The organism is Corynebacterium sp. 045007 (assembly GCF_040743205.1).
Lineage (GTDB): Bacteria > Actinomycetota > Actinomycetes > Mycobacteriales > Mycobacteriaceae > Corynebacterium > Corynebacterium jeikeium_D.
In genome coordinates this window covers 1-57,671 of sequence record NZ_JBFLKW010000008.1, presented here as the reverse complement: position 1 = coordinate 57,671, position 57,671 = coordinate 1, and the positions used below count along the sequence as shown (strand labels likewise).

Annotated in this window: 52 protein-coding genes (1 of these 52 running past the window's edge); 13 read left to right on the top strand and 39 right to left on the bottom strand. The window is 59.0% G+C overall.

Features of this window, described 5'->3' with window-relative positions; all coding sequences use genetic code 11:
* From AB1Z34_RS05800 to gatC, 5 genes are all read right to left on the bottom strand, one after another.
* On the bottom strand, positions 1–415 hold the 5' portion of the coding sequence (locus tag AB1Z34_RS05800; protein WP_367158038.1) for an ABC transporter substrate-binding protein. Its footprint begins 710 nt before the window's first position; only the first 415 of its 1,125 coding nucleotides appear in the window; the start codon lies at positions 413–415; its stop codon lies off the left edge, out of view.
* A gap of 10 nt (positions 416–425) precedes the next feature.
* The gene (locus tag AB1Z34_RS05795; RefSeq protein WP_367158037.1) at positions 426–1,226 is read right to left on the bottom strand and encodes an ABC transporter ATP-binding protein; all 801 of its coding nucleotides are present in this window, start codon (positions 1,224–1,226) and stop codon (positions 426–428) included.
* The gene (locus tag AB1Z34_RS05790; RefSeq protein ID WP_367158053.1) at positions 1,227–2,258 is read right to left on the bottom strand and encodes a FecCD family ABC transporter permease; all 1,032 of its coding nucleotides are present in this window, start codon (positions 2,256–2,258) and stop codon (positions 1,227–1,229) included.
* A gap of 151 nt (positions 2,259–2,409) precedes the next feature.
* On the bottom strand, positions 2,410–3,924 hold the full coding sequence (gatA, locus tag AB1Z34_RS05785) for an Asp-tRNA(Asn)/Glu-tRNA(Gln) amidotransferase subunit GatA (protein WP_016422480.1): 1,515 nt from the start codon (positions 3,922–3,924) through the stop codon (positions 2,410–2,412).
* Between the two features lie 15 nt (positions 3,925–3,939).
* Positions 3,940–4,233 (bottom strand): Asp-tRNA(Asn)/Glu-tRNA(Gln) amidotransferase subunit GatC, encoded by a 294-nt coding sequence (gene gatC, locus AB1Z34_RS05780; RefSeq protein ID WP_070603746.1) that lies wholly within the window; start codon positions 4,231–4,233, stop codon positions 3,940–3,942.
* A 227-nt stretch (positions 4,234–4,460) separates the two neighbouring features.
* On the opposite strand from gatC, the gene AB1Z34_RS05775 reads away from it, so the two are divergent.
* Both AB1Z34_RS05775 and AB1Z34_RS05770 read left to right on the top strand, forming a co-directional pair.
* Positions 4,461–5,126, top strand: a complete 666-nt coding sequence (locus AB1Z34_RS05775; protein ID WP_048735304.1) for an amino acid-binding ACT domain protein — start codon at positions 4,461–4,463, stop codon at positions 5,124–5,126.
* A 144-nt stretch (positions 5,127–5,270) separates the two neighbouring features.
* Positions 5,271–7,637: a glycogen/starch/alpha-glucan phosphorylase gene (locus AB1Z34_RS05770; RefSeq protein WP_088611488.1), complete on the top strand. Its 2,367-nt coding sequence runs from the start codon at positions 5,271–5,273 to the stop codon at positions 7,635–7,637.
* A gap of 38 nt (positions 7,638–7,675) precedes the next feature.
* Here the strand turns inward: AB1Z34_RS05770 and ligA are convergent, their stop codons facing one another.
* Positions 7,676–9,796, bottom strand: coding sequence for an NAD-dependent DNA ligase LigA (gene ligA, locus AB1Z34_RS05765; protein WP_367158035.1), 2,121 nt, complete (start codon positions 9,794–9,796; stop codon positions 7,676–7,678).
* 96 nt (positions 9,797–9,892) lie between these two features.
* Between ligA and AB1Z34_RS05760 the strand changes: the two genes are divergently transcribed.
* Positions 9,893–10,561: a 3'-5' exonuclease gene (locus AB1Z34_RS05760; RefSeq protein ID WP_042388608.1), complete on the top strand. Its 669-nt coding sequence runs from the start codon at positions 9,893–9,895 to the stop codon at positions 10,559–10,561.
* A gap of 143 nt (positions 10,562–10,704) precedes the next feature.
* The gene (locus tag AB1Z34_RS05755; RefSeq protein ID WP_016422475.1) at positions 10,705–11,865 is read left to right on the top strand and encodes an ATP-binding protein; all 1,161 of its coding nucleotides are present in this window, start codon (positions 10,705–10,707) and stop codon (positions 11,863–11,865) included.
* A 5-nt stretch (positions 11,866–11,870) separates the two neighbouring features.
* Here the strand turns inward: AB1Z34_RS05755 and AB1Z34_RS05750 are convergent, their stop codons facing one another.
* The 8 genes from AB1Z34_RS05750 to AB1Z34_RS05715 form a co-directional block, all read right to left on the bottom strand.
* Complete coding sequence (locus AB1Z34_RS05750; protein ID WP_016422474.1) at positions 11,871–12,923, bottom strand: hypothetical protein; 1,053 nt, start codon at positions 12,921–12,923, stop codon at positions 11,871–11,873.
* Complete coding sequence (gene mnmA, locus AB1Z34_RS05745) at positions 12,920–14,059, bottom strand: tRNA 2-thiouridine(34) synthase MnmA (RefSeq protein WP_016422473.1); 1,140 nt, start codon at positions 14,057–14,059, stop codon at positions 12,920–12,922. Before mnmA ends, AB1Z34_RS05750 begins: the two co-directional genes overlap by 4 nt.
* Before the next feature lie 63 nt (positions 14,060–14,122).
* Positions 14,123–15,274: a cysteine desulfurase family protein gene (locus tag AB1Z34_RS05740; RefSeq protein ID WP_042389246.1), complete on the bottom strand. Its 1,152-nt coding sequence runs from the start codon at positions 15,272–15,274 to the stop codon at positions 14,123–14,125.
* Between the two features lie 253 nt (positions 15,275–15,527).
* A complete protein-coding gene (locus AB1Z34_RS05735) occupies positions 15,528–16,472 on the bottom strand; it encodes an electron transfer flavoprotein subunit alpha/FixB family protein (protein WP_016422471.1) in 945 nt (314 codons plus the stop codon).
* A 54-nt stretch (positions 16,473–16,526) separates the two neighbouring features.
* On the bottom strand, positions 16,527–17,312 hold the full coding sequence (locus AB1Z34_RS05730; RefSeq protein WP_048735284.1) for an electron transfer flavoprotein subunit beta/FixA family protein: 786 nt from the start codon (positions 17,310–17,312) through the stop codon (positions 16,527–16,529).
* Positions 17,313–17,649: 337 nt separating this feature from the next.
* Positions 17,650–18,834, bottom strand: a complete 1,185-nt coding sequence (locus tag AB1Z34_RS05725; RefSeq protein ID WP_126107971.1) for an SAM-dependent methyltransferase — start codon at positions 18,832–18,834, stop codon at positions 17,650–17,652.
* 54 nt (positions 18,835–18,888) lie between these two features.
* A complete protein-coding gene (locus tag AB1Z34_RS05720; protein ID WP_367158033.1) occupies positions 18,889–19,728 on the bottom strand; it encodes an NUDIX hydrolase in 840 nt (279 codons plus the stop codon).
* 6 nt (positions 19,729–19,734) lie between these two features.
* Positions 19,735–20,571 (bottom strand): ABC transporter ATP-binding protein, encoded by an 837-nt coding sequence (locus tag AB1Z34_RS05715; protein WP_048735276.1) that lies wholly within the window; start codon positions 20,569–20,571, stop codon positions 19,735–19,737.
* A 140-nt stretch (positions 20,572–20,711) separates the two neighbouring features.
* Between AB1Z34_RS05715 and AB1Z34_RS05710 the strand changes: the two genes are divergently transcribed.
* Positions 20,712–22,742 carry an alpha-1,4-glucan--maltose-1-phosphate maltosyltransferase gene (locus AB1Z34_RS05710; protein WP_367158032.1) on the top strand — a complete coding sequence of 677 codons (2,031 nt, stop codon included), beginning with the start codon at positions 20,712–20,714 and terminating at the stop codon, positions 22,740–22,742.
* 180 nt (positions 22,743–22,922) lie between these two features.
* Positions 22,923–25,118, top strand: a complete 2,196-nt coding sequence (gene glgB, locus AB1Z34_RS05705) for a 1,4-alpha-glucan branching protein GlgB (RefSeq protein WP_367158031.1) — start codon at positions 22,923–22,925, stop codon at positions 25,116–25,118.
* A gap of 128 nt (positions 25,119–25,246) precedes the next feature.
* Here the strand turns inward: glgB and AB1Z34_RS05700 are convergent, their stop codons facing one another.
* A complete protein-coding gene (locus AB1Z34_RS05700; RefSeq protein WP_088611478.1) occupies positions 25,247–26,419 on the bottom strand; it encodes a serine hydrolase in 1,173 nt (390 codons plus the stop codon).
* Between the two features lie 333 nt (positions 26,420–26,752).
* Here AB1Z34_RS05700 and AB1Z34_RS05695 point away from each other — a divergent pair, with 333 nt between their 5' ends.
* On the top strand, positions 26,753–27,148 hold the full coding sequence (locus tag AB1Z34_RS05695) for a TIGR02611 family protein (RefSeq protein ID WP_048735265.1): 396 nt from the start codon (positions 26,753–26,755) through the stop codon (positions 27,146–27,148).
* 51 nt (positions 27,149–27,199) lie between these two features.
* On the opposite strand, the gene AB1Z34_RS05690 is transcribed toward AB1Z34_RS05695, so the two are convergent.
* Both AB1Z34_RS05690 and AB1Z34_RS05685 read right to left on the bottom strand, forming a co-directional pair.
* Positions 27,200–28,249, bottom strand: a complete 1,050-nt coding sequence (locus tag AB1Z34_RS05690; RefSeq protein ID WP_070595727.1) for a tetratricopeptide repeat protein — start codon at positions 28,247–28,249, stop codon at positions 27,200–27,202.
* Positions 28,250–28,333: 84 nt separating this feature from the next.
* A complete protein-coding gene (locus tag AB1Z34_RS05685; protein ID WP_049172056.1) occupies positions 28,334–28,639 on the bottom strand; it encodes a thiamine-binding protein in 306 nt (101 codons plus the stop codon).
* A 31-nt stretch (positions 28,640–28,670) separates the two neighbouring features.
* Between AB1Z34_RS05685 and mce the strand changes: the two genes are divergently transcribed.
* Complete coding sequence (gene mce, locus AB1Z34_RS05680; RefSeq protein WP_005509354.1) at positions 28,671–29,123, top strand: methylmalonyl-CoA epimerase; 453 nt, start codon at positions 28,671–28,673, stop codon at positions 29,121–29,123.
* A gap of 2 nt (positions 29,124–29,125) precedes the next feature.
* Here the strand turns inward: mce and AB1Z34_RS05675 are convergent, their stop codons facing one another.
* The 17 genes from AB1Z34_RS05675 to rho all read right to left on the bottom strand — a co-directional run bounded on the left by AB1Z34_RS05675 (position 29,126) and on the right by rho (position 45,014).
* Positions 29,126–29,485 carry an ATP/GTP-binding protein gene (locus AB1Z34_RS05675; protein WP_088611476.1) on the bottom strand — a complete coding sequence of 120 codons (360 nt, stop codon included), beginning with the start codon at positions 29,483–29,485 and terminating at the stop codon, positions 29,126–29,128.
* A 2-nt stretch (positions 29,486–29,487) separates the two neighbouring features.
* Entirely contained in the window at positions 29,488–30,180 is a 693-nt protein-coding gene (nucS, locus tag AB1Z34_RS05670; protein ID WP_005509457.1) for an endonuclease NucS, read from the bottom strand.
* 77 nt (positions 30,181–30,257) lie between these two features.
* Positions 30,258–30,761: a DUF2550 domain-containing protein gene (locus AB1Z34_RS05665; RefSeq protein WP_367158030.1), complete on the bottom strand. Its 504-nt coding sequence runs from the start codon at positions 30,759–30,761 to the stop codon at positions 30,258–30,260.
* Positions 30,762–30,978: 217 nt separating this feature from the next.
* Entirely contained in the window at positions 30,979–31,350 is a 372-nt protein-coding gene (locus tag AB1Z34_RS05660; RefSeq protein ID WP_016422459.1) for a F0F1 ATP synthase subunit epsilon, read from the bottom strand.
* 11 nt (positions 31,351–31,361) lie between these two features.
* Positions 31,362–32,801, bottom strand: coding sequence for a F0F1 ATP synthase subunit beta (gene atpD, locus AB1Z34_RS05655; protein ID WP_347890136.1), 1,440 nt, complete (start codon positions 32,799–32,801; stop codon positions 31,362–31,364).
* Positions 32,802–32,803: 2 nt separating this feature from the next.
* Entirely contained in the window at positions 32,804–33,784 is a 981-nt protein-coding gene (locus AB1Z34_RS05650; RefSeq protein WP_038628474.1) for a F0F1 ATP synthase subunit gamma, read from the bottom strand.
* A 53-nt stretch (positions 33,785–33,837) separates the two neighbouring features.
* Entirely contained in the window at positions 33,838–35,481 is a 1,644-nt protein-coding gene (gene atpA, locus AB1Z34_RS05645; RefSeq protein WP_005509387.1) for a F0F1 ATP synthase subunit alpha, read from the bottom strand.
* A 54-nt stretch (positions 35,482–35,535) separates the two neighbouring features.
* Entirely contained in the window at positions 35,536–36,354 is an 819-nt protein-coding gene (locus tag AB1Z34_RS05640) for a F0F1 ATP synthase subunit delta (protein WP_070841312.1), read from the bottom strand.
* Positions 36,355–36,359: 5 nt separating this feature from the next.
* The gene (locus AB1Z34_RS05635) at positions 36,360–36,923 is read right to left on the bottom strand and encodes a F0F1 ATP synthase subunit B (RefSeq protein ID WP_070841313.1); all 564 of its coding nucleotides are present in this window, start codon (positions 36,921–36,923) and stop codon (positions 36,360–36,362) included.
* A gap of 31 nt (positions 36,924–36,954) precedes the next feature.
* The gene (locus AB1Z34_RS05630; RefSeq protein WP_005509463.1) at positions 36,955–37,209 is read right to left on the bottom strand and encodes an ATP synthase F0 subunit C; all 255 of its coding nucleotides are present in this window, start codon (positions 37,207–37,209) and stop codon (positions 36,955–36,957) included.
* Positions 37,210–37,350: 141 nt separating this feature from the next.
* On the bottom strand, positions 37,351–38,145 hold the full coding sequence (gene atpB, locus AB1Z34_RS05625; RefSeq protein ID WP_016422455.1) for a F0F1 ATP synthase subunit A: 795 nt from the start codon (positions 38,143–38,145) through the stop codon (positions 37,351–37,353).
* A gap of 390 nt (positions 38,146–38,535) precedes the next feature.
* Positions 38,536–38,985, bottom strand: coding sequence for a hypothetical protein (locus tag AB1Z34_RS05620; RefSeq protein ID WP_005509564.1), 450 nt, complete (start codon positions 38,983–38,985; stop codon positions 38,536–38,538).
* Complete coding sequence (locus tag AB1Z34_RS05615; RefSeq protein WP_255456324.1) at positions 38,982–40,214, bottom strand: glycosyltransferase family 4 protein; 1,233 nt, start codon at positions 40,212–40,214, stop codon at positions 38,982–38,984. The genes AB1Z34_RS05620 and AB1Z34_RS05615 overlap by 4 nt, the downstream gene beginning before the upstream one ends.
* 82 nt (positions 40,215–40,296) lie before the next feature.
* Positions 40,297–40,953 carry an L-threonylcarbamoyladenylate synthase gene (locus AB1Z34_RS05610; RefSeq protein ID WP_005509411.1) on the bottom strand — a complete coding sequence of 219 codons (657 nt, stop codon included), beginning with the start codon at positions 40,951–40,953 and terminating at the stop codon, positions 40,297–40,299.
* 37 nt (positions 40,954–40,990) lie between these two features.
* Positions 40,991–41,935 (bottom strand): peptide chain release factor N(5)-glutamine methyltransferase, encoded by a 945-nt coding sequence (gene prmC, locus AB1Z34_RS05605; protein ID WP_367158029.1) that lies wholly within the window; start codon positions 41,933–41,935, stop codon positions 40,991–40,993.
* Positions 41,922–42,995: a peptide chain release factor 1 gene (gene prfA / locus AB1Z34_RS05600; protein ID WP_016422451.1), complete on the bottom strand. Its 1,074-nt coding sequence runs from the start codon at positions 42,993–42,995 to the stop codon at positions 41,922–41,924. The genes prmC and prfA overlap by 14 nt, the downstream gene beginning before the upstream one ends.
* Before the next feature lie 66 nt (positions 42,996–43,061).
* Complete coding sequence (gene rho, locus AB1Z34_RS05595; RefSeq protein WP_049172046.1) at positions 43,062–45,014, bottom strand: transcription termination factor Rho; 1,953 nt, start codon at positions 45,012–45,014, stop codon at positions 43,062–43,064.
* A 514-nt stretch (positions 45,015–45,528) separates the two neighbouring features.
* Here rho and AB1Z34_RS05590 point away from each other — a divergent pair.
* On the top strand, positions 45,529–47,247 hold the full coding sequence (locus AB1Z34_RS05590) for a long-chain fatty-acid--CoA ligase (RefSeq protein WP_367158028.1): 1,719 nt from the start codon (positions 45,529–45,531) through the stop codon (positions 47,245–47,247).
* Positions 47,248–47,292: 45 nt separating this feature from the next.
* On the opposite strand, the gene thrB is transcribed toward AB1Z34_RS05590, so the two are convergent.
* The 4 genes from thrB to argS all read right to left on the bottom strand — a co-directional run bounded on the left by thrB (position 47,293) and on the right by argS (position 52,688).
* A complete protein-coding gene (gene thrB, locus AB1Z34_RS05585; protein WP_005509404.1) occupies positions 47,293–48,219 on the bottom strand; it encodes a homoserine kinase in 927 nt (308 codons plus the stop codon).
* Entirely contained in the window at positions 48,220–49,554 is a 1,335-nt protein-coding gene (locus tag AB1Z34_RS05580) for a homoserine dehydrogenase (protein ID WP_016422448.1), read from the bottom strand. It abuts the gene before it with no gap.
* A complete protein-coding gene (lysA, locus tag AB1Z34_RS05575) occupies positions 49,551–50,969 on the bottom strand; it encodes a diaminopimelate decarboxylase (protein ID WP_016422447.1) in 1,419 nt (472 codons plus the stop codon). Before lysA ends, AB1Z34_RS05580 begins: the two co-directional genes overlap by 4 nt.
* Before the next feature lie 66 nt (positions 50,970–51,035).
* Entirely contained in the window at positions 51,036–52,688 is a 1,653-nt protein-coding gene (gene argS / locus AB1Z34_RS05570; RefSeq protein WP_016422446.1) for an arginine--tRNA ligase, read from the bottom strand.
* A gap of 213 nt (positions 52,689–52,901) precedes the next feature.
* Here argS and AB1Z34_RS05565 point away from each other — a divergent pair, with 213 nt between their 5' ends.
* Genes AB1Z34_RS05565 through AB1Z34_RS05555 form a run of 3 tightly spaced genes read left to right on the top strand, consistent with a single transcriptional unit; the run spans position 52,902 to position 55,956 of the window.
* Positions 52,902–53,690 carry a (Fe-S)-binding protein gene (locus tag AB1Z34_RS05565; protein ID WP_042388597.1) on the top strand — a complete coding sequence of 263 codons (789 nt, stop codon included), beginning with the start codon at positions 52,902–52,904 and terminating at the stop codon, positions 53,688–53,690.
* A complete protein-coding gene (locus tag AB1Z34_RS05560) occupies positions 53,690–55,237 on the top strand; it encodes a LutB/LldF family L-lactate oxidation iron-sulfur protein (protein ID WP_049172036.1) in 1,548 nt (515 codons plus the stop codon). The genes AB1Z34_RS05565 and AB1Z34_RS05560 overlap by 1 nt, the downstream gene beginning before the upstream one ends.
* Positions 55,238–55,239: 2 nt before the next feature.
* Positions 55,240–55,956 (top strand): LUD domain-containing protein, encoded by a 717-nt coding sequence (locus AB1Z34_RS05555; protein WP_016422443.1) that lies wholly within the window; start codon positions 55,240–55,242, stop codon positions 55,954–55,956.
* A gap of 16 nt (positions 55,957–55,972) precedes the next feature.
* Here the strand turns inward: AB1Z34_RS05555 and AB1Z34_RS05550 are convergent, their stop codons facing one another.
* The gene (locus AB1Z34_RS05550) at positions 55,973–56,377 is read right to left on the bottom strand and encodes a hypothetical protein (protein WP_016422442.1); all 405 of its coding nucleotides are present in this window, start codon (positions 56,375–56,377) and stop codon (positions 55,973–55,975) included.
* Between the two features lie 117 nt (positions 56,378–56,494).
* On the opposite strand from AB1Z34_RS05550, the gene AB1Z34_RS05545 reads away from it, so the two are divergent.
* Complete coding sequence (locus AB1Z34_RS05545; protein WP_367158027.1) at positions 56,495–57,517, top strand: pirin family protein; 1,023 nt, start codon at positions 56,495–56,497, stop codon at positions 57,515–57,517.
* The last annotated feature ends 154 nt before the right edge of the window (positions 57,518–57,671 follow it).

The following is a 57,671-nucleotide window of genomic DNA, read 5'->3' as shown; positions in this document are numbered from 1 at the left end:
CCTTATCCTCGCTAAATCCATAGCCCCAGCCCGCCAGCATCAGATCCGGATCGGCCGCAATAACCTGCTCCAGATTCGGGTATTCCTTCGCAACTTCTGGCTTCTGCGCAATTTCATCGCCGTAAGCTGCGGTCAACACCGGCAGGTGCGAGGCCATAGAGCTCACTGCAGTGATCTCATCCGCGGCCCCCACAGCTAGCGCCAGCGAGGCGATATTACCGTCGTTGATGAGCAGCTTTTTAGCTACACCCGGGTAGCTGACTTCTTCACCGCAGTTGGTGAGGGTAAGGCCTGACGACGAAGCCTGCGTTCCCTCATCAGAGCCACAGGCGGCGGCTCCGAATACCAGTGCAGCCACTGCGGTACCAGCTGCTGAGGCACGCAGGGGACGTCGGAAAGCATGTGCGTTATTCAAGGGAGTACTCCTAGTTGATGGTGGCAGCATCCAGCTCGCTATCGATTGCGAGATGACGGCGGCCAGAGGGAGAATTGAGCTGACAGGATTCAACCTGAAAGATTTTGGCGACGAAGTCGCGGGTCAGCACGTCTACGGGGATGCCGTCGGCCGCGATACCGCCGTCCGCGACCACGATGACGCGGTCGAAGTGGTTCATCACCAGGTCCAAGTCGTGGATGGCGGCAATGACACACGCTCCGCTGGAGCGGGCCAGCCGGAGGACGGATTGTTGATGGCGCACGTCGAGGTGGTTGGTGGGCTCGTCGAGAAGCATAATCGGCGAGTCCTGGGCGATGGCGCGCGCCAAACATACGCGACGACGTTGCCCGCCCGAGAGCTGCCCACACAGGCGTTGCGCGACTGTTTCCAGACCTACGAGCGCCAGCGCACGGTCGACGTGGGAGTTGTCCTCGGCAGTGTTGCCACCCAAAAGGCGCTGGTAGGGCAACCGACCGAGGGAGACAAAGTCGCGCACGCGCATTTCGGCGGGTGGGACCTCGTTTTGTGCGACGAAAGCGAGATCACGAGCGCGGTGCTTCGAGCTGATTGAACTCATCGATGTGCCGTTAATCTCGACCTCGCCCGCGGCCGGTTTCGTGATTCCGCCGAGCGCACGCAGCAACGTGGATTTGCCCGCGCCGTTAACACCGATGATGGCGGTCATGGGCTCCGCGCCGAAGCTGAGGTTGACTCCGCTGACGATGGTGCGTCCGGCGATGTCACAGCGCACATCTTTCGCGGAGAGGACAGATTTTTGTGGGGCGCTCATTTACTCGGCACCTCCGTAGCTGTAGTGCGAGCGGCTCATGAGGTAGAGGAAGAGCGGTGCGCCAACCAGTCCCGTGACCACGCCCAGCGGCATTTCCTGGCTTCCGCCCACTACGCGCGCGATGATGTCCACCCAGATGAGAAACAGCCCACCCATGAGTGCAGCAACCGGTAGGACAACGCGGTGCGTGGCACCTACCAAGATGCGGGTCAAGTGCGGAATCACCAGGCCGACAAACCAGATACCGCCCGATACCGCCACGAGCGTGCCGACGAGGACAGCCTGGAGCACAAATACCTGCGTGCGTAGCCGAGAAACGTCAATACCTACGGCCGCTGCGGTGCTCTCACCAGTTGCCAGCGCATCGAGATGACGGGCCTTGAACAGGAAAAACAACAGTACTGCGATGAGGACGATGAGCGGGAAGAGTGTCTTCACCCATGTCGCACCGGCAACCGAGCCCAGCATCCAAAACATCACAGACTGCGCGGCCCTCGGGTCTGGCCCAGCGAAGACCATGAAGCTACTCAGCGCGGAAAACGCAGCGGAGAGCACAACGCCAGAGAGCACCAAACGCAGCGGGGTTAGTCCTCCCCCGGCCGTAGCGAAGGCGCCGACTGCGAGGGTGGCCATGACTGCACCGAGGAGTGCGCCGAATGTCAGCGGCGCGATGGGGCTACCGGAGAAAGCACCAAAGATGATCACCGCGGTCGCACCGGCGCCGGCACCCGCGGAAATACCTAGCAGATACGGGTCTGCCAACGGGTTACGGACCAATGTCTGCATAGCCACACCGGAGACAGCTAGCCCCGCCCCTACAATCGCTGCGAGAATTCCCCGGGGAGCGCGGAGATTCCAGATGATGGTGTCCGAACTGGCGGGCACAGACTCATCGAGCTCAGTGCCGAAGAGGTGATGCGAAATGACCTGTGTCGTGGTGGACCAGGTGATATCCGCCGAGCCGAAGACCACCGCAGCGACCAGACTGACGGCAATGGCTATGACAATGACCAGCCCATAAATCCACGGCATAAACCGCGGCGGGCTTTTAATTCTGACTCTCTTCATGTTTGCGTTCCTGCGCATGTATGAAATTTCCCCCGGCACGACAACAACCGCCGCTCTCCCACTTCGGTGAGAAAACGACGGTTGAAGAAAACCGACTAACGCTTATTGAGCGCTTTTATGCAATCGGGCCACGAACCTTTTCGTAGGCCGCGCCGACCTTGTACAGACGATCATCACCGTGGCGCGGAGCCATAATCTGCAGGCCCACCGGCAGGCCGGTGTCTTCAGCCAGGCCCGACGGCACGGACATGCCACACATGCCGGCCAGGTTGAGCGGCAGAGTACACAGGTCGAACATGTACATGCTCAGCGGGTCGTCAACCTTCTCGCCCAGTTTGAACGCAGTGGTCGGAGTGGTCGGCGAGATCAGGACATCCACCTGTTCGAAGGCCCGCTCGAAGTCCTGCTGAATCAAGGTACGGACACGCTGTGCCTGGATGTAGTAGGCGTCGTAGTAGCCGACCGATAGCGCGTAGGTACCGATGATGATGCGTCGCTTAACCTCATCGCCGAAACCAGCGGCACGGGTCATAGCCATGACCTCATCGGCGGAGTGCGTACCGTCATCACCAACACGCTGGCCGTAACGCATGCCGTCGAAACGAGCCAGGTTGGAGCTGACCTCACACGGCAGAATCAGGTAGTACGCGCTCAGTGCGTGGTCGAAGTTCGGGCAATCGACCTCGACAACCTCCGCGCCAGCTTCCTTAAGCTTGTCGACGGCCTCGTGGAAGCTGTCCAGTACACCGGCCTGGTACCCCTCGGTGCGGTCAAACTGCTTGACGATGCCGACCTTAACCCCCGTGAGGTCACCGGTAGCACCTTCCTTGGCAGCAGCAACCACATCGGCAATCGGCTGCTCCGTGGAAGTCGAGTCGTTCTCGTCGTGGCCAGCAATGATTTCGTGCAACAGCGCGGTGTCCAGAACGGTACGCGCGGTCGGGCCACCCTGGTCCAACGAGGAGGCACAAGCGACCAGGCCGTAGCGGGATACCGTGCCATAGGTCGGCTTCACACCGACCGTTGCGGTCAGAGCTGCTGGCTGACGAATCGAGCCACCGGTGTCAGTACCGATAGCCAGCGGAGCCATACCGGAGGCCAGCGCCGCGGAAGAGCCACCACCGGAACCGCCTGCGGTGCGCTCAACATCCCACGGGTTGTGAGTCGGGCCGTAAGCGGAGTTCTCAGTCGACGAGCCCATCGCGAACTCATCCATGTTGGTCTTACCCAGGATTGGGATGCCAGCTGCACGCAACTTGGCAGTAACCGTTGCGTCGTAAGGGCTCATGTAGCCCTCGAGCATCTTGGAAGCGCAGGTGGTCGGCGCATCGGTGGTAGTGAAGACATCCTTCAGCGCCAGCGGAACACCGGCCAGTGCGGAGGCCGGCTCCTCGCCAGCATCCAGCGACTCATCGACCTTGCGAGCTGCAGCCAGGGCCTCTTCGGCACCGACGTGCAGGAATGCGTGAATGTCCTCATCAATTGCCGCGATACGGTCGAGGAACGCCTGGGTGACCTCTACCGAGGTCAGCTCACGAGCGTGAATCTTCTGTGCGAGCTCAAAAGCGCTCAGCCCCAGAATCGGGTCCTCAGCAACAGCGGCATGCAGGTTCGGGTTAGCTGCAGTCATTTCTTCCACGTACTCCTACTCGCCGAGAATCTGGGGAACTTCGAAGCGCTGGCGGTCCTGCGACGGCGCCTGGTCCAGCGCCTGCTCCGCAGTCAGCGTCGGCTTGACGACGTCCTCGCGCATCACACCGGACAGCGAAGAGGGGTGACTCATCGGTTCAACATCATCCGTAGCCACCTTTTGAACGGCCTGGACGTGGTTAATAATGCCGTCGATCTGACCGGCGAACTCGTCGAGTTCCGCGTCAGTCAGAGCCAGACGGGACAATCGCGCTAGGTGGGCGACCTCATCGCGTGAGATAGCTGGCACGCTAGTACCCCTTTCATTTCTTCGTACGAAGCTAGTGCACAGAAGTTTAGTTGAAACTGATTTTGAACCGCGCGAGCGGGCTGTACTTGCCAACAGTAGTCGTTGTCGCCAAGCAGTTGTCCGCAGGGTCTTACATTTCAAAGGTTTACCCTGTAGCCTAAATCACTACTTCTATAGTTACACCGCAACAATCACTATCAATTATTCGAAAGGTTGTGCACACAGCCATGAGTTACCTCCTTCGCATCCAGCTTCCCGACGAACCAGGCGCACTTGGCTACGTCGCGGCTGCCCTGGGCGAAGTAGAAGGTGATATTCGCAGTGTCGATGTCGTAGATTACGGCGCTAATGGCGTTGTTGTTGACGACATCGTGGTCGACCTGCCCATGGGCCTGCTACCGGACACACTGATTACAGCGGCTCAGTCCATTAGCGGAGTGGAAGTCGATTCAATTAGGCCTTTCTCCGGCTCGGTTGACCGCCGCGGACAGATTGCACTGCTGGCCAAGTTCTCACAGCACACGAAGAACTTGGATCGTGCCCTCGGAGATGTCGTCGACGGCCTGCCTCAGACTATGACTGCCGGCTGGGCTATCGTCCTCGGCGAACAGAGCGATGGCCGCTGGGTACGTCGTGCTTCCTCTACCGCTGCTCCAGAGGATAACGGCCGGACTCTGCCGGAAGCCCCAATTGACTCGCCGCGAAACCTCGATCCGGACGAAGAAACGTGGCTGCCGGAGGACTGGACAGTTATGGACTCCTCCATTGCCGCCACTCCGATGGGCAAGGGCCTCGTTCTCGTTATTGGCCGGCCCGGCGGGCCGGACTTCCTACCAAGTGAGGTCGAGCACTTGGGCCGGATTGGCACGATTGTCGGCGCGATCATCGACTAGGAGCGGCTAATGGGCTGCCCTCTTCTGAGGGCTGCCCCCTTCTGCTCGAAGCTCTTACCCTAAGGCTCCTCCCCTATGGAGCGCAGTGATTCACGCTTAGCGGTAAAGTCTGGAACTGATACCAGTCAATAAGGAGCTTCTTTGATGTCGAACTTGAGTGACCTCGTCGGATCCCACATTCGTGCCGAGTCCGGCCGTGTCCCCCAGTCGTCCACTGAGATGGAATTCTGGTCCGGTCTGTCACGGGTTGTTGTCGATGACCTAGCGGACAACTGGCAGCGCACCACGGAGGCATACGCTGCTACCCGCCAGCAGCACTACTTCTCCGCCGAGTTCCTCATGGGTCGCGCCCTACTGAACAACCTGCTCAATGCAGGTCTGGTGGATGAGGCCTCTACTGCCGTGGAAAAGTACGGCAAGAATCTGACAGACGTGCTCGAGGCCGAACACGACGCCGCTCTCGGTAACGGTGGCCTGGGTCGTCTGGCCGCCTGCTTCCTGGATTCCTGTGCCACGCAGAATCTGCCGGTGACCGGTTATGGCATCCTCTACCGCTACGGTCTGTTCAAGCAGACCTTCGAAGATGGCTTCCAGGATGAGCACCCGGACCCGTGGATGGAAGAGGGCTACCCCTTCGTCATTCGTCGCGAGGAACTGTCCAAGATTGTCACCTTTGATGACTTGGTCGTGCGCGCTGTTCCATATGACATGCCAATTACCGGCTACGGCACCGATAACGTCGGCACACTGCGCCTGTGGCACTCGGAGCCGATGCGTGAGTTCGACTATGACGCCTTCAACTCGCAGCGCTTCACCGACGCCATTGTCGAGCGTGAACGCGTCCATGACCTGTGCCGCGTGCTCTACCCGAATGACTCGACCTATGACGGCAAGGTCCTGCGTGTCCGCCAGCAGTACTTCTTCGTCTCCGCTTCGCTGCAGACGATGATCGATTCTTACATCGAGAATCACGGCGAGGACCTGCGCGATTTCCACAAGTACAACTCCATTCAGCTCAATGACACCCACCCGGTGCTCGCTATCCCAGAGCTGATGCGTCTGCTCCTGGATGAGCACGATATGAGCTGGGACGACGCCTGGAACGTCGTGTCCAACACCTTCGCCTATACCAACCACACCGTTCTGGCAGAAGCGTTGGAGACCTGGGAATACTCCATTTTTGACCGTCTCTTCGGCCGCGTTCTGGAAATCACCCGCGAGATCGACCGCCGCTTCCGCGAAGACCTCGCGGAGCGCGGCTTCGACCAGGGCAAGATTGACTACATGGCGCCGATTTCTCATGGTCGCATCCACATGGCGTGGATCGCCTGCTACGCCGCGTACTCCATCAACGGTGTTGCTGCCCTGCACACGGAGATCATTAAGCGCGAAACGTTGAAGGACTGGCACGATATCTGGCCGGAGCGCTTCAACAACAAGACCAACGGAGTCACCCCGCGCCGCTGGCTCAACCAGTGCAACCCGCGCCTGTCGGCACTGCTGACTCGCCTGTCGGGTTCGGACGCCTGGGTCACTGACCTGGACAAGCTCGCTGAGCTCGAAAAGTTTGCTGACGACGAGGCCGTGTTGCGTGAGATTCTCGAGATCAAGCACGAGAACAAGAAGGACTTCGCCACCTGGCTGGAGCACCGCCAGGGTATTTCGGTGAACCCGGACGCCATCTTCGATACCCAGATTAAGCGTCTGCACGAGTACAAGCGCCAGCTTCTCAACGCGCTCTACATCCTGGATCTCTACTACCGCATCAAGGAAGACCCAACGCTGGACGTGCCACCGCGCGTATTCATCTTCGGTGCCAAAGCCGCCCCAGGCTACGTTCGCGCGAAGGCCATCATTAAGTTCATCAATGCTATCGCGGACAAGGTCAACAACGATCCGGACATGGACGGCCGCCTGCAGGTCGCCTTCGTTGAGAATTACAACGTCACCCCGGCAGAGCACATCATCCCGGCCACCGACATCTCCGAGCAGATTTCCACTGCCGGTAAGGAGGCTTCGGGTACCTCGAACATGAAGTTCATGATGAACGGCGCACTGACGCTGGGCACCATGGACGGCGCAAACGTCGAAATCGTCGACGCCGCCGGCGAAGAAAACGCCTACATCTTCGGTGCGCTGGAAGAGGAACTGCCGGAGCTGCGCCGCACCTACAGCCCGCGTGGCACTTACGAAACGGTGCCGGGCCTCAAACGCGCGGTCGATTCGCTTGTCGACGGCACTTTTGCTGACGGTGGCAGCGGAATGTTCCACGACCTGCACTTCTCGCTGCTGGAGTCCAACGGGTACGAGCCGGCCGATGTTTACTACGTCCTCGGCGACTTCGCTGACTACCGCGAGACCCGCGACCGCATGGCGGAAGACTACCGCGACGAGCTGGCATGGGCCAAGAAGTGCTTCCTGAACATCATCCGTTCGGGCCGCTTCTCCTCCGACCGCACCATCCGCGATTACGCCAATGAGGTCTGGAAGCTGGAAGAGACCAAGATTTAGGCCCCGGCTGGGCCAAATCCTGGCTGGGCTAGCCCCAGCTAGGCCTGACCAGTTTCCAGCAACCGCTTGAACCCATCCTCATCCAGGATGGACAAGCCCAGTTCCTCGGCCTTTGTGGCCTTGGAGCCGGCGTTTTCGCCAACCACCACGTAGTCGGTCTTCTTCGACACCGACCCTGCGGCCTTACCGCCACGGGAGATAATGGCTTCCTTCGCGCTGTCGCGAGTGAAGTCCTCCAAAGAGCCGGTGACTACCACGGTCAATCCCTCTAGCACCTGATCTGGACGATCGGCGACCTCATCGGCCATGCGCACACCCGCGGCTTCCCAGCGCTCGACAACCTCGCGGTGCCAGTCCACCTCGAACCAGTCAGCCACGGAATCGCCGATGATCTCGCCAATGCCATCGATGGCCGAAATCTCTTCGCGGCTCGCAGCGCGCAGCGCCTCCATCGAGCCGAACTTCTGTGCCAAGGTCCGCGCCACTGTTGGGCCCACATGACGAATGGACAGGCTGACCAATACGCGCCACAGCTCTTTATCCTTAGCTGCCTCGATATTGGCCAACAGCTTCTTACCATTGGCATTCAGCGTTTTCCGCGAAGCCGTAGTGTAGACCTCAGTGCCGAGCAAATCTTCCTCGGTGAGGTCGAAGAGGCGGGACTCGTCGTCAAGCACGCCGCGATGAATCAAATCGGCAGCGCCCCTCTCCCCCAGGTTTTCGATATCAAACCCGGAGCGGGAGGCGAGGAATTCAATTCGACGACGCAGCTGGCCTGGGCAGTAGCGGGTATTGGGGCAACGCCAATCGGCATCGCTGTCCTTTGCCGGAGCCAAACGAGTACCGCACTCGGGGCAGAGAGTCGGGTAAATGTACTTTCGCTCGCTACCATCTCGGAGATCGGCCACGGGACCGAGCACCTCTGGAATCACGTCACCGGCCTTGCGGATAGTCACACGGTCCCCGATGAGCACACCCTTTCGGTGCACTTCAGAAGGGTTGTGTAGCGTCGCCATCTCGACAGTTGACCCGGCCACGAAAACCGGCTTCATCACGGCATATGGCGTCGCACGACCAGTTCGGCCGATGGAAACTCGAATATCCAGCAGGTCCGTGGTGACCTCTTCTGGCGGATACTTGTAGGCAATCGCCCAGCGCGGTGCCCGCGAGGTCGCGCCCAACGCGCGCTGCTCGGAAAGGGAGTCAACCTTGACCACAAGCCCGTCCATCTCGTGGATGGCGTCGTGGCGGTGCTCGCCCCAGTACTGCATCTGCTTGACGACGTCATCCGCGGAATGAACCTGCTTTGTATACGGCGACACGTGGAAACCCCACTCGTCCAAGGCACGATATGCCTCGTGCTGGGACTGTGGACGCCAGCCCTCGATATGACCAATTCCATGGCAAATCATGGACAACCGGCGCTTGGCCACTTCTGCAACATCCTTCTGTCGCAGGGAACCGGCGGCGGCGTTACGGGGGTTGGCAAACGGCTTCTGACCCGCTTCGACGCGATCGGCGTTGATGCGTTCGAACTCTTCCAACGAGATAAAGACTTCACCACGCACCTCGAGCACGTCGGGAATGTTCTCGCCACTGATTTCATGCGGAATATCTTCGATAGTGCGCGCATTGGCGGTGACGTTCTCCCCCACGCGGCCGTCTCCACGGGTGGCGGCTCGAACTAGGCGACCCTTCTCATAGACCAGGTCGATAGACAAGCCATCGATTTTCAGCTCGGTCAGATACGTGCTGGCCGGAGTGCGGGCCAGCCAGCCGCGCAACTCCTGCTCATCGAAAACATTGTCCAAGCTGTAGAGGCGTTCGAGGTGCTCAACGGGCTCGAACACTTCCCCGTCGGCAGGCGTGTCGACCTGCGCACCGACCTGCTGCGTGGGGCTGTCCGGCACCACCAGATCGGGCCACTGCTCCTCTAACCGCTGCAGTTGACGGAACATCTCGTCATACTCAGCATCGGAGATAACCGGCTGCGCGGTGTAGTACAGCGCAGCGTTTTCACGAATGCGAGTTGCTAGCTCTTGCCACTTCTCCCGGACGTCCGCCGGCGCTGGCTCGGAGGCGGGGGCGCTGGAAAACGAAGACAAATCGGAGGTTGACAGGTCGGAGTTCTCATCGGTCGAGGAAGTCACGTCGCTCATTCTATGTCATTGCCCGGATGCGCCGGGGGACACGGAAATTCTCTTGACCTTGTTCCTGCCCCTCAGCGAATCCGCACTCTCCGCTACAGTTGAGACATGCATAATTTCGATCCGCGACGCATGCTCGCGTTTGATCTGGAGACTACCGGCACGGATCCTCGCACCTGCAAGATTGTCACTTCCGCGCTGGTCCGACTGACTGAGCAGGGCAAAGATTCCACCATCATGCTCGCTGATCCCGGTGTTGAAATTCCGCAAGCTGCGTCTGATGTGCATGGCATCACTACTGAAAAAGCTCGCGCGGAGGGGCGCCCGCACGATGAAGTGCTAGCGGATACCATTGCCGGCCTTCGAGCTGCCTGGCGCGATGGTCTGACCGTAGTGGCCTATAACGCGGCCTATGATCTGACGGTACTGCGCTCGCAGGATCCCAGTTTTACCGTTGACGGCCTCGTCGTCGACCCCTTTGTGCTGGATAATTACTTCGACCCGGAACGTCGTGAAAAACGCACATTGACTGATGTCTCCCGCCATTATCAGGTGCGCCTGGACGGGGCACATGATGCCACCGAAGATGCTCTGGCGGCTGCGCGCATCGCATGGGTGATGGCGCGCCACTACCGGGAGCTAACCGAAAAATCGGGAGAAGAGCTGATGGAGCTGCAGGCCGTCGCGTACTACCGGTACAAGAAAAACTTGCAGCAGTACCTGGCCGAAAAGGGTAAGGATACGTCGGACTTCACCTTCGGGTGGCCGATGGACTAAGCAGCGGGTTCCCCCCCCACCCTCTCCGGCCCTCCCAATATCCAGAGTTTTGTGATTATCCAATGGAAACCAAATATCCAAAATTCGGCGGTGTATCCAAGTTATCCAAGCCGATGTGGATTATCCATTGCTATGATTGATGCGTGACCACTCGCAGCGACAAGGCCATCTCCATCCCACGCAATCCTTTCCACCCCACATTCGGCCGATCCCCGGCCATCATCGGTGGGCGCGATGTCGAGCTGGACTCGTTTGAGCTGGCTCTGGCGGAAGGCCCCGGTAATCCCTGGCGAACCGCGCTAATTTCCGGTACCCGCGGAATCGGCAAGACGGTACTTCTCAACGAGTTTGAAGCCGCAGCAAAGCAACTGGGATGGATTGTGCTGCGTGCTCACATCGGCTCTGAAATGATTTCTGAACTCACCGATGTCACCATTCCGCGCGCTTTCAGTGCCATTGACAGTGCACCGACGGGCAGGGGCCGTCACCTCACCGGCCTGTCCATCGCCGGCATTGGCGGGTTTAAGACGGAAGTCAGCACTTCTCAGCCCGAGCCCGGCAGGAATCTGCTCAGCCAACTTCAGGATCTCTCGGCTCTCCTCATGCCACAGGGATCCGGCATCTTGCTCACTCTCGACGAAGTGCAAAGTGCAGAACCCGCACAGCTCAACGAAATTGCCCATGCAATCCAGGACCTAAATCGCGACGATGCGGAGATTGCCTTTGTCGCAGCCGGGCTGCCCAGCGGTATCGAAGACTTGCTCCAGCTAGAGGGCGCAACATTCTTACGCCGTGCCGAACGCGTGTCTCTGGGCCGATTGGACGTGGAGACCACCAAGGACATCATTCGCAGAACTGCAGAACTCGGCGAACGCGCGATGACCGAGGATGCCGTCGAGCTGGCCGCTGAACTCAGCCACGGCTACCCGTATCTCATACAGACCATTGGCTCAGTCGCTTGGGCGAAGGCCAGGTTGGCCCACTCGGACACCATTACCGCTCAGCATGTCTCGGATGCCGCAGCGGAATCCATCCGCCGCATCGGGCTGCAAGTTCATGCGCCCAGCCTGCGGAAAGTGCCACCTCGCCAGATTGATTTTCTCAAAGCGATGGCGCGCCTCTCTCCCAATGGAAAGCCCGTGGCCACGAGCGTCATCGCAGAGACCATGGGACGCAAACTCTCTGGCATCTCACAGCTTCGCCATGACCTGATTTACCGCGAGTTGATTGTGTCAGCGTCAACGGGATACGTGGAATTCACGCTTCCCTACTTCGCCGACTACCTCAATACGCTGGTGGAATAAGGTCGCTATTCGTCGCGAGCCAAGTCACCGGCTGCCCGACGAAGAAGCTCCGTGGCATTGCGGCCTGCGCCGAGTTGCGCCTGTGCTTCTTCATTGGAGCTGGCAGCAAAGCCGCCCATCGGCGCCAGATTCAGGCTCTCAGCAATCTGTAGGCGCGAATAGCCCAGCTCATCCCAGAACAGCGCTGCTTGCTCAGCGAGTGCTCGAGCCGGTGTCGCCACCGGGACGCCCGTGTGCTCTTCTCGCTCCGTGACCGTCACTGGCACAATACCTAGCTCCAGGGACATATCGGCACCGACCACGGCAGCCGCAAAATCCAGTTGCTGCGTGGTGGTCAGTTCTTTGCGAGGTAGCCACACTCCGGCCGCACCGGAATCCGCCAAGGCCTGAACAGCCAGGCCATCGGGGCTCGACAGCGCGATGGTCACTTCGATGTCGTCGTCACGCAGCGGCCCCGTGACCTCGAGGAAGATCTCCGCGATCTCGCGGTGCCCCTGGGCGGGGAGATAGCCCGCGTTGCCCATCAGCATGGACGGGGCCTTGATTTTGCCCTGTGCGACTGCACCGAGTGCGGGTTCTGCCAGAAGTACCTCGATGTCGCTGTCGAAACGCCGACGGACATCGGCGATGTGGGAAGCCAATCCCGCGGCCAGCGACTGCGCGAAGTATTTCACGGCGCCGCGGTCAACGGCGATGAGATGGCCTGCGGCATTTTCCACCGAAGTCGCCATCGTCCATGGGCCGAGAGCGGTCAGGCGAATTTTCTGCGGGGTGCGTCCCCACGCTTCCTCGCACGCGTCGATGTCGCGGTGGAGATAATCAGTGGCCAAGGCACTCGCGCGACCACGACGGTCGGCGACTTTCCAGGAGCGCGCTCCCCTGTCGACGACGAGGTCAGCCATGAGGGCGGCCGTGCGACCGACGGCATCGGCGCCGAACCCACGGGCGGGCAACGTCGGTAGCGTGAGGTGACCTTCCAGGCATTCGCCAATGACAATCTCTGCCGTCTCGTGTGGATTGCGGCCCGGCATCGGGCCAAGGCCGACAAAGGAGGTCACGACAAGTCCTCTTCACGGGCGGTCGAGACAATCGTGCCGGAGCCCAGCACGTAGTCGCCCGCAGTGTCAGTGTGGTACAAAACAGCGGCCTGACCAGGAGCGACACCACGAAGCGGATCGCTCAGGTGCAGCCGGAAGGCGCCACCGCGTCCGGTGACGTCATCGTCAGGTCCTGCCAGCACTTCAATGCGGCAGTCGATGGGGCGACCGTGCGCACGCACCTGCACCTGCAGCTTGCCGGCCTCCGAGGCAGCGAGTACCTCATCCGGGTTGGCCAGCCAGATGGCACGGTCGGCCTCGAGCACGTTGACATTCAGGTCCACAGCCGTGCCGATTGTCACCGTGCCGGTCTCTGCATCAATGCCGGTGACATAGCGCGGCTTGCCATCCGGCATCGGCCCCGCCAGGCCAATCCCCTTGCGCTGACCAATGGTGAAACCGTAGACACCGTCGTGCTCAGCGACGGTGTCGCCAGTTTCCTTATCCACAATGGTGCCCGGGCGACGGCCAATCTTCGCGCCCAGGAACGCCTTGGTATTGCCATCCGGGATGAAGCAGATGTCGTAAGAGTCCGGCTTGTTGGCAGTGCCTAGTCCCATCCCGCGGGCTTCTTCACGAATCTCTGGCTTCTCGGTGTTTCCTACCGGGAACATCGAGCGCTGCAGCTGCTCGCGATCCAGCACGCCCAGGACATAGGACTGGTCCTTCTTCGCATCGCGGCCGCGGCGCAACAGGCCGTCGTCGCCAAGCAAAGCGTAGTGCCCCGTGACCACAGCGTCGAAGCCGAGCGCGATGCCGCGCTCTAGTAGAGCGGCGAACTTGATGCGTTCATTGCAGCGCAGGCATGGGTTCGGCGTCTCGCCGCGCTCGTAGGAGTCGTAGAAGTCATCCATGACCTCTTCCTTGAAGCGCTCGGAGAAATCCCAGACGTAGAAGGGAATGCCCAGCTCATCGCAGACGCGGCGGGCATCGCCGGAGTCCTCTAGCGAACAGCAGCCGCGGGATCCGGCGCGAACGGACTGCGGATCTTTCGACAGCGCCAAGTGCACGCCGACGACCTCGTGACCTGCGGCCAATGCACGCGCCGCAGCCACGGAAGAATCCACACCACCGCTCATTGCTGCAAGAACTCGCATTGCGTTGCAACCTTTCCCCTCTAGATTTTGTGCACGTGTCACCGTACCACCACGGGGCAAAAACTAAGCCATGCCAGCACGCCGCGCCCGCTCGACCGTTTCCGGCAGCGCCGAAATGACGGCGTCGACATCCGCCTGCGTCGAGGTGTACCCCAGCGTAAAACGAATCGACGACCGCGCTTCCGGCTCCGAAACGCCCATCGCCATCAGCACGTGCGAGGGACGATTAACGCCCGCGCTACATGCCGATCCCGTAGAACAGTCAATTCCCGCCGCATCGAACAGCATGATCAAACTATCGGCCTCCGCGCCCGGGAAGCTGGCGTAGACATGCCCCGGCAAAGCGAGCTCGCTGGTGTGGATAATCGCACCGTCGATGTGCATGATTGCCCTGATGAGCTGCTGCGTCAGACCGCGGATTCGCTCATTGTCCGCCGCCATCGTGTCCACCGCCGCGCGCAGTCCTGCCGCCATGCCCGCCGCCGACGCCACGTCCTGCGTGCCCGAACGCAGTCCGCGTTCCTGCCCGCCGCCGTTGTTATGCGGGGTAAGTTTCGCTTCACGACGAACAAGCAGCGCCCCAATCCCACGGGGACCGCCGAACTTGTGCGCGGAGATGGCCATTGTAGTGGCGCCACTTGCGTGGAAATCAATGGGCAGATGTCCGGCTGCCTGCACAGCATCGATATGGAAAGGCACGCGAGCATCCTTCGCCCGCTTGGCAATCTCCTCCACCGGCTGGATGGTGCCGGTCTCATTGTTCGCCCACATGCACGTCACCAGCGCGGTGTTCTGCCGACTCATCTCCGGGAACTGCACCATGTCAACGCGACCATCAGCACCTACAGGAGCCTCAACAATCTTGGCCCAGTGTTCCTTTTCCAGATGGTGGCATGTCTTCAACACTGCATCGTGCTCGATTGGTGGAACCACAATGTCCGAGCCAGAGGCCTTGAAGTACAGGCCTGAAATCGCTAGATTGTCGGCCTCAGTTCCACCGGAAGTAAAAACTACCTCGATGGGATCGGCACTGAGCAGCTCTGCAATTTCTTCTCGGGACTCTTCCAGAACCTTTTTCGCAATGCGTGCGGTGGCGTACTGCCCCGAGGGGTTGGCCAGACCTAGGTTCTCGACCATTGCCGTGCGCGCTTCTGGGCGCAATGGTGTAGTCGCGGCATGATCCACAAAGTAACGGGTCTTCGCAGCAGACTTCATTTCACTCTTCTCGTCCGGAGCGGCAACGATGTGGTCATTAAGCATGCAGGCAGTATAACGCTGCGTGCGCCTTATGCTCACTATCCGCCATAGTTAAACCTCACTGTCTGCACGAACAGATGAGTAGGACCAAAAAAATGCTCGGGGCGGGAACAGACAGGAAATCTGTGCCCACCCCGAGCGGGTAGTTGCTAGCCGAGTTGACTCTCGGCCAGCAGCCTTACGCAACTAGCAGCCTTAAGGCAAGTGCGTATTACTTCAGGTTCTCGATAGCCTGCGGGACAACGTCGAACAGGTCACCGACGACACCGAAGTCAGCAATCTCGAACAGCGGAGCCTCTTCGTCCTTGTTGACCACAACGATGGTCTTGGAGGTCTGCATACCTGCCTTGTGCTGGATAGCACCGGAAATACCCAGAGCAACGTAGAGGTCCGGGGAAACGGTCTTACCGGTCTGGCCAACCTGGAACTGACCCGGGTAGTAGCCAGCGTCAACAGCAGCACGGGAAGCACCAACAGCTGCGCCGAGAACGTCTGCCAGCGGCTCAACAACGTTCTTGAAGCCATCCTCGGATGCGACACCGCGGCCACCGGAAACAACCAGCTTAGCCTCGGTCAGCTCCGGACGGTCGCCGCCCTCAGCCGGTGCGAAGGAAACGATCTCGACAGCGTTGTTGCCGATCTCTGGGAATGCAATCTCGGTAACGTCAGCGGAACCGGACTTCTCCTCCGGGTCAACGGAGCCCGGACGCAGAGCGTAGACCGGGGATGCGCCGTAGCCGACACCGTCAACGATGTACTCGCCACCGAAGATGGAGTACTTAACGGAAGCGTCATCGTTGATAGCAACAACGTCGGACAGCAGACCGGAACCGGTCAGCGCAGCGACGCGGCCAGCGATTTCCTTGCCGGTTGCGGAAGCGGAAACCAGCACCGGAACCTCACGCTCGGAGGCCAGGCCGACGAGAACGTCAACCTCAGGGGTGATCAGGTACTTGTCGGCATCGTCGGACTCAGCAGCGAGAATCTCGCCAGCGCCGTAGGAGGCCAGGGTGTCTGCGAAGCCAGCAGCGGTACCCGGGGTACCCACGACAACTGCGGCCGGGGTGCCGAATGCGGAAGCAGCGGTCAGCAGTTCAGCGGTGGTGTTCTTCAGCTCGCCATTTGCGTGCTCGACGAGAACGAGGACGTCGGTCATAGTGATCTTTCTCCTACTTGTATCTCTATTTGTCTTCTATTCGCGTCAAGCGCCTTAGATGAACTTCTGGGCCTTGAGGTACTCGGCCAGCTTGGCGCCGCCGTCTCCCTCATCGTTAATGCGCTCACCAGCGGTCTTAGCCGGCTTCGGAGTGGAGCCAGTGACACCGGTAGCTGCGTTTTCGAGACCAACCTGCTCTGCCTCAGCAGCAACATCGTCCAGAGTCAGCTCGGTGACCGGCTTCTTCTTAGCGGCCATGATGCCCTTGAAGGATGCGAAGCGCGGGCTATTAGCCTTCTCAGTGACGGAGACGACTGCCGGCAGGGATGCCTTGAGCTGGTAGATGCCGTCTTCAACCTCGCGCTCACCGGTGATGGAGTCACCTTCGATAGCGACAGAGCGCAGGTGAGTCAGAACCGGCAGGTCGCGGTAGACACCGAGGATAGCCGGGACGGAGCCGGTGCCACCGTCGGTGGAGGCGTTACCGGTGACGATGAGGTCAACATCTTCGAGGGTGTCAATGACGTTGGACAGAGCCCATGCGGTCTGAACAGCGTCGGAACCTTCAAGTGCGTCGTCCGAAAGAATGACGGCGTCGTCTGCGCCCATGGACAGAGCCTTGCGCAGTGCCTCGATGGCACGATCCGGGCCAACAGTTGCGACGGTAACGTTTCCGCCGTGCTCTTCCTTCAGCTGCAGGGCAGCCTCAACAGCGTTCTCATTAATTTCGTCGAGAACTGCGTCTGCAGACTCACGATCGAGGACAAACTTGTCATCGGTGAGCTTACGCTCGGACCAGGTGTCCGGAACCTGCTTGACCAGAACCACGATGTTCGGCATTTTTCTGTCGTCCTTACTGGTTGATTACTGGTGAACGTTTATCTGACCTTACTTCGCAAGCCGCCTCACAATAAAGTGAACCAGGCCACGCTCTAGGTCGTCTGTGTTGAAGATAACAGAACCTATCGCCAATGCGAAGGTGATCCAGATAACAATGTCGTTATTTTTTTAAATTTTTTTCTACACCACGAGCACAGCCTGCCCGCCAACATGCCATTTCCGCATGTCAGACGTTAATAGTACGCAATCAACTGCAGCTGTCTCCGCAGTATTCGCCAACAGCAAACACCGATCCCCAACGGGCTACCCCCACCAGTTTTCCGTCGTAAAGCGGTCCTTAACCGATCTCCCGGGGCTGACAGATAAACGCCGTCGCGCTCCGTCCGATGCGCGTGACAACCACCGCCAATGCCCTGGAGCCCTTAAGTTTCCACTGCTTGCGCAACGCGTCGGGGTTGACGTCTACGCCGCGCACGAGAATCTCCACCGATCCGCAATCCAACGCTGCCAGTGCCTTGCGAACCTGCTTCAACCCCACTTGCTCAATAACTTCGAACCCGGCAATCCCCTGCGGCAAAACATCGCCACTGACGTGCGCAATCCGCTCATCGAGCTGCCAGAGCCCATGCGCCGCCGCAAAATGCCGCACCAGCCCGGCGCGCACAATCGCCCCATCCGGATCAATGATGTACCGGCCGGCAGCGCGCACATCGACGTCGTCAGGCATGGTGTCGTCGTAGGTCTGCACGTCCACCGCCGACAACTCTAACGGCCTGTGCTTATCGACGGTCTGGATAACCATCGCCGATCGCGTTACGGATTGCCCATCGGTAACTCCGGCCAGCCCCGGCGTATATAGACATGCCTCCTTGACCGCACCGTCCACCGAAGTGACAGCCACTTCCCCGCTCCACTCGCTGAAGTCGAGGCCTGGCGCGCATTTGATAGCTAGTTCTTTGTCGGGCCAGGCGGCTATGAGCGCCGGCAGCGATGGGAGCAAGTCCTCCGGGTTGGTGATCCTACGCCCACCGGAGCGGCGGGCAGGGTCAGCGACAATGACGGGTGCGTCAAAGGCCGGTTGCAAAGCATCGGCCTGCGCGAAGATGTTCTTGCCGACGTTATGCCGCGCCATGGCCAGCCGTGCAAGGTCGAGATCAGACCCGACAACGGTCAGGCCCTCGTGGTCAATTGCTGCCACCTCAGTACCAATGGAGCAGGTCACATCGGCCACTGCTTCGACACCGAGATGCGCAAGCCTACGAGCGCGAGCCAGCGCGACGACAAAGGGCGTGGCCTGTTGCGCTGCTTCGGAAGAGAAGATCCAGTCCCCTGGCAGTTTGCTGACCGCAGAACGCCGAGCTGCCGCGACTTCAATGACCGCGCGACCAAACTCGCCACAGTGTTGGCGTAGATGCGCGGAGTCTGCAATCAGAGACTTTTTAGTGAGCGCGAGCTGGTCGGCCTCATCTAGCCACTCCGGATGAGCAGCAACAGCGGCCACCTCTGCAGCGGACAGGGACACTCGTTATCTCCTTCCAACTAGGGATCAGCCGGTTAACGGGGGTTGAGTAGTCGGCTAACGGTTCATACCTTTGCGCAAATGCCCCATGTGGGTGGCAACGGCAAAGTACTCATCCATAAAAGGTTCCCCGAGGAAGTCACTACTGGTGCGTCGCACCGGAGTGTTTCTGGCCGCCTCGAGAGCCTCCGCCACAGTACTGACACCGTCCAAGCGAGTCAGTTGCGCCCAGGTCGGAGGCATGAGGCCAAGTAGCCCACGGCGCCATCCATCCAAAATCGTCGTCGGGCGGAACCAACCTGAAGATGATGCCTCAGAGGTGTCACCGTCGGCCCTTTGACCGTCGGGAAGCGCGGCGAGGAAGAAATAGGTGTCGTAGCGAATGGGGTTGGATTCGGGTGTCACCCAGTTAGCCCAAGGACTGACGAGTTCGGCATCGAGCGCCAGATTTTCATTGCTAAGGAAATCCGTCAATGACAACTCGTGGGCTTCCAACTGTCGTCGCTGACGGTGGAAGCGGTGACCATCTGCGACAATCTCACCGCCAGCATCGCGAACCAACAGAGTGCCTGTTTCCTCAAAGGTCTCACGCACGGCCGCGCAGGTGAGCGCGTGCGCCCGCGCGCAGTCGACGTTAAAAGCCTGCGCGATCCGCGACTCAGGGTCGGCTTCCGACGGCTCGGTCACGGCCATGACCTCATTCGCGACAGCGGGGAAATCACGCTGGTCTACTCCACCGCCGGGGAACACGGTCATGTTGGCCGCAAAGCGCATTGAGGATACGCGTTCTTGAACGTAGACCTCGAGCCCGCAGTGGGTGTCGCGGAGCAGCAACACAGTCGCAGCCAGTTTCGGCGACGCGGGTGTATTCGGGGTTTCAGGTGTCGGAACCGCCATGAGCGTCTACTTCTTCCGGTGCTTTCCAGCAGGCCGTGCCCGGCGCGCAAAGTAGCGATCATCGATGCGATCGACGACGATTTCCTGGTGGAAAGCCTTGGTCAGGTTCTCACTGGTCAGGACGTCGTCAATAAGCCCCTGTGCGATGACATTGCCTTCGTCGAGGAGCATCGCATGGGTGAAGCCGTACGGAATTTCTTCCGGGTGGTGCGTAATCATCACCATCGCCGGCGCATCCGGGTCGAGTGCGAGTTCGCCTAAGTAACCGACGAGGTCCTCGCGACCGCCGAGGTCGAGTCCGGCTCCCGGCTCGTCGAGAAGCAGCAATTCGGGGTTGACCATCATGGCTCGTGCGATGAGTACGCGCTTGCGCTCTCCCTCACTGAGAGTGCCCCAGGTGCGGTCTGCAAGATGCTCAGCACCCATGCGCTCGAGAATCTCGGAGAGCTGTTCGAAATCCATCTCTTCATAGGTCTCACGCCAGCGCCCCAGGACGGAGTAACTGGCGGAAATAACAAGGTCCGCGACCTTTTCGTCATTGGGAATGCGGTGAGCAATCGACGATGATGTCAAACCAATCATGGTGCGCAGATCACGCATGTCGGTGCGCCCAATCTGCTCGCCCATCACATGGGCCACCCCTGAAGACGGGAACTCCTCCGCTGCAGCAATGCGCATCAAAGAAGTTTTGCCTGCACCGTTCGGCCCCATGATGACCCAGCGTTCGTCAAGTTCTACTTGCCAATCGACCGGCCCGACCAGCGTACGGCCACCACGGATGAGGTTTACATCGCGAAAGTCGAGTAGCAAATCTTCGTTAAAGTCTTCTTCCAATTCAGCCACACATCCATGGTGCCCTAACTTTGCCCAAATGTGCGCTTGGACATTCTCATCTATCCTCGGTAGAGAGCAAATCGAGTTCACTCGAGATGGTTTTGCTTCGATTTTCACCTAGCTCGCCGACAATTAGGAGAACGTCTTTTATGACTGGTCGAATCGGTATTGATGACATCCGTCCTCAAATCAACGGTGGTGCAACTCCATCGAAGGCCGTAGTGGGTGAAGTCGTCCCAACCTTTGCCGTCATTTGGCGAGAAGGCCATGACGCGATGAACGCCACGCTCAACGTCAAGGGGCCGAAGGAATCAGCTTTTGCGTCCCGCTCACAGCGCATTCCAATGCACTTTTCTGACCATGATCCAAATCAGGTCAATGCCACCTTCGTCCCAGATGTTCCCGGGCTGTGGACCATTCGCATTGATGCCTGGTCCGACCCGATGGCAACGTGGCGCAACGCTATCACCAAGAAGTTCGAGGCAGGTCAGAGCGAAGCTGAACTCGCTAATGATCTAGAAATTGGCGCCGCTCTCTTCGACCGCGCCGCCGCTGGTGCCGCTGCTATCCACCGCAACCACCTACGCTCCATCGCCGCAGGTCTGCGCGGCGACGGCGATCTTCGCGCCCGCATTGCAGCCGCGCTTTCCGACGAGACCCGCGCCATTTTGCAGGCGCACCCGGTGCGCGACCTTTTGACCCGCGGAAAGACCCGCAAGATCAAGGTTGACCGCCGCGAAGCCCTGTACTCCTCTTGGTATGAGTTCTTCCCCCGTTCCAACGGTGGTTACGGCGAAAATGGCGAGCTGCTGCACGGCACATTCAAGACTGCGGTTGCACAGCTTGATCGTGCTCAGCGCATGGGCTTCGACACGGTCTATCTGCCCCCGATTCACCCAATCGGTGAAATCAATCGCAAGGGTCGCAACAACACCCTGACCCCGGAACCGGGCGATGTCGGATCTCCGTGGGCTATCGGCTCCGCAGAAGGTGGCCACGACGCCATCCACCCGAGCCTCGGTGACGAAAAGGACTTCAAGGAATTCATCAAGGCTGCTAAGGAGCGCGACCTCGAGGTCGCTATCGACCTAGCGCTCCAGTGTGCACCGGACCACCCCTGGGCTAAGGCTCACCCGGAGTGGTTCACCGTGCTGCCGGACGGCACCATTGCCTACGCCGAGAATCCGCCGAAGAAGTACCAGGACATCTACCCGCTGAATTTCGACAACGATGCCAAGGGCCTGTACGCAGAGGTTCTGCGTGTAGTGAAGTTTTGGGTCAAGCGTGGAGTCAAGGTCTTCCGCGTGGATAACCCCCACACCAAGCCGGGCAACTTCTGGGAATGGCTGATTGAAACCGTTCACGAAACCAACCCGGAGGTCATCTTCCTCGCCGAGGCCTTCACCGCCCCGGCCCGCCTCTACGGCCTGGCCAAGGCTGGCTTCACTCAGTCCTACATCTACTTCCCGTGGAAGACTACGAAGGAAGAGCTGACCGAATTCGGCGAGGAGATTACCCGCCATGCGGACATCGCTCGCCCATCCCTATGGGTCAATACCCCAGATATTCTGCATGACTTCCTGGTCAAGGGCGGCCGTGGCGCCTTCGCCATCCGCGCCGCGCTGGCTTCCACCCTGTCTCCGCTGTGGGGCATGTACTCCGGCTTCGAGCTGTTTGAAAACGTTCCGGTCAAGGAGGGCTCCGAGGAGTACCTCGACAGCGAGAAGTACCAGCTCCGCAGCCGCGATTACGACCAGGCACTGGCCACCGGCAACTCGCTGGAGCCGTTCATTGCCACGCTGAACAAGATTCGCCGCGAGTACCCTGCTCTGCAGCAGCTGCGCAACCTGCACTTCCACGACATCGACAATGACAACCTGCTGGCTTACTCGAAGCTCGATCCGGTCACCGGCGATGCCATCCTCGTTGTTCTCAACCTCGATCCGTGGAATGCCCAGGAAGCTACCGTGCACCTCGACATGGATCGCATTGGGCTCCGCAACCACGACCGCATGGATGTCACTGACCTGATTACCGGCAACCAGTTCAACTGGGGCAAGGACAACTACGTCCGCCTGGCACCGTGGGAAAACGTCGCGCACATCATCAAGCTGCCAGAAATCGACGTCAAGCTCCGCCACAAGTTGGCTTGGCGCGACGTCCCCGACTACGAGGGCTAGAACGCTTACTGGGAACTTTCGGGGTTAGTGGGCCGCTGACTTGACCACCGTCGCAACGATTCGTCGTTAGGCTGGCGGGTGAGTTAGCAGCCCACTGTCCCCTACCTCCCTCTATTTCTTTAGAACTGAACTCAACAACTTCACATTCACCTACCTAGAAACGCTTCGGAAGGACCTTCCATGGGAGCCCACACAGATCCCCGCCTCGCAATTGATTCCGGCGATATGGATCGCCTGCGCTACTGCACCCATCACGATCCGCACAGCATCTACGGCGCACACGTCGTGGACGGTGACACGGTTATTCGCACGAGGGTCTTCGGCGCTCAGGCAGTTACTGTCGTCAGCACGCGCGGCGAGTTTGAAGCGGAGAACCTGGGCGACGGTTTCTTCACCGCCCTCGTCCCAGGCGGCGATGACTTCGACTACCGCCTGCGCATTACGTGGGACTCCGGCGAAACCGTAGAGCGTGCCGACGGCTACCGTTTCCTCCCCACTATTGGCGCTGGTGACCTGCACCTAATCGGCGAAGGACGTCATGAGGAACTGTGGAAGGTTCTCGGTGCTCACCTTCGCAGTTACGACACAGAGCTGGGTACGGTCGAAGGCACCTCGTTTACGGTCTGGGCTCCGAACGCACGTGGCGTAGCCGTGGTCGGTGACTTCTGTATGTGGAACGGCGCGCAGTACCCAATGCGCTCTATGGGTGGCGCAGGTATCTGGGAGCTGTTCATCCCGGATGTGGGTGAGGGCGATGTCTACAAGTTCGCCATCACGACGCCGGAGGGACAGCGTCGCGATAAGGCCGACCCGATGGCGCGTGCTGCTGAGCTCCCACCGGCTACTGGGTCGATTGTTGCGACCTCCGACTACGCCTGGGGCGACCAAGCGTGGATGGAAAAGCGCGCCAACACAGACTGGACCGAAGAGCCCATCTCTATCTACGAGGTCCACTTGGGTTCCTGGAAGCAGGGCCTGAGCTACGAGGTTATGGCGGAGAAGCTGGTGCGTTACGTGGTCGACATGGGCTACACCCATGTGGAGTTCATGCCAGTATGTGAGCACCCGTTCACCGGTTCCTGGGGTTATCAGGTTTCCGGCTACTACGCTCCGACCAGCCGCTTCGGCACCCCAGATCAGTTCCGCGGTCTAGTTGATGCCTTCCACGCCGCTGGCATCGGTGTCATCATGGACTGGGTTCCGGGGCACTTCCCGAAGGACGAGTTCGCACTTGCCCGCTTCGATGGCACGGCTTGCTACGAGCACCCGGACTGGCGCCGCGGCGAGCAGCGCGACTGGGGCACCTACGTTTTCGACTTCGGCCGCAACGAGGTACGCAACTTCCTCTACGCCAACGCACTGTACTGGGCAGAAGAGTTCCACATCGACGGTCTGCGCGTCGACGCAGTGGCTTCCATGCTGTACCTGGACTACTCCCGCAATGAAGGCGAGTGGCTGCCGAACCAGTACGGTGGCCGTGAAAACCTCGATGCTGTTCAGTTCCTGCAGGAATTCAACGCCACTGTACACAAGCACAACCCGGGCTTCCTCACCGTGGCCGAAGAATCCACTTCTTGGCCGGGGGTGACCGCACCTACCGAACACGGTGGCTTGGGCTTCTCTATGAAGTGGAACATGGGCTGGATGAATGACACGCTGGAGTACTTCAGCAAGGAGCCGATTTACCGCTCCTACCACCACCATGAGCTCACCTTCGCTATGGTCTACGCCTACTCGGAAGAGTTTATTCTGCCGATTAGCCACGACGAGGTCGTGCACGGCAAGGGCTCGCTGTGGGAGCGCATGCCGGGCGGCGATTGGGATAAGGCCGCAGGCCTACGTACTTTCCTGACCTTCATGTGGGCACACCCGGGCAAGCAACTTCTATTTCAAGGTCAGGATCTTGGCCAGAACCACGAGTGGAACCACGATGAGTCCGTGGCTTGGGACAACCTCGAAGGTTGGAGCGGCGAATTCCACCGCGGCATTCAGCTGCTGGTTAAGGACATCAACGCCATCTACAAGGAAAACCCGGCGTTCTACACCCAGGATGACCGCCCAGAGGGCTTCCAGTGGATTAACGCGGATGATTCCACAAACAATGTTGTGTCCTTTGTCCGTTACGGCACCGATGGATCGGTCGTCGCCTGTGTCTATAACCTGTCGGGAACCACGCAGGAAATCTACAAGATTGGCGTACCGCGCGGTGGCCAATGGACGGAGATCCTGAACACAAACGCATCGCGTTACGAGGGCTCCGGCTACGGTGAAAACGGTACTGTGACCGCGGTTGAGCACGGTTGGAACGGCCAGGCTCACTCGATTGATTTGGTGCTGCCGGCCAACACCGCCATTTGGCTGAAGTGGCAGGGCTAGTACCGAATCAAGCCAAACAAAAGACAATCTCATAGGAATTGCCCGTGCTGCACGGTTTTCAGTGATCTGAGTTTCGGCCTGAAAACCTGACTCACGGGCAATTTTGTTTTAGGGAGCGTATCCAGGTCCTATCCTCGGAACGGATTGAACCAGTCAGGTTCCAAAGATTCGTTGTAATTCGCAGAATCTGAATCATCGGTGTACGCGGATCCATCCATGCTGTCGGTTCCGATACGATCCGGAATGCCGTCGCCATCCTCATCCGCGCTCCACGTCGCAGCCTGCTTGGCAGTCAGTGGCTTGCCATCCTTACCAAGGCGATTGTAATCCGGCAGAAGCGGGGCTATTTGGGAACCCAGCTGGCCGAGCAGGCCGTCGGTAAGCTCATTGAGCGGCACCTCATCAAAGCGCGTCGTAATGGCGTAAGCGATGGGTCCGGCTGCGGTGTACAAAATACCGTGGTCATTAACGCCCTCGGCAGTGTCACCGGTCTTCTGGACTGCGGAACCGACGTACATCACAAACTTCTGCGAACCACCGTAAGTGAGGTAGGTCAATGCAGTTTGTGCCGTGTCCTTGGTAATGAAGTTGTGCTTTGAGGTGCCATCGGCCACTTCCTGGAGACGTGCCATGAACAGCGCAGCTTGAGAGGGAGTAAACCAGGACCGATCACCGCTGGGATTGGGGATGTTGAACTTGTTGCCCAGGTGGTAGCGCTTGTCATCAACACCGGCTTCCTTGATGGTTTTGTTGACCTCGTCGAAACCACCGACAGCGTCAATCAACCCATTCGCCGCGGTGTTGTCCGAATACCGCATCACGTACTGCAACAGCCCGTCGAGCGTGTATTGGCCAGGGCCAATCACGCTTCCGCCAACACCATTGTCCCAATCGACCGTCACCGTCTTGTCTAGGTCATCGCCGAATTTCTTCAGCGCAGTAACCACTAACGGAGCCTTGATGGTCGATGCGGAGTACTCCTTCGTATCCTCGCCTACCGACGCCGTGAGCCCTTTGTATGGACCGTCAATGACACGCAAATAGACACCTAAATCAATGCCATAGTTGTCGGAGAAACTCTTAGCCGCAGTATCGAGGACGTCCTGTGCATCAGACCAGGTGACTTCCTCGGAAGCATCCCAACCGTTATCTGGAGCATTAGGTTTTGTGGTAGCAGTGGTGGCCTTGGACCCGGTGGTGCTTGGGACATCGATGGTGCACCCCGCCAACAGAGTCGAGGCCGAAAGCGCAACAATGACCGAGGCGGAAGTAGCGCGAAGGGCTTTGGGGCGAAGTCGCATGCAAAACTCCTGGCTGCAGAAAACTGAAGACCAAAGGCACCTAGCGCAGTATGAACTGTCTGAGGTGAACAGGTGGATGAGATGCAGTGGTAACTGCTGTAAACCACTGAGAACTGTTGGAAGATTACCACCTTCCGAAAAATCTCGTTGCACTGGGGCGCAGCTTTTGTGCAACAATGGATTAAATATAGACATGATTAAAAGAATCAATGTCCAACGGTGCACCCAGGCAGTTGAGCTGCACATTTGATGCTTAATGCTTCAACGATGCCTCGTTCGAGACCGCTGCTAGAAATAGCGCACGGCACCGAAAATCGGAGGAAGTGAATCGCAATGGAGGAAAAGGTACATCGCTTGATGGACCGCATGCAGATTCGCCATGCCCATATGCGCAACACCTGGTATGGGCCGGTACTCTCCCCGGTTCTTCTCGTCGCAGGCTTCGCACTGCTCATTGTTGGCATTATCATTTTGCCAACTCCTGCTCCCGGATGGCTCTGCATCTTTGTTGCACTGGGAATTCTCTCGTTGGTGCACCCGCCGACACGTCGCCTGAACATCTGGTTGGCAGCAAAATTGGACGCCTTTTACGCCTGGTATGCGGAGCGTCATGTGGCAATGAAAGCAACACTTTTCCTGTTGCTAATGGCGTTTATGGCCGCTGTAATGGGCAGCGTCTACTACTTCATGGCTCCGGATGACTGGCCATACACCGACGCTTCAAGCTAGGAGCCTGAGCGCTTTCCAGGCTCCTAGTACAGTGCCCCTAGTCCAGTACTCCTAGTACAGTGCGCTAGCCATCCTCCGGCGTGCATCCAATGCCACTGGATCTGCGGTATCGAATAGCACAAGCAGCTCTAGTAGACGCGACTTGATGGCCTCACGGTCATCGCCAAACACCTGCGGGAGCAACTTCAACAAACGATCGAGCGCCTTCGCTGGATCGTCGACAAGCATCGTGACATCCGCGGCATCGAGGGCGAGCGCGACGTCCTTCGGCGCAGCGTCGGCCTTTGCAATTGGATCTGCGCTGCGATCGATTTTGGCAGCGCGGGCGAAGAAGGACACATTCGCGTGAGCGCGCTTCAGCCCCTGATTTGCGGGCTCGGACTGCAGCATAGCGTCATACAGCTCCAACGCTCCGTCGAAATCGCCCTCCTCGAGCAACTCTTCAGCCTGCTCCAAACGCGGGTCATCGGTGGGTACGGGATTGCCGAAGAAGTCAGTCGGCTCCGGAGCCTCCGGCCCGCTGCCCTCCCCAGCCATACGAGTTCCCGCCGGCAACCCCTTGAGACGACCCCGAGTGGCCTCCATAACCTGCGCCAGCCACTGCTCCAGCCAATCCCTGGTTTTCTCGCCGACAAACATGCCAATGGGACTGCCCATAGCCACAGCCGTGACTGTCGGCACTGCCTGCACACCGAATGCCTGGGCCAGCTGCGGATGCTCCTCAGCATCTGCCCACGCCAGGATCCAGTTCAAATTAGCCTCACGGGCCATGCCTTCTAGCTCAGCCCGAAGACGCAACGAATCAGCTGCTCCAGCCATGCCGATCAAGACAATAACCGGGACCTGCTCCGAGCGCAGAACGACTTCTGCCTCAAGGGTCTGCGGGACAATCTCAACTACAGGAGGAAGCCCATTTCCCTGATCACTGGTTGCCCGCTCGATCTCCTCTCGGCGCTTACGTTCGGCTTCGGCGCGCTGGTGGAGCTGCTCCAAATCAACCGTGCCGGGTGGTGGCGGCGGAGTCGAGCACTCGCGGTGACCGTGTGCTCCATGCGAGTGACCATGAGAATGGCCATGTGCGTGACCATGTCCAGCTGGCATCGTCAAAGGGGTTCCTCTCCAGTGTCGTCGTAAAGCCTATGTAAAGACCTATGTAGAGCCTACGTGTCCAATCCGAACAAGAGACTAGTCGGTGGCTTTCAGCGCATCCTCGACCGCATCCACTTTCGCACGCAGCTGCCCGGTGTATCCGTTGCGAATGTCCGCTTTGATGACCAGAGAAGTACGCGGACTGACACGGCTGACTGCTTCCGTGGCTCGCTTAATGACATCCATCACCTCATCCCATTCGCCTTCAACAAGGGTGAACATGGCATTGGTCTCGTTGGGCAGGCCAGATTCGCGCACAACACGCACGGCTTCAGCAACGGCCTCAGCCATTCCCTGCTCAGGATCGGAGAAAGTGGGGGCAACAGAAAATGCGACAATCATGGCGCCGATAATAGCGAGTACCCTGGAAACTATGAGTGAGACACAGATTCCCGTTCCCCATAAGTACGTAGTCGCTGTTGATCACGTCGGCGTCGCAGTCCCGGATTTTGATGCCGCTATTGAGTGGTACCGCGCAAACCTTGGTTTCATCAACTACCACGATGAAGTCAATGAAGAGCAGGGTGTCCACGAGGCCATGGTCGGCCCGGCCGACAAGGTTGAAGGTGGCACTCTGGTTCAGATTCTCGCGCCACTGAATGACCAGTCCACGATTGCAAAGTACCTGGACAAGAAGGGTCCAGGAATCCAGCAGTACGCAGTTCGTGTCACTGATCTGGAGGCGCTGATGGCGCACCTGAAGGAGCAGGGCACCCGGGTGCTGTACCCGGAGCCGAAGATCGGTACCGCAGGTTCGCGCATCAACTTCATCCACCCGAAGGATGCCGGTGGCGTCCTGCTGGAGCTCGTTGAGCCGGCTAAGTAAATCTATCCCCAGCGGCGCGTGATAGTGCGGTGAGCTCTATTGCGCCAGCAGTTGGTGTGCCAATGGCGCCGGTCATCGGCGCCTGCACCATAATCCTGCGGCCATGCCACGATGTGCGAGGTCCCGGGCATGATTTCCTGGTCGCACCCCGGACAGCGATAAACCTTGTTCGACTGGCCAGCGCTGATGTTACGCACCGCAAAGTCCACGTCCTGCCAACCGGCAGGCCCAGATTCAGTGCGAGTGTTTTGGAAAGAACTGCCAAATGCGGGCAGGCTGCCGCGATTCTGGCCGTGGTTATTACGCCCGCCGCGTTGATTACCTCGTTGATTACCGCGCCGCTTGTGGTTTCGCCTAGGCATGGCTAGAACAACCGCAATTCATTGGACTCCAGGCCACGCAGGGCGTCGTAATCCACGGTCACACAGCGAATCCCACGATCCTCTGCCAGAGTCTTGGCCTGTGGCTTAATCTCCTGGGCAGCAAAAATCCCTTCCACCGGTGCCAGCAGCTCATCGCGGTTCAGCATCTCCAAGTAACGGGTTAGCTGTTCAACACCATCGATACCGCCCCGACGCTTAACCTCGACTGCAACGGTGGCGCCGTTTTCATCGCGGCCAAGCAGATCCACCGGTCCGATCGGGGTTGGGTATTCGCGCCTAATCAGGGTGTAGCCCTCGCCAAACGTTGTGAACTGATCTGCAAGGAGTTCCTGTAGATGCGCTTCTACCCCGTCCTTCTCCAGGCCAGGGTCCTCTCCCAGTTCGTACGTGCTATCAGCCAGCACCTTGCCGATAGTGATACGAAGTTGCTCGCCCTTCTTATTCTCAACGACCCAGAGCTTTTCACCAGTGTCTTCCCCCGACTCGTCGAGAATATCCTTCTCCGTCAGCGTGCACGGCGGTGTCATCCAGTTCAGAGGCTTATATGCACGGTCGTCGGCATGCACAGAAACTGACCCATCTGCTTTCACCAACAGCAAGCGCGGGGCATGAGGCAGATGGGCATTCAAGCGACCGACATAGTCAACAGTGCATTCAGCAATCACAAGGCGCATTCCCCTACCCTAACGTGACTGCCGCGCGGGAGAAAACAATACCCACTAGAGCCTTAGCAATAGCCTGTCGTAAGAGACTAGTACTGACTTCCCCGGCCACGGTTATAAGCCGAACGGAAGCGTCGCTCAATATTTGTAGGAAACTCACGAGTCTGGCGTGACGACGGCTTCGACTCCACCCACGCCACCAGCGCAGTGTCCGAGGACGAGTCCACGGCAAACTCCCATTCGGTATTTTTCCCCGTTTTAATCCTGACTACCCGAAGCCCGGGCGCGAAAAAACCCGCCTCGATGTCAGTCGGATCTCGGCGATCCACAATAGTGACATCGTGACGGGCAAATTCGGCATCACAGCCAGGACGCAGCGAACGTAGCTTGTACATCTTCAACGTCGACTCTGAATAAACAATGACACCATGGCGCCAATGACTGCCATCACCTGCAGGAAGGCGACGAGCAATAACAGGAGTACCTTTTGCATGCAGGCTGGCGAAACGCCACAGGGCAAGGACCCCGCCGACGATCAACATCGCACCGATAATCATGAACATGATTGACATCATGGTTACGCTTGAAAACACTATCTGCCAGCCTCGCATCCGGGTGAATAGACGACGAACCTTGGTTCAAAAGCGCTTTAGAGGCTTTTTACAAACCCTACCCGATTGTTGCACTGACATGAAAAATAACTAAGAAAAACGGGGCGGGAAGCTGGCAAGATTTCTCTTGCGAGCTCCCCGCCCCGTTTAAAGAAGCAGGAAGAATACGGTCGTGCGACCGGATGTTCAGGCGAAAAGACTAGTTGGTGGAAGCGCGACGAGCCGCGCGGACCTCCGACTCAGCCTGTGCCTTTACTGCAGGGTCATCCGAAGTCAGGTTGGACTCGGCCTCGGAGAGGTTAACCTCGTCAGCCCAGATTGCCTTATCCGCGAGGATCGAAACCTTCGAGGTAGACACGGAAATGAACCCACCCTGTACCGAAGCGACAAGAACCTTGCCGTCTGCGGTCTTGATGGTCACCGTGCCGTTGTTGACCAGCTGGCCAAGCAACGGCTGGTGTCCGGGCAGCACGCCGATCTCACCCTCGGTGGTCTGGGCAGAGACCAAGGTGGCCTTGCCCTTCCAGAGCGGTCGCTCAACGGCAACCAGTTCAGCGGTGATTTCAGCCATGAGGATGCCCCTTACTTCTTCTGCATTTCAGCGTACTTCTTCTCGACATCGTCGAGGCCACCCAGGCCGTCGAAGGCCATCTCCGGGTAGTTGTCGAAGTCGCCCTTGCAGATGCGGTCGAAGGCAACAATGGTGTCCTTCAGCGGGACGTACGAACCAGGCAGACCCGTGAACTTCTCAGCAACGAAGAAGTTCTGACCCAAGAATCGCTGGATACGACGTGCACGCTGCACGGTCACCTTGTCCTCCTCAGACAGCTCGTCCATACCGAGGATGGCGATGATGTCCTGGAGTTCCTTGTTCTTCTGCAGGATGTTAATAACCTGCTGAGCAACGCGGTAGTGCTCGTCACCGACGATCGACGGCTCGAGGATACGAGAAGTCGAAGTCAGCGGGTTCACTGCCGGGTAAATACCCTTCGATGCGATCGAGCGGTCGAGCTCGGTAGTGGCATCGAGGTGGGCGAAGGTCGTTGCCGGAGCCGGGTCGGTGTAGTCGTCGGCAGGCACGTAGACGGCCTGCAGAGAGGTAATCGAACGGCCCTTGGTGGACGTAATGCGCTCCTGCAGAACACCCATCTCGTCAGCCAGGGTCGGCTGGTAACCCACAGCGGAAGGCATACGACCCAGCAGGGTCGAAACCTCAGAACCGGCCTGGGTGAAACGGAAGATGTTGTCAATGAAGAGCAGCACGTCCTGGTGCTGAACATCGCGGAAGTACTCCGCCATGGTCAGACCCGACAGCGCGACGCGCATACGGACTCCCGGAGGCTCGTCCATCTGGCCGAAGACGAGGGCGGTGTCCTGGAGAACGCCCATCTCTTCCATTTCCAGGAAGAGGTCGGTGCCCTCACGGGTACGCTCACCAACACCGGCGAAGACCGAAGTACCGGAGAACTCGCGTGCAATACGAGTAATCATCTCCTGGATCAGAACGGTCTTACCGACACCGGCACCACCGAACAGACCAATCTTGCCGCCCTTAACGTACGGGGTCAGCAGGTCGATGACCTTAATGCCGGTTTCCAGAATCTCGGTCTTACCCTCGAGCTGGTCGAAGGCCGGTGGCTCACGGTGGATGCCCCACTGCTCACCATCACGGCCCAAGCCCGGCTCATCCAGGCAGTCGCCCATTGCGTTAAAGACGTGACCCTTGACGACGTCACCAACCGGAACCGAAATCGGCTTACCGGTGTCCTTGACCTCTGCACCGCGGACAAGTCCGTCGGTCGGGGCCATAGCAATGGTACGAACCATGTTGTCACCGAGGTGCTGTGCAGTCTCGAGGACAATGGTCTTAGCGACCGAAGGAAGGGTAACTTCCACGGTCAGCGCGTTGTAAAGTGCCGGCAGTTCGTTACGCGGGAACTCCACGTCGACGACGGCACCGATGACACGCACAACACGGCCCACAGCCGTGGTGGTGTTCTGCTCACTTAGAGCTGTGCTCATATCTAGTCACTTTCTCCGCTGTCGTCGAGCGCACCGGCGCCACCGACGATTTCTGTGATTTCCTGGGTAATCTGTGCCTGACGTGCCTGGTTAGCAACACGCGAGAGGTCCTTGACCAACTCGGTAGCGTTGTCCGTCGCAGACTTCATAGCGTTACGACGGGCAGCAGACTCAGAGGCAGCGGCCTCGAGCATCACTGCGAACAGGGTGCGGGACACGTACTGGGGCAGAAGCTCTGCCAACAGGGTGTCTGCATCAGGCTCGAATTCATAGTCCGGCTTGAGGTCATCTGATCCATCGGACAGCATGTCCTCGCCCTGAGCAATCTCGACATCCTCGTACACAGGCTCAATCGGGAGCATCTGATGTGCACGCGGAATCTGAGAAAGCATCGACACGAATTCCGTGTAGACAACGTGGACCTGGTCGAAGCCCTGAACGGCCTCGCCGTTGGTGCCACGCAGGCCTTCGCGGTACTTGGCAGTGCCCTCGGCCGTAGCGTTGAAACCATCAATGAGGTGACGACGCACGTCGTGGGTTGCGGCGTAGTCCGGATCCTGGGAGAAGCCCTCCCACGTACCGGCGAGCTCGACACCACGGAAGTCGTAGTAGTCGGTGCCCTTACGGCCAGTCACGTAGAGAACGACCTCATGCCCCTGCTCTTCCAGAGCGGTACGCAGCTCTGCAGCCTTCTTCAGGACGTTGTGGTTGTAGCCGCCACACATGCCGCGGTCACTGGTGACAACCAGGACTGCAACACGCTGGTTACCCTCACGCTCTACGAGCATCGGGTGATCCAACGACGAAGCCGATGCGAGACGTCCGATGACCTTCTCGATTTCGTCGGCGTACGGCTGGGAGTCTGCTACGCGACGCTGCGCCTTAGTAATGCGCGAGGTTGCGATAAGCTCCTGGGCCTTGGTGATCTTCTTTGTCGAGTTCACCGACTTGATTCGGGCTCGAAGTTCACGAAGATTCGCCATGTCCTATTCCCTCCCTTCAATTGCGAAAACGGTCATTGAGTAGCTCAACCTGCCTAGTTCTGGGCAGTCTTGCGGGAGACCGTAATCTGCTGCTTCTTGAGCTCGCCCTCGTCGAGTGCCTCGACCGGAGCCTCGGAAGCCAGCGGTGCACCCTCAGAAGTCTGGAAGGACTTCTTGAAGTTAGCGGTAGCGGACTTCAGAGCAGCCTTGGACTCGTCAGAGAAGGCAACTCCGCCGTCAATCTGCTCGAAGACTGCAGGCTGAGTGTCCTGCAGGTGCTCAAGCAGCTCGGCCTCGAAGCGACGGACATCCTCAACGGGGACATCGTCGAATTCGCCCTCACCAGCGAGGTAGATGGAGGTCATCTGGTACTCGACCGGCTGCGGGTGGTTTTCCTTCTGCTTCAGCAGCTCAACCAGACGCTGACCGCGCTCCAGCTGACGCTTGGAGGCATCGTCCAGGTCGGATGCGAACATTGCGAATGCTTCCAGGTCGCGGTAGGACGCGAGGTCCAGACGCAGGTTACCGGAAACCTTCTTCATGCCCTTGGTCTGAGCGGCACCACCAACACGGGAAACCGACACACCGACGTTAATAGCCGGGCGGACACCCTGGTTGAAGAGGTCGGACTCGAGGAAGACCTGGCCGTCGGTAATGGAAATGACGTTGGTCGGAATGAAGGCCGACACGTCGTTTGCCTTGGTCTCGATGATCGGCAGTGCGGTCAGCGAGCCTGCACCCATGTCGTCGGAGAGCTTTGCAGCACGCTCCAGCAGACGGGAGTGGAGGTAGAAGACGTCACCCGGGTAAGCTTCGCGTCCCGGCGGGCGACGCAGCAGCAGCGAGATGGCACGGTAGGCCTCTGCCTGCTTAGTCAGATCATCGTAGATGACCAGGACGTGCTTGCCCTGGTACATCCAGTGCTGACCCAGTGCGGCGCCTGCGAATGGTGCAAGCCACTTGAAGCCTGCGGCATCCGACGCCGGGGCAGCAACGATGGTGGTGTACTCGAGTGCGCCCTGCTCCTCGAGGGTCTGGCGCACACCAGCAATGGTGGAGCCCTTTTGACCGATAGCAACGTAGATGCATCGCACCTGCTTGCTCGGGTCACCGGACTCCCAGTTAGCCTTCTGGTTCAAAATGGTGTCCAGGCAGACCGCGGTCTTACCGGTCTTACGGTCACCAATGATCAGCTGACGCTGACCACGACCAATTGGGGTCATTGCGTCGATGGCCTTAATACCAGTAGCCATCGGCTCTTCAACCGGCTGACGCTGCAGCACGGTCGGTGCCTGCAGCTCGAGGACGCGGTCCTCTTCAGCCTCAATGTCGCCCAGGCCGTCAATCGGCTGGCCCAGGGGGTTAATTACGCGACCGAGGAACTTGTCCCCGACCGGAATCGAAAGGACGTCACCCGTCCGCTTTACCTCGTCACCCTCTTTAAGCGACTCGAAGTTACCCAGCACCACAACGCCGACCTTGTCGGTGTCGAGGTTCTGAGCGACGCCAATAACGCCGCCCGGGAACTCCAGAAGCTCATTCGTCATGACCGACGGCATTCCCGAAACCTGGGCGATACCATCAGCTGCACTGATAACAACGCCAACCTCCTCGCGGGAGGCCTCCGGGGAGTAGCTCGAGGTGTAGTTCGCAATCGCGCTACGGATCTCGTCGGAGGAGATCGTCAGCTCCGCCATGTTCTTCCTGCTCTCGGTAATATTCTTCCAGTGATTAATCGTCTAAACCATCCGTCAGCCGAGGCCGACGCGCAGCTTCTCAAGCTTTGTTGAAAGGCTACCGTCGATGACCTCGTCGCCAACCCGGATGACCAGTCCACCGAGAATCGAGTTGTCGATCACGGTGTGGATGGACATCGCCTTGCCGTAGACTCGGCCGAGCTTGTCCGCCAGTGCTCGCTCTTGCTCGTCAGAGACGGCAGTGGCACTGGTCACGCGAGCGACGACGTGGTTCCGCAGGCCGGCGGCTAGCCGGGACAGGGAGTCAATGTCGTCCGCGGGGCGCTTGGATGGGCGACCAACAGCCTGCAGTGCCAGGGTCTCGGTCACGGAAGTGACCTTGCCGTACAGCACAGAGGCAAGGAGCCCACGCTTGGCTTCGGGGGTTGCGGCCTTGTCGGCCAGCAGCTGTTCAAGCTGCGACTGCTCAGCCAGGATGTGTCCCAGTTGGAACAGCTCAGACTCAACAGTCTCAAGCTGTCCCTGGCCTTCGGCAGAGCGAAGTAGGGCTCGACGGCCCAGCTCTACCAAACCCTCACGCATTTCACGCGGGGTGGACCATACCTGCGCGGCAGCATCCACGACGAGGTTAAGAGTCGTCTCAGATACCTTGCCCGCGAACAGGCTCCGGACAAGGCCGGAACGCTGTTCCGCAGTCGCCGAGGTGTCGGCGACAGCGACACGCAGGCCGCGGTCGGAGTCCAGGACCTCGACGATGTCGAAAAGCTCGGAACCAGTCTGAGCAGCCTGAGCAACAGCGACATTGTCACCACCGATAGCGGCGTCCAGTCGCTGGCTAAGAGCTGCCAGGGATTCGCGGCTTGCTGCGTGCATGTCGCCTACTTTCCGGCCGGGGCCACGGTGTCAAGGTTGGACAAGAAGTTGTCAATCGTCGACGAGTTACGAACGTCGTCGGAAAGCTGCTCGCCCAGAAGGCGCTCAGCAAGATTGATGGAGTTCTGGCCCATTTCCTTGCGCAGCTCTGCGACTACCTGCTCACGCTGGGCAGCGAGCTGCTTTTCACCGGACTCGATGATTCGTGCGCTCTCGTCATTGGCCTTGGTCGTAGCGTCTGCAATGATGCGCTGACCCTGTGCACGGGCTTCGTCGCGAATCTTTGCTGCTTCAGTACGGGCCTCTGCGAGCTGACTGTTGTACTTTTCCAGAGCGGCCTTCGCCTCGGCCTGTGCAGCCTCAGCGCGCTCAATGCCGCCCTCAATCCGGTCCTCCCGCTCGGTCAGGACCTCCTGGAACTTCGGAAGAACGAGCTTCCAGAAGAGAACCAGGATAATAACCAGCGGGACAACGGACCAGACGATGTCATAGGTCTTTGGCAGCAGCGGGTTGATGGACTCTCCCATCGGGAGGTCACCCGCAGCTAGCAAAAAGGTGAAATCTGTCATGGTTTACGTGTTCTCCGCCTGAGGTCCGGACTTAAACAAAAACGAAGCCTGCGACCAGGCCGATTAGGGCGAGAGCCTCAGTGAAGGCAATGCCCAGGAACATGGTGGTACGCAGCTGGCCGGCCATCTCAGGCTGGCGTGCCATACCCTCAACGGTCTTGCCGGCGACGATGCCGATGCCGAGGCCCGGGCCCAGGGTGGACAGACCGTAACCGATGGTCTTCAGGCCAGCGTTGGTGTCGACAGCCTGGACAGCGTCCTGAGCGGAGAGGATGACGTCGTTCATTATGAACCGTTCCCTTTCTTAAAGGATGGCCCCGGATTAAAGATTGTTCTAAGTAGGCCCGGGGCTTTTGTGGGTCAAGTGGGTCTTGCTATTAAATTTGCGAGGCCTTGTTGCCGAAGTTGCGGCCTCATTAGTTATGGGTTAGTGCTCGTCTGCGTGCAGCGACAGTTCGATGTAGACGGCGCTCAGCAGGGCAAAGATGTATGCCTGCAGGAAAATCACCAGCATCTCGAACAGCGTGAATGCTACCGCAGCGACAAGGGTCAACCCGGACAGGGCGGTCCAACCATTCAGCTGCCAGAAGAAGAAGTTCGTGGCACCGAAAAGCAGGACTAGAACCATGTGGCCCGCCAGCATGTTGGCCATCAGACGGATGGTCAGCGTAACTGGGCGGAGAACGAAGTTGGAGAAAATCTCGATCGGCACCACGATGAGGTGGAGTACCGGTGGCAAGTTCGGAATAACGACTGCCGACTTCACAAACTTGAAGAAGCCCATCTTCTTCGAGCCCGCGTAAATGAAGGCAACGTATGCGAACAGGGCCAGAACCAGTGGCATACCGATTCGGGCGTTCGGCGAAATATTGAGGCCAGGAATAATAGCCGCAATATTCATCGAGATAACAAGGAAGAAGATGGTGGCCAGAACCGGAAGGAAACGACGCCCCTCCTTCTTACCCAGAATCTCCTCCGCGATGTGGATGCGGACGAAGTCCAGCATCAACTCCGCAACGTTCTGCAGACCAGTCGGCACGAGCTTCGGACGACGCATTGCGACGACGAAGAACACGGCGACGATCACGGCCATCAAAAGACGAACAATCATCAGGCGGTCCATGGCGTACCAGTCGCCACTGCCACCTAGAATGAAGTCGCCAAATTGTTCACCCGGGAAATACTCCTCCTGCAAGTTGGGTGAGTGAAACTCACCCCGCATCTCGGCAAGTGTTGTAACGCTCAGCGTTCTCTCCCGTGATTGGGCCGCTAGAACTATTGTCAAGCGGTGCGAAGGACGTCATTTAACGTGTCGCGCCGCGGATTCCATTCGCTCATCAGCACGGCGCTCACGGGGACCGTACCTGTGGAAATGATAGTTATTTCGCTACAGGCCGTCTTACCCGAAACTCAGGATAACAGTTCTGACTCATTTTCCCCACCCGGTACACCCCCGCGTTTCCGACCCCGAATCCAACAAAGAGGCCGACCCCCTCTGTGGGTTTCGGCCTCTATTTGTGGCATCTTCTGCACAAACTGGACAATATGCTTATTACCTGCGGTTTTAGAAGCGTATTGCAGCCTCTCAGCAGGTCAACAAGTTATTAACGAGCTATTCGTCCTTCATTGGTTGCACATAAGTGAGGTTAGATTGCGACATTCCCCACACTTCTGCACCGAGTGTCACCATCAGAGTGAGTACAACAGTGACGAAGAAAGTCATGTTGTCATAAAACTCAAGATTTCTAATAACAACCAGGACACCGATTAGTACGACAATCTTCAACAACCAACCACCCAGTACAACGGCAAGCGTAACGGACGGCGAAGTTCGAGCAGTAAAGAGGATGCCTAGAACGGTAAGCAATACGAAGCTTCCGCTAATGCCCGCTCCAAGGAGTACGCCCCAGACACCGGGCATACCGTTTTTGCCACCCCAGACCAGCAGCGAAAGCACGGTAATCACAGCGAGCGCGATTGCGCCCGAGCGAGCAGCAGCCAGCAGCGGTCGCCGCGAATCATCGTATTTAGACTCGGGCTCCGGAGTTGTTTTTTCAGTCACGGTCGAAGATTGTACCTTCTGCGTCCACGTCGACGTCTTATAACCTGCCGGACCCCACTTCCACTTCTGGGACGCGCTCCCCTTGAACGGTCGTCGGCAAGCGCATTGCGACGACGGAGGGTGAAGACAACCGCGATGATAAGCAGGACCCCGAAGGTGAGAGCGACGAATTCAAAGGGGAAAATGGTGGTGGCAACGGCGGCGTACGCGACGACCGACACCCATAGGTAAAGCACTAGCACCACGCGGCGATGACTGTGTCCCATCGACAGGAGGCGGTGGTGAATATGCATTTTGTCGGGCGAGAAGGGTGACTTGCCCTGACTGACGCGGCGAACAACAGCAAGCAACAAGTCGAGCATTGGCACGCTAATTGCTGCGATGACGACCACAACCGGCGAGATTAGAGCGATGACGTCAGCGGTGCCGTACATGGAGGGCGCGATGCGTCCCGACGCCGACACCGATGCCGCTGCGAGCAGCAAGCCGATCATCATGGCACCGGAATCGCCCATGAAAATGCGTGCGGGCTCGAAGTTGTGCGGCAAGAAGCCCAGGCAAGCGCCGAGGAGGCACGCGGAGATCATCGCGGGTGGATAGGCAGACACGGTTCCGCCTTGGTCGTGAAGCAGGACCATCGAATAGACAAGGATTGCAGCTGCGGCAATCATGCCGAGTCCAGCTGCGAGACCATCAATTCCGTCAACAAAATTGAAGGCGTTAATCAATGCCACAGTAAATAGGACAGTCAAGACTGTGGACATGATTGGATCGAGAATGAGAGTGGCGCCGCCACTGAAAGGGATATAGAGCAGATACCAATTGACGCCCATAAATGACATCAAAAGTGCCGCCGCGACCTGCCCCACCAACTTCGTAAGGGCATCTAAGTCAAAGAGGTCATCCCAAATACCGACGATTAGCAAGAGCGACGCGGCCGCCACAACTGCCCTCATATCTGGAGTCATAGGTGGAAAACCACGGTTGAGGGCCGGCATAACCGAGGCAAGGGCGATAGCTGCGACCACCCCAGAGTACATCGCCACGCCTCCGAGCCTGGGCTTCGGAATATCGTGGACATCGCGCGTGCGGGGCGCATCCAACCAGCCCGAGCGAACCAGCACAAAACGCACTACTCCAGTGAGCAAATAACTGACAGCAGCGGAAACTAAAACGAGCATGGCGAGCTCGCGGATGGGCACACCTGCCCCACCCGACTGGGCTGCCAAAAAGCTCATGTCCGCCACTAGGTACTACTCACCCACACAATCGCTGCAGATATTAAACAGGAAAAACCTTAGGTAGCCAAGACTACTGCCCCAGCAGTCGCTCGGGCGTCGTACTCAAAACCTCAGCAACCGCCGCTGCTGACACAGCGCCTTCGCGCAGAATCCGCGGCACTGGAGTCGAGATATCGACAATCGTCGATGGGGTGCCAATCGTGGCTTCGCCGCCGTCGACGTAGACAGCCGCTTCCCCACCCAACATCTGCTTGGCACGCACGGCATTGGTGGCCGGTGCCTGGCCGGAGATGTTCGCACTGGACACGGCCATCGGACCGGTGCGGCGCAGAATCTCGATAGCAATTGGGTGCAGCGGCATGCGCAGCATGACCGTACCCGCGGTATCACCAAGGTTCCATGGCAAGCTCGGCGCCTGGTTCACAACCAGCGACAGTCCGCCCGGCCAGAAAGCCTCCACCAGCGTGCGAGCAGCTGGCGAGTATTCGCGGACGAGCCCCTCAATCGTGTTCCAGGAACCCACGAGCACCGGTACCGGCATATCCGGGCCGCGGTGCTTGGCACGCAGCAAGGAGGCAACGGCCTGGTTATCAAAGGCATCGCAGCCAAGGCCGTAGACGGTATCGGTAGGCATAACGACCAGCCGTCCTGCCTTCACTGCATCTACTGCTGCTGCAATTGCGCGTTCGCGGTTTTCATCTGTGCTGCAGTCCATAATCCTGCTCATCAGATTTGTGCTCCTGCTTCAAAGTTTGCTTTTAAGATCAATTTTTGCGTCCCACCGTAAAACGGTCACGGCCCGCAAAGTCACGGTGGACCTCTACATCAGCGTAATCCCAGGTGTCCTTTAGCAGTGAACTGACATCGTCTCCTGAAGAGTCATCGTGCTCGATGCCGATGACTCCACCCGGCCGCACCAGCGCATCCACTAGGTTCATCATAGGTCGAATGACATCTAGCCCATCGTCGCCGCCGAAGACCGCAGAGTGCGGATCAGCTCTCACTTCGGGGTCAACTTCGGTGTCTTCGGGCACATATGGAGGGTTGGACACAACAATGTCGGTCTCGCCTACCCATTCTGCGAGCTCAGCGCCATCATCAATCAGCTGAACATCCGTGACATCGCCAGCAATCAGACGCACACGCCCATCGCCGTACGTCTCGATATTCTTCGCAGCCCACGCCCGTGCCCGCTCAGAGAGCTCCACAGCCACCACGTCCGCTTCGGGTACGGCATCGGCGATCGCCAACGCCAACGCACCAGATCCAGTACACAAGTCAACGATTTTCGGCTTGACGACGCCACTTGCGACCAGTTCACGGGCTCGATCGATTGCCCACTGCGCAAGCAGTTCCGTCTCCGGACGGGGTACAAAAACACCGGGCCCAACCTGTAGTTCCAGGCTCATCATCGGCGCCGTACCGAGGATGTGCTGCAGTGGCTCACGCGCCACTCTGCGGGCCAGTACCTCGGCCAGATACTTGCGACCGTCCTCATCGGTGTACGGTTCGTCTCCGCGGAAGATGATGTCTGCCGGTCCCGCATTGATAGCAGCTGCAATTAGCGCCCGCGCGTCGGCATCCGGAGAAACCAGCGCCGCGTCGTCAAGCGTGCGACGCGCATAGCGAAACAGCTCGCCGAGGGTACGGACGGAATCCGGTAACGTCGGCGAGCTATTTTCTGCGGGCGTGGGGCTACTCGGCTTCAAGACGCTCAGCGCGCTCCGCGTCGTGGAGGGCCTTGAGCAGGTCATCCATGTCGCCGCCCAGCACCGAGTCCAGGTTGTGAGCCTTGTAACCGATGCGGTGATCGGAAACGCGGTTCTCCGGGAAGTTGTAAGTGCGGATGCGCTCGGAGCGATCCATGTTGCGCACCTGAGACTTACGCTGGTCAGAGGCGGCCTCGGCGATCTCCTCTTCCTTCATCTGCTGCAGTCGAGCAGCAAGGACCTGCATAGCGCGGGCCTTGTTCTGAATCTGCGAGCGTTCCTTCTGACAGGTAACAACGAGACCAGTCGGCAGGTGCGTCAGGCGAACGGCGGAGTCAGTCGTGTTAACACCCTGACCGCCCTTACCGGAGGAGCGGTAGACGTCGACACGCAGATCCTTTTCATCAATCTGGATGTCTTCGACCTCGTCGGGCTCCGGGTAGACCAGCACACCAGCGGCGGACGTCTGAATACGGCCCTGAGATTCGGTAACCGGCACGCGCTGCACGCGGTGAACGCCACCTTCAAACTTGAACACGCTCCACGCACCGTCACGGGACGGAGTCTTAGCTCGGATGGACATAGTCATGTCCTTCACGCCGCCGAGATCAGACTCGGACAGCCCGAGAATCTCGGTGGTAAAGCCGTGCTTTTCTGCATAGCGCTGGTACATGCGAGCGAGCTCACCTGCGAAGAGCGCTGCTTCCTCACCGCCGGCACCGGACTTGAGCTCCATAACGATGTCATCGCTGTCGTGCGGATCGCGCGGAGCCAGCAGGTCGGCGAGCTTTTCCTCGAGCTCCTCTGCCTCGACAGCGAGACGCTCAGCCTCAGCTGCGAATTCGGAGTCCTCGTATGCCATCTCGCGAGCTGCTTCCAGGTCATCCTGGACCTCAGTCAGCTTCTTGTGAGTCTGAATGACCGGCTGCAACTCATTGAAGCGCTTGCCGACCTTACGGGCAGCCTTCGGGTCGTTGTGCAGCTCGGGGTCTGCCAGCTGCGCCTCGAGCCCGTGGTATTCGGAGAGGATGTCGTCAACTGCGGAAACCTGATTAGCCATTGAATATTCCTTCAGATTGTGATGGGTGAAATGCTGGTTGGTGCTGTGGTTTGCGGCTAACCCCAGCTAAAGCATGTCGTCCACATCAACGTCGGCGGCCATTGGTGCAGAAGAAGCCACCTGCATCAGGAATTCCTTATTGTTCCGGGTCTTCTTCAGCTGCTTAATCAACAGGTCAATAGCAGCCTGCGACTCCAGCGCGGAGAGGATGCGGCGCAGCTTGTGCATAATGCGAGCCTCCTCCGTGCTGAGCAGCAGCTCATCCTTACGAGTACCCGACGGGTTGACATCCACTGCCGGGAACACGCGGCGCTCGGAGATTTTACGGTCGAGCTTCAGCTCGGCGTTACCGGTGCCCTTGAACTCCTCGAAGATGACGGTATCGCCTGCGGAGCCGGTCTCCACCATCGCGGTGGCGATGATGGTGAGGCTGCCGCCTTCCTCGATGTTTCGGGCAGCACCCAAGAAGCGCTTCGGTGGGTACAGAGCGTTGGAGTCCACACCACCGGAGAGGATTCGTCCCGATGCCGGCGAAGAGTTGTTGTACGCACGGCCAAGGCGGGTAATGGAGTCCAGCAGTACGACGACGTCCTGCCCCTGTTCCACCAGACGCTTTGCACGCTCAATAGCCAACTCGGCCACTGCCGTGTGATCTGACGGCGGGCGGTCGAAGGTAGAAGCAATAACCTCGCCACGGACACTGCGCTGCATGTCGGTGACTTCCTCCGGGCGCTCGTCGACAAGCACGACCATCATGTAGCACTCGGGGTTGTTCGTCGCGATAGCGTTCGCGATGTTCTGCAGGATCGTGGTCTTACCGGCCTTCGGCGGCGAAACGATGAGCGCACGCTGACCCTTACCAATCGGCATAATCAGGTCGATGACGCGAGTGGTGAGGATCTTCTGCTCGGTCTCCAGACGCAGGCGACGGTTCGGGTACAGCGGGGTGAGCTTAGCGAAGTTCGGCCGCTGCTTTGCCTGCTCCGGATCGATGCCGTTTACAGTTTCGACCTTGACCAGCGGGTTGTACTTGCGGCGATTACGGCCGTTGCCATGAGTGACCTGGCCCGAGCCATTCTCACGCGGCATGCGGACCTGACCAGTGACGGCGTCGCCCTTGCGCAGACCGTATTTACGAACCATTTGCGCGGACACCAGCACATCGTTAGAGCCCGGCAGGTATCCGGACGTGCGCACGAATGCGGTCTTGTTATCTAGCACATCGACGATGCCAGCCACCGGCTGGAGAACGTCATCCTCGCGGATCTCGTCCTGACCGCCGTGTCCCCCACCGTTGTTATCGCGTCCGCGACGGTCGCGGCGATTGCGACGGTTGCGGCGGTTACGGTTGCCACGACCGTCATCGTCATGGTTATTGCGGTCGTTATTGCGATTGTTGTTGCGACCGCGGCGGTTGTTGCGGTTGCCGCGGCCTTCATCGTCGTTGTCTCGATCGTGGTTGTTGCGATCGTTGCGGTTATTACGGTCGTTGCGATCACCGCGGTCATTACGATCATTACGATCGTTGCGATTGTCGTTGCGATCACCGCGGTCGTTGCCGTTATCGGAATCGTCGCGGCTATCGTTGCTGCGATCGTCCTGATTCTCCTGCTCGCGCTGACGAGCACGGTTACGACGATTTCGACGCTGCTGAGAACGGGACATCTCCTCGCGACCATCCGCGTTGGCGTCGTCTCGCTTGTCGTTGCCCTTGTCGCTCTTGTCGGCGCTCTTACTGGAACCCTTATCCGCGCTTTCCGACGGCGATTCCTTGGCATCCTTCGCCTTGGAGCCGGTATCCGCAGCCCCAGCCGCAGCCTTCTTCGCGCGAGATTTCCGAGCTGGAGCGGAACCAGCAGCCGGGGCACCATTCTTAATGGCCTCAATCAGCTCATGCTTGCGCATGGCGGAGATGCCGCGAATGCCCTTGCTGGAAGCGATTTCACGCAGTTCTGCCATTCGGAGGGCCGCAAGATTCTCTGGGCCGCCTGCCGTGGCAGTGGTGTCCGTATCGGTCACGGATGTCCTTTCATCGACCTTCCCTGCAGTCACTCTCTACAGGGGCTATGTCATTGACACTTTTTCGTTCTTACTGCCCGCCACCGCGTGTGCTCCGTCGTCGAACCTTTACCACGGGCGGAAAAATATCCGCAGCTGGCGGGAAATTATCGAAAAAGCCAGGCAAAAGGCCTCGACGTTGAAACTAAACCGAGGCATCTTGCCTACATTATTTCCGCATCTCAAACCCGAGCGTCCAGGTCGAAGATAGTTAGGAAATTTTAGGTCCACAGCACCGCAAGACTATGTAGTCGCACTACTGATTTATGTGTTTTCAATGTCACGTTGCGCCATCGCGTTGTGTGAGCAACAGCGAAGGTCAACGGCATGCGGAGTACATGAAGTAGTACGTATCTAACCGCGTATTGAAAACGACCTATTGCCCAAGGATAGTCACCAAATAGTCAGGTAGCAACACTAGTTCTCACCTGCGTTTCGCTAGGTCGCGCGGCTGCGAGTCGGTACTGTAGAGCTTATGCGCAGTACGATGCCTCATATTCCTCTCAATATCGCTCAGATTGTGGAATACGGTCGCACCATTCACGGTCGGACTCCGGTGACCTCCTGGAACAGTGACGGACCCGAGACCACCACTTTTGCCGCCATCGCCGCGCGCGCAAGTGCGCTGGCACATGCACTTCGAGATGAGCTCGGTATCGACGGCGACCAACGCATCGCTACCCTGATGTACAACTGCGCAGAACACTTCGAGGTCTTCCTCGGCGTTGCCTCTATGGGCGCAGTATTCCAGCCGCTGAACAAGCAGCTCATGCCGGATCAGATTGTGCACATTATCAATCACGCCGATGACCAGGTCATTATCGCGGACCAGACCGAGATTGAACTGCTCGCCGAAGTTCTTCCGCACTGCCCGTGCGTCCGCGCTGTCATCATTATCGGTATCGGAGATCTGTCCGACGTGGCCGAGCACCTGCCAGATGGCATCCCGTGGTACTCCTACGAATCACTCATCGACGGACGCCCTAGCCGCTTCGACTGGCCTGAGCTCGACGAAAACTCCGGTGCAGCCATGTGCTATTCGACGGGCACCGAGGGCGCACCTAAAGGTGTCGTCTACAGCCACCGCTCGCTGTACTTGCACAGCCTGAATATGCGCACCACTGACTCCTTTTCAATTTCGCACGGAAACCCGTGGCTGTGCTGTGTGCCCATTTATCACGTCCTGTCCTGGGGCGTGCCGCTGGCCTCCTTCATGTGCGGGGCATCGCTGATTTTCCCCGGCGCGGACCTCTCCGCGCCACGTCTGGCAGAAATCATCGAATCCTCAATGCCACGCGTAGCTCAGGGTGTGCCGACGCTGTGGATTAACCTCATGGCGCACTACCTCAGCAATCCTCCGAAGCGCATGAGTCTGCAGGAGATTTTCTCGGGCGGTTCCCCTGTCCCGCCTGCACTGATTCGGCTCTGGGAAGAGCGCTACGGTGTCGACGTCATCCACTTCTGGGGCATGACCGAGACTTCGCCTATCGGTACCGTGGCACGTCCTCCGTACGGCGCCTCCGGTGAGGCCCGCGAACGCTACCGTGTCAGCCAAGGGCGTTTCCCGGACATCATGCAGTTCCGCATTGTTGATGACAACGACCGCGTGCTCGACCTGCATGACCGCAACCAGGGTGAGCTGCAGGTGCGCGGCAACACGGTCACCGGAGGCTACTACAGTTCTCCGGAGGCTCAAGATGGAGGCACCGCGCACTTCTTCCGCGGTGCGGAGGTCGACGAGGCTAGCGAACAGTTCACCGAGGACGGGTGGCTCCGCACTGGCGATGTCGGCTCGATTACTCACGACGGCTATCTGACTATTCATGACCGTGCTCGCGATGTCATTCGTTCCGGTGGCGAGTGGATCTACTCTGCTCAGCTGGAGAACTTCGTAATGGAAAGCCCACAGGTACTCGAGTGCGCGATTATCGGCATGCCAGATAAAAAGTGGGGTGAGCGCCCACTGGCCATTACGGTGCTGATGCCGGAAGTTGAACCAAGCAAGGAGACCGCTGAAATGCTCCGCGATGAGCTGCGGCCAAAGCTACCAAAGTGGATGTTGCCGGAGTACTGGGCCTTCGTGGACTCAATCGATAAGACCTCAGTGGGCAAGTTCGACAAGAAAGACCTGCGCTCGCACTTGAGCGCAGGTCAGTACAGCATCGTGAAACTGAAGGGGCCGGGCGAAAAGTAGGTGGCAGGCTAAGCCACTGGCTCGGCACCTGGCCGCAGCGGCGGCTTAGCCGTCGACCACGACCTTAACCGGCTCGCCGATTCCCAGCTCCATGACCTTGATGCCAGCCTCGCGGGCATCGTCCAAGATCTTCTCATCCACTGCAGTAGTTCCCAGAACCATACAGGTCGGGCCAGCACCCGAGAGAAATGCTGCGTAGCCACGGTTGCGCAGGCGGTTGACCCACTCTGCGGTCACCGGCAGCACGTCGGAGCGGTACGGCTGGTGCAGGCGATCTCGCGTTCCCTCCCACAGCAGTTCCGGGTGGGACTGCAGCGCTGCGGTCATAACCGCAGTACGGGAGACATTGAAACGAGCGTCGACATGCGAAACATCGCTCGGCAGCACCTGACGGACTGCATTCGTGGAGGCGTGGAATGCCGGTACGAGTGCGGTAGCCTGAATGGACTCATGCACCGGAATGCTCACTGCTCGGTACTGAGGTGCGGTGCGACCATCGACAGGCTTGTCGGTCCAGCTGACCACTGCCCCGCCGAGAACGGATGCGCCGGCATTATCCGGGTGGCCCTCGAAGACCGAGGATTCCTGGATTACCTGGTCGTCGGTAAGCGGGAAGCCCGCCAGACCGTTAGCGGCAGCGACACCAGCAACAGCGGCGGCTGCGGAAGAGCCCAGACCGCGCGACTGCGGAATGGTGTTGTGGCAAATAACCTTCAGCCCCGGTGCCTCGACTCCTGCAGCGCGAAGGCCCGCGCGAATCGCGCGCACAACCAGATTAGATTCGTTGCGCGGCAGGTCAACTTCGCCCTCGCCGTGAATTTCAACGACGACACCGGACTCGATGACCTCGACCTCGACGATGTCGTAGAGCGCAACTGCCAACCCCAGGGTGTCGAAGCCCGGGCCCAAGTTCGCTGACGAACCTGCAACAGTGACGGTGACCTTCTGACCCGGGAAAAGCTCCTGTGCCATTTAGATATCCATTCCTTCGATACGAATGACGTTGTTGACGGCCAAAACCGCGTCGTTGGCGCGCAATTCGTCAACCGTTGCTTCCAAATCCTTCTCCAGTGCCTTGTGGGTCACGATGACCAGGCGAGCGCCGTTGGCGCCCTCTTCCTGGCGGACGGTGCGCAGGGAGATGTTGTGATCAGAGAAGGTACGAGCGACATCGGCAAGCACTCCGACACGATCGTCGACGTGCAGGTCGATGTGGTAGCGGGTGCGAACGTCACCGAAGTCGAGAATCGGCAGGTTAGCGTAGGTGGAATCTCCCGGTGCGCGACCACCGTGGACAATGTTGCGAGCAGCTGCAACGAGGTCACCGAGCACTGCGGAGGCGGTCGGATTACCACCAGCGCCGTTGCCGTAGAACATCAGGCGACCAGCGGCCTCGGCCTCAATGAAGACAGCGTTGAAGGACTCACGCACAGTTGCCAGCGGGTGACGACGTGGAATCAGCGCTGGGTACACGCGGGCGGAAATGGACTCCTTGCCATTTTCGTCCGTAACCCGCTCACAGGTAGCCAGCAGCTTAATGGTGCAGTCTGCGCTCTTGGCAGCTGCGATGTCGTCAGCGGTGATCTCGGTAATGCCCTCGCAGTGAACGTCATCAGCAGTCACGCGGGTGTGGAATGCCAGGCTGGCCAGAATAGCTGCCTTGGAAGCGGCATCGTGGCCCTCGACGTCTGCAGTCGGGTCGGCCTCGGCGTAACCCAGGCGGGTGGCCTCTGCCAGCATCTCGTCGTAGTCCGCACCGGTGGAGTCCATCGCATCAAGGATGAAGTTGGTAGTGCCGTTGACAATGCCCATGACCTTATTGACAGTGTCACCGGCCAGCGAACGACGGAGCGGACCGACGACCGGGATAGCTGCCGCCACAGCTGCCTCAAAGAACAGGTCGACACCCGAGGAATCAGCAGCCTCAGAGAGCTCCTCGCCGTGCGCGGCGACGAGTGCCTTGTTGGCGGTCACGACCGACTTGCCGGCACGCAGTGCCTCCAGCACAACGCGACGTGGGTAATCAATGCCGCCGATGACCTCGACTACCAGGTCAACGTCATCGCGCTGAACCAGCGAAAAAGCATCATCGGTAAGAAGATCCTGATCCACATTCGGACGCGGCTTGGTCTTGTCGCTCACAGCAATACCAACGACCTCGACCGGGCCGCCGATGCGGCGCTCGAAGTCCTCAGCCTTCTCGTTGAGCAGGCGGTAAACCTCAGTACCGACTGTGCCAAGACCTAAAATAGCGACACCAACTTTGTGGCCCTCGCCCTTTCCAGGATTATTCGTTGCGGCAGTCATCGTGGCGTTTCACACTCCAGGCTTAGTAAGTCTTGTACGGTTTCTCGTCTTAATATTTGGGTCACTTGACCATCGCATACCGACACTACTGGTGGTCGCGTCAGCATGTTGTAGCGGCTGGCCATTGCGTAACAGTATGCCCCAGTAGCAGCGAGCGCGAACAGATCACCCTCGACAATGTCGTTCGGGTAGTTCGCATCGTTAATCAGAATGTCTCCCGATTCACAGTGCTTTCCGACGACGCGGGTGGGAATCCTGGAACCGGACACCTCGCGATTAACGACGCGACCATCATAGTTCGAGCCGTAAAGCGCCGGACGAATATTGTCGCTCATGCCGCCATCGACCGATACGTAACGACGGGTCATGCCATCATCGATGGTCACATCCTTCAAAGTGCCCACTTCGTACACCGTGACCATGGACGGGCCAACGATGGCACGACCTGGTTCAACAGCCACTGCCGGAGTCGCAATGCCGATACGCTGCGCAAGCTTGTCTACGGCAGTGAGGATCTCGTCGGCAAGCGGAGCAACGTCGAGGGGCTGCTCGCCTGCGGTGTAGGCGATCCCGAAACCGCCACCGAGGTCAAGAGTGTTGAAGTGTTCCGAGATTTCAGTGCCGTGGCGTTCGACCAGCTTTTCCACCAGTGAGAACACGCGCTCGGCGGCGAGAATGAAACCGTCGGAATCGACAATCTGAGAGCCGATGTGGCAGTGGAGACCAATCAGGCGCAGATTGTCGTCCTCTTCTACGAGGTTGGCAGCTTCCAGCGCCGAACCGGACGCGAGGGAAAAGCCAAACTTCTGATCCTCATGCGCGGTAGCGATGAACTCGTGGGTGTGCGCTTCCACACCGGGCTTCACGCGGACGAGCACATCCTGCACCACGCCTGCTTCAGCCGCCACCTGGGACAGGCGACGCAGCTCCGAACGGGAGTCAAGCACAATCTTTCCCACGCCAGCGGAGATAGCATCACGCAGCTCAGCGGTGGACTTGTTATTGCCGTGGAAGGTCATGTCCTTGGCTGGGAAGCCCGCAGCCAGAGCGATAGCCATCTCGTTGCCCGAGGCGACATCGAGATGCAGCCCCTCCTCCATTACCCAGCGGGCAATGGTCTTCGACAGGAAAGCCTTGGATGCGTAGTGGACATTCTCCGCGCCGCGGAAAGCCTTGGCCATCGAGCGGCAGCGGGAGCGGAAGTCCTGCTCATCGACGACAAAAACCGGCGTGCCAAATTCCTTGGCAATGTCGACCAGGCTCACGCCGCCAATCTCCACCGAGCCGGGATTCTCTTCGTCAGCGTCCCGACGACGGGCGGTAGTTGGCCAGACATGCGCTGGTAGTTCATTAAATTGGGTGGAATCGGGTCGGGTGTAACCACCCAGTTCGAAACCATTGCCGTCGATAGGCACGAAACAGCTCTCTTTCTCCGTTACCCGGACGGAGCAACGGGGGTGTAGTTTTACGGGCGCGTTCGACTACATGCGCTCAGGTGCGGTAACACCGAGCAGCTGCAGAGCATTGGCCAGCGTCTGGCGGGTAGCCTCAGCCAGGCCGAGACGAGCACGGTGCAGCTCGGAGACCTCTTCGTCGGCCTTTGGCAGAATCTGGCAGGTGTCGTAGAAGCGGTGGAAGACACCGGCGAGCTGCTCAGCGTAACGGGCAATGCGGTGTGGTTCCCGCAGGTCAGCAGCAGACTTGATGATGGCCGGGAACTCACCGATAGTGCGGATGAGCTCACCTTCGCGGTCCTCTACCAGCAGGGAGAAGTCAGCGCCTTCGCTGGTCACACCGGTCTCTTCGGCACGGCGACCGATTGAGCACAGACGAGCGTGGCCGTACTGGACGTAGTAGACCGGGTTGTCGCTGGACTGCGAAGCCCACAGCCCCAGGTCGATATCCAGGCTGGAGTCGACGGAGGAACGGATTAGCGAGTAGCGAGCAGCATCGACACCAATGGCCTCAACCAGGTCGTCCAAGGTGACCACTGTGCCCGCACGCTTGGACATCCGGACAGCCTTGCCGTCGCGAAGCAAGTTGACCATCTGACCGATGAGCACCTCGACGCCGTCGGCGTTGTAGCCGAGCGCGGCAGCGGCGGCGCGCAGACGCGCGATGTAGCCGTGGTGATCGGCACCCAGCATGTAGATGCACAGGTTGTGGCCGCGGTCGAACTTGTTCTTAACGTATGCGATGTCACCTGCGATGTAGGCTGCGTCGCCGTCGGACTTGATGACCACGCGGTCCTTGTCGTCACCGTAATCGGTGGACTTCAGCCACCACGCGCCGTCAGCTTCGTAGAGCTTGCCGTTTTCCTTCAGGGAATTGACAGCTGCTTCCACCTGACCGGACTCGAACAGCGAGTTTTCGTGGAAGTAAACGTCGAAGTCGGTGCCGAACTCGTGCAGAGACTTCTTGATGTGCTCGAACATCATGTCCACGCCGATGGCGCGGAAGTGCTCCTGGACCTCTTCCTCAGAGCCCTCGAGTGCCTGCGGGTTCTTCTCCAGCACGGCAGCGGCGATGTCTTGGATGTACTCTCCGCCGTAGCCATCTTCCGGAGTCGGCTGGTTGCGAGCGGCTGCAACCAGGGAGTCGGAGAAGCGGTCAATCTGGCGACCGTGGTCATTGAAGTAGTACTCACGGGTGACTTTGGCACCGGTGGCGGACAGGACACGACCGAGAGCGTCACCGACTGCTGCCCAGCGAGTACCACCCAGGTGGATTGGCCCGGTCGGATTTGCGGAGACAAACTCCAGGTTCACGTCGAGGTTGGAGTTGAAGTCGGCATGACCCCACTTCTCCCCCGCTGCCAGGACGTCCTCGACGATCTTGCCCTGGGCATCGGAGGCCAGGCGGATGTTAATAAAGCCCGGGCCTGCGATGGTTGCTTCATCGATGCCCTCAGAAGCGCCGAGCGCTGTGGCAATTTCAGTTGCCAAGTCACGCGGCACCATGCCGACGCGCTTGCCCAGCTGCATGGCGATATTGGTTGCATAGTCGCCGTGCTCAGGGTTACGCGGACGCTCGACGGTCGGGTTTTCCGGCACGATAGAGACATCGGCATCGTGGGCAGTCAAAACCTCGACGGTGACTTTTCGGACTAGTACAGCAAGATCAGCAGGATTCACGATTGCCTATCCTATTAGGTCAATCGCAGTCGTGGAAACATCAGCCACCAAAAGATTGATTTGAGGGGTATCTGCAGGCCACCGCGTCCGGCTGTCCTACACCGCTTTCACGGTCCAGCCGAATTCAGGTTGAGAACAGATTTAATCCGGGGCTAGGCGTAGCATTCAGGTAGGAAATTATTGCCTTACCCCTCAACCCTTTTTGGAGCGACCGTGAAAGTAGCACTTTTCGCGACCTGCATCGGGGACATGATGTTTCCAGATGCAGTGAGTGCGACCGCCAGAGTTCTCACGCGCCTAGGATGCGATGTGGTCTTTCCACCACAACAAACCTGCTGCGGCCAAATGCACGTCAACACCGGGTACCAGAAGGAAGTCCTTCCTCAGCTGGACACCTACGCTGATGCTTTTGCAGATTCCTCGATTGATTACGTTGTCGCCCCGTCCGGTTCCTGCGCCGGCGCCGTTCGCCACCAGCATCCGATGATTGCGGGCCGTTACGGTACCCGTGCCCAAGTCCACGCGGCACAGGCCTGCGCGAACAAGACGCTGGATCTCTCCGAGTTCATCACCGATGTCGCTGGTGTGACTGACGTCGGTGCTTACTTCCCCCACTCAGTGACCTACCACTCCACCTGCCACAGCTTGCGGGTACTCAAGGTGGGTGACCGTCCGTGGCGGCTGCTCAGCGCAGTCGATGGAATCGATCTGCGCGAGCTGCCTGGCGCGGCGGAGTGCTGCGGTTTTGGCGGCACCTTCTCGGTGAAGAATGCGGAGACCTCCGCTGCAATGGTTGCCGACAAGACAGCCAATATCCGCGCTACGGAAGCGGAGTTCGTCACCGCTGGCGATGCTTCCTGCTTGCTCAATATCGGTGGCGCGTTGCGTCGCCAGGACTCTGGCGTGCACGCCATCCATATGGCCGAGATTCTGGCCTCCACCAAGGAGACCCCGTTTGATGTGCACAACCGCCAAGAGGCTTCCCTGCGAGGTGAACAGTAATGGTCGCAATTAACGTCGGCATGCCAGCCCTTCCTCCCCGCGCGCCGCACAACGTCGGGCATCTGCGCGGTACGCGCGGGTTCACGGCCGCAGCGCACGAGGAGCTCAAGAACACTCGCATGCGCGAAAATGTCGGTCATGCCACGCGTTCGATTCGTCAGAAGCGCGCGCATGTCGTAGCCGAGAAGAATGACTGGGAGCAGCTGCGGCTCGCGGGCAGCCACATCAAGCGCGATGTTATGGCGCGTCTGCCGGAACTGCTGGAGCAGTTTGAAGAGTCAGTTACGAACGCCGGCGGTCACGTCCACTGGGCGCGCGATGCCGCCGAGGCAAACCGCATCATCACGGACTTGGTGAAAGAGACCGGCGAAGAAAAGGTCGTCAAGATTAAGTCGATGGCCACACAGGAAATCGGCTTGAACGAAGCGCTTGCCGACGCCGGCATCACCGCCCGCGAAACCGACCTGGCGGAACTCATCGTTCAGCTTGCCGACGACATGCCGAGCCACATCCTGGTTCCTGCTATCCACCGCAATCGCGAAGATATCCGCGAGATCTTCCTCAATGGAATCCCCGGAGTCGACCCGGACCTGAAAGCCAATCCGGCCGATCTCGCCGAGGCATCCCGCAAGTTCCTGCGCGAGCAGTTTATGGAGGCCAAGGTTGCGATTTCCGGCGCGAACTTCGGTGTAGCCGAAACCGGCACGGTAGCCGTCGTCGAATCTGAGGGCAACGGCCGTATGTGCCTCACACTGCCGGAAACACTGATTTCGGTGATGGGTATTGAGAAGCTGCTTCCCACCTTCCAGGATCTGGAAGTCTTCTTGCAGCTACTGCCACGGTCGTCGACAGGCGAGCGTATGAATCCCTACACCTCTCTGTGGACGGGAACGACCGACGGCGACGGCCCGAAGAATTTCCACATTGTGTTGCTGGACAATGGGCGCTCGGCCACTCTTGCAGATCCGATTGGGCGTGAAGCGCTGAAGTGCATTCGCTGCTCGGCATGCCTGAATATCTGCCCTGTTTATGAGCACGTGGGCGGTCACGCTTACGGTTCGGTCTACCCGGGTCCGATTGGTGCGATTTTGTCCCCGCAGCTCACTGGCATGGATTCCTACGATGATCCGAATGCTTCGCTGCCCTATGCGTCTTCGCTGTGCGGGGCTTGCTTTGAGGTCTGCCCGGTGCGAATTGACATCCCTGCGGCACTGCTGGAGCTGCGCCACCGTAAGGTCACGGAGCACCGCCCGCCGGTGGAGGGCAAGCTGTTTGCCACGCTCGGGTTCATCATGGGCAATCAGAAGCTCTGGAATATGAGCGCAAAGATGGCCTCCCTCGCCCGCGTACTCGGTTTGAAGGACGGCGAGATTCACGCCCTGCCGCTCTTCCTTAGCGGGTGGTCCGATGTGCGTGACACGCCGGTGCCGCCGCAGAAGCCCTTCCGCTCCGTGTGGGGTTCGGAGGATCTCTCCGCTCAGTTGGCGCGTGAATCGGCGCATCAGGTACCGACCAAGATCAATGGCCAAAGCGAAAAGGAGTCCTAGCGATGACCAACTCTGGCGCCAAAAACGACATTCTCGGCCGCATCCGCAACGCGCAGAAGATTGCCTTTGAGGGCCGCGATTTAGCCTCTGACGTGGGCATTATCACCGGCGAGCCCGGCGCGCACTTCTCCGTTCCACGCGACTATGAACGAAGCTCGGAGCTGCCCCACAAGGACATCGTTTCGCTTGCCGACGAACGCATCGCCGATTACAAAGCCGATGTGCGCCGTTGTGGCAGCTCGGCAACTGAAATCAATGACGCAGTGAAGAAGGCTATTGCGGATGTTGGGGCCTCGCTGATTGGTATCCCCGAGGGCTTGGACCGCGACTGGGTTGCGGGGCTTGGCTCTGGCGAGACTGCTGAAGGGGCGACCGAAATCCGCGTCGATACCGGTTTCAACGCCCGCGAACTGGACGAACTCGATGCCATTGTCACCAGCTCTGCGGTTACCTGCGCGGAGACCGGCACCATTTTCCTGGACGGCTCCGCTACCTCCGGGCGCCGAGCCCTGACCTTGGTGCCGGATAAGCATATTTGTGTCGTCCCAGCAGAAACGATTGTCTCTGGCATTCCGGAGGCCATTTCCCGCCTGCGAGAGGTTGACCCCACGGCTCCAATCACTATGATTTCCGGGCCTTCTGCGACCTCGGATATCGAGCTTTCCCGCGTCGAAGGTGTCCACGGCCCGCGCACCTTGATTGTGATTATTGCTGGGTAGGGGCGAATACTCCCTGTTATCGCCCTGGCCAGTACCTTTTGACTGACACGAATAGCATCACCGCTACCGCCACGATTGTCACCGCAGCGGTAGCGCCAACATGGTGCCGCGGCACATTTGATGCAACTACCAGCACAATAACCAGCGCAAGGACTGCAGCCCAACCTTGTCGCGCCCTTTTATCCCATTTGAAGGCATTGTCCTCCCAGTCCGGGTCAAAGACCCCTTCCCTATTGCGGTAATCAAAAACGAACTGAACCGCGATTAGTAGCAACACACCGGGAAAAATCCACTTAGTTGTCAATCCCGCCCATGCAATGACTCCGATTAAGAACCCGAAAATGGCAGCATAGATAACTGCTTGTCCCCATACTGCACTAGGGCTTTTGGGTCTTTTCAGCGCAACTTCGGTTTCCGTCATAGATTCCAGGCTAAACCTCAAATCGAAGCTCCACAGCGGTTTCAACCAAACCTCGGAATATTGACATGACAACAATGCGTTATGGAAAATGAAACAACCTAGCTAAAGGAGCCTTCCATGAGCGCAATCATTCAAAAGTTCTCAGTAGCCGACAACCCACAGCTTCCCGGCATGGATCCCTTCCTGTTCGCGGTCCACCATTACGACCTATACCCGCAGGCCAAGGGCACAACCATGACACCAGATGCCTCGCTGCTCGGCCACAATATCGGCATGGACTTTTCCGGCAAGGACGGCTGGTCCATGTACCACGGCACAACCGTCCCCGGCTTCCCCTCCCACCCACACCGTGGATTTGAAACCATCTCCATCGTGGAGGAGGGCTTCGTCGACCACACCGATGCCGAAGGTGCACAAGCCCGCTACGGCGAAGGCGACACTCAGTGGCTGACCACCGGCGCGGGTACAGCACACGCAGAGATGTTTCCGCTTTTGCATGACGACGGCCCGAATCCCCACCACATGTTTCAGATTTGGCTGAACCTGCCGCCAGAGGGCAAGCGGGCAAAGCCACACTTCCAGATGTTCTGGGCAGAAGACACTCCGCATGTCACCGGCACTGATGACAATGGCCACGGCTACGACATAAAGGTCATCGCGGGCGCATTCGGCGATACTCAGCCGCTTGCTCCACCGCCAGAATCCTGGGCCTCCAACCCGGATTCCGATGTAGCCGTGTGGGTGCTGCGCCTGCAGCCGGGCGCACAGCTAACGTTGCCACCAACCAAACATGCCGAGACAATTCGGACTCTCTACTCTCTACGCGGCAGCCTCACTATCGAGGGCGAAACGCTGGTGCAAGAGGGCGCAGTGCTACGCTCAACCGAGGCACTGGACATTTCTGCAGGTGACGAGGGGTCCTTCGCGCTCATCCTCCAAGGCCGACCAATTGGCGCTCCCGTGTATCAGCATGGCCCGTTTGTCGCGAATAGCCGCGAAGAGCTCGTTGAAGCATTCGATGCCTACCAGCGTGGCGAGTTCGGCGCATGGCGGTTTGATTCCAACGATCCGGTTGCACCCTTTGAAGAGGGGCGCTTTGCCCGCTATCCGGACGGTACGGTTCGTCGCCCGGTCAATTAACCGGGATCCCCCGACGGGCTGCTCATGTGAAACTGTGTGAGTTTATGACACTTTCAGGTCGGTAGGTTCAGGCGGTGAATGCATCACCACTTTCGACCAGGAGAAGTAGTGAAGCAAACCCGCCGAACGAAATACAGTGCCATCAAACCCATTG

Coding starts and splice junctions, on each gene's coding strand:
- AB1Z34_RS05610 (WP_005509411.1), bottom strand. CDS start 40,953: ATGAGCAGGATTATGGACTGCAGCACAGATGAAAACCGCGAACGCGCA.
- AB1Z34_RS05730 (WP_048735284.1), bottom strand. CDS start 17,312: ATGCCGAACATCGTGGTTCTGGTCAAGCAGGTTCCGGACACCTGGTCC.
- AB1Z34_RS05660 (WP_016422459.1), bottom strand. CDS start 31,350: ATGGCTGAAATCACCGCTGAACTGGTTGCCGTTGAGCGACCGCTCTGG.
- AB1Z34_RS05630 (WP_005509463.1), bottom strand. CDS start 37,209: ATGAACGACGTCATCCTCTCCGCTCAGGACGCTGTCCAGGCTGTCGAC.
- AB1Z34_RS05590 (WP_367158028.1), top strand. CDS start 45,529: ATGCGCAGTACGATGCCTCATATTCCTCTCAATATCGCTCAGATTGTG.
- AB1Z34_RS05555 (WP_016422443.1), top strand. CDS start 55,240: ATGACCAACTCTGGCGCCAAAAACGACATTCTCGGCCGCATCCGCAAC.
- AB1Z34_RS05735 (WP_016422471.1), bottom strand. CDS start 16,472: ATGACCGACGTCCTCGTTCTCGTCGAGCACGCAAATGGCGAGCTGAAG.
- AB1Z34_RS05560 (WP_049172036.1), top strand. CDS start 53,690: ATGGTCGCAATTAACGTCGGCATGCCAGCCCTTCCTCCCCGCGCGCCG.
- AB1Z34_RS05580 (WP_016422448.1), bottom strand. CDS start 49,554: ATGACTGCCGCAACGAATAATCCTGGAAAGGGCGAGGGCCACAAAGTT.
- AB1Z34_RS05650 (WP_038628474.1), bottom strand. CDS start 33,784: ATGGCGAATCTTCGTGAACTTCGAGCCCGAATCAAGTCGGTGAACTCG.
- mce (WP_005509354.1), top strand. CDS start 28,671: ATGAGTGAGACACAGATTCCCGTTCCCCATAAGTACGTAGTCGCTGTT.
- AB1Z34_RS05550 (WP_016422442.1), bottom strand. CDS start 56,377: ATGACGGAAACCGAAGTTGCGCTGAAAAGACCCAAAAGCCCTAGTGCA.
- gatA (WP_016422480.1), bottom strand. CDS start 3,924: ATGACTGCAGCTAACCCGAACCTGCATGCCGCTGTTGCTGAGGACCCG.
- AB1Z34_RS05775 (WP_048735304.1), top strand. CDS start 4,461: ATGAGTTACCTCCTTCGCATCCAGCTTCCCGACGAACCAGGCGCACTT.
- AB1Z34_RS05685 (WP_049172056.1), bottom strand. CDS start 28,639: ATGATTGTCGCATTTTCTGTTGCCCCCACTTTCTCCGATCCTGAGCAG.
- glgB (WP_367158031.1), top strand. CDS start 22,923: ATGGGAGCCCACACAGATCCCCGCCTCGCAATTGATTCCGGCGATATG.
- ligA (WP_367158035.1), bottom strand. CDS start 9,796: ATGAGCGACGTGACTTCCTCGACCGATGAGAACTCCGACCTGTCAACC.
- AB1Z34_RS05720 (WP_367158033.1), bottom strand. CDS start 19,728: ATGGCGGTTCCGACACCTGAAACCCCGAATACACCCGCGTCGCCGAAA.
- atpB (WP_016422455.1), bottom strand. CDS start 38,145: ATGCGGGGTGAGTTTCACTCACCCAACTTGCAGGAGGAGTATTTCCCG.
- AB1Z34_RS05675 (WP_088611476.1), bottom strand. CDS start 29,485: ATGCCTAGGCGAAACCACAAGCGGCGCGGTAATCAACGAGGTAATCAA.
- AB1Z34_RS05760 (WP_042388608.1), top strand. CDS start 9,893: ATGCATAATTTCGATCCGCGACGCATGCTCGCGTTTGATCTGGAGACT.
- AB1Z34_RS05740 (WP_042389246.1), bottom strand. CDS start 15,274: ATGAAGTCTGCTGCGAAGACCCGTTACTTTGTGGATCATGCCGCGACT.
- thrB (WP_005509404.1), bottom strand. CDS start 48,219: ATGGCACAGGAGCTTTTCCCGGGTCAGAAGGTCACCGTCACTGTTGCA.
- nucS (WP_005509457.1), bottom strand. CDS start 30,180: ATGCGCCTTGTGATTGCTGAATGCACTGTTGACTATGTCGGTCGCTTG.
- atpA (WP_005509387.1), bottom strand. CDS start 35,481: ATGGCGGAGCTGACGATCTCCTCCGACGAGATCCGTAGCGCGATTGCG.
- AB1Z34_RS05545 (WP_367158027.1), top strand. CDS start 56,495: ATGAGCGCAATCATTCAAAAGTTCTCAGTAGCCGACAACCCACAGCTT.
- AB1Z34_RS05695 (WP_048735265.1), top strand. CDS start 26,753: ATGGAGGAAAAGGTACATCGCTTGATGGACCGCATGCAGATTCGCCAT.
- AB1Z34_RS05635 (WP_070841313.1), bottom strand. CDS start 36,923: ATGACAGATTTCACCTTTTTGCTAGCTGCGGGTGACCTCCCGATGGGA.
- AB1Z34_RS05710 (WP_367158032.1), top strand. CDS start 20,712: ATGACTGGTCGAATCGGTATTGATGACATCCGTCCTCAAATCAACGGT.
- prfA (WP_016422451.1), bottom strand. CDS start 42,995: ATGGCTAATCAGGTTTCCGCAGTTGACGACATCCTCTCCGAATACCAC.
- AB1Z34_RS05795 (WP_367158037.1), bottom strand. CDS start 1,226: ATGAGCGCCCCACAAAAATCTGTCCTCTCCGCGAAAGATGTGCGCTGT.
- AB1Z34_RS05640 (WP_070841312.1), bottom strand. CDS start 36,354: ATGCACGCAGCAAGCCGCGAATCCCTGGCAGCTCTTAGCCAGCGACTG.
- mnmA (WP_016422473.1), bottom strand. CDS start 14,059: ATGCGAGTTCTTGCAGCAATGAGCGGTGGTGTGGATTCTTCCGTGGCT.
- AB1Z34_RS05700 (WP_088611478.1), bottom strand. CDS start 26,419: ATGCGACTTCGCCCCAAAGCCCTTCGCGCTACTTCCGCCTCGGTCATT.
- AB1Z34_RS05690 (WP_070595727.1), bottom strand. CDS start 28,249: ATGCCAGCTGGACATGGTCACGCACATGGCCATTCTCATGGTCACTCG.
- AB1Z34_RS05770 (WP_088611488.1), top strand. CDS start 5,271: ATGTCGAACTTGAGTGACCTCGTCGGATCCCACATTCGTGCCGAGTCC.
- atpD (WP_347890136.1), bottom strand. CDS start 32,801: ATGAGCACAGCTCTAAGTGAGCAGAACACCACCACGGCTGTGGGCCGT.
- AB1Z34_RS05790 (WP_367158053.1), bottom strand. CDS start 2,258: ATGCCGTGGATTTATGGGCTGGTCATTGTCATAGCCATTGCCGTCAGT.